Origin of the sequence: Reyranella sp., from assembly GCF_004297405.1 — a bacterium.
GTDB lineage: Bacteria > Pseudomonadota > Alphaproteobacteria > Reyranellales > Reyranellaceae > Reyranella.
This window is the reverse complement of sequence record NZ_SCVC01000047.1, coordinates 55,688-111,729: the sequence shown is the minus strand read 5'-3', so window position 1 is coordinate 111,729 and position 56,042 is coordinate 55,688. Positions and strand designations below refer to the sequence as shown.

56 protein-coding genes (2 of these 56 running past the window's edge) are annotated in these 56,042 nt (G+C 65.8%); 17 read left to right on the top strand and 39 right to left on the bottom strand.

Going from position 1 to position 56,042, the window contains the following annotated elements:
* Positions 1-1,420 carry the 3' portion of a HAMP domain-containing sensor histidine kinase gene (locus EPO50_RS30445; protein WP_296350699.1) on the top strand. 8 nt of this gene lie to the left of the window's left edge, so the window shows 1,420 of its 1,428 coding nt (coding positions 9-1,428); its start codon lies off the left edge, out of view; its stop codon occupies positions 1,418-1,420.
* On the opposite strand, the gene EPO50_RS30440 is transcribed toward EPO50_RS30445, so the two are convergent.
* On the bottom strand, positions 1,417-2,166 hold the full coding sequence (locus tag EPO50_RS30440) for a DUF1499 domain-containing protein (protein ID WP_296350698.1): 750 nt from the start codon (positions 2,164-2,166) through the stop codon (positions 1,417-1,419). The two genes, EPO50_RS30445 and EPO50_RS30440, sit on opposite strands and share 4 nt — an antisense overlap.
* 88 nt (positions 2,167-2,254) lie before the next feature.
* Here EPO50_RS30440 and EPO50_RS30435 point away from each other — a divergent pair, with 88 nt between their 5' ends.
* Positions 2,255-3,136 carry an EamA family transporter gene (locus tag EPO50_RS30435; protein WP_296350696.1) on the top strand — a complete coding sequence of 294 codons (882 nt, stop codon included), beginning with the start codon at positions 2,255-2,257 and terminating at the stop codon, positions 3,134-3,136.
* On the opposite strand, the gene EPO50_RS30430 is transcribed toward EPO50_RS30435, so the two are convergent.
* Genes EPO50_RS30430 through EPO50_RS30420 form a run of 3 tightly spaced genes read right to left on the bottom strand, consistent with a single transcriptional unit; the run spans position 3,133 to position 5,322 of the window.
* On the bottom strand, positions 3,133-3,558 hold the full coding sequence (locus EPO50_RS30430; protein WP_296350694.1) for a cupin domain-containing protein: 426 nt from the start codon (positions 3,556-3,558) through the stop codon (positions 3,133-3,135). The two genes, EPO50_RS30435 and EPO50_RS30430, sit on opposite strands and share 4 nt — an antisense overlap.
* Before the next feature lie 13 nt (positions 3,559-3,571).
* Positions 3,572-4,192 (bottom strand): glutathione S-transferase, encoded by a 621-nt coding sequence (locus EPO50_RS30425; protein ID WP_296350692.1) that lies wholly within the window; start codon positions 4,190-4,192, stop codon positions 3,572-3,574.
* Between the two features lie 26 nt (positions 4,193-4,218).
* Positions 4,219-5,322 carry a malate/lactate/ureidoglycolate dehydrogenase gene (locus EPO50_RS30420; protein ID WP_296350690.1) on the bottom strand — a complete coding sequence of 368 codons (1,104 nt, stop codon included), beginning with the start codon at positions 5,320-5,322 and terminating at the stop codon, positions 4,219-4,221.
* Positions 5,323-5,538: 216 nt separating this feature from the next.
* Between EPO50_RS30420 and EPO50_RS30415 the strand changes: the two genes are divergently transcribed.
* Together EPO50_RS30415 and EPO50_RS30410 are read left to right on the top strand one after the other, a co-directional pair.
* Entirely contained in the window at positions 5,539-8,007 is a 2,469-nt protein-coding gene (locus EPO50_RS30415) for a DUF3772 domain-containing protein (RefSeq protein ID WP_296350689.1), read from the top strand.
* Positions 7,982-9,046, top strand: a complete 1,065-nt coding sequence (locus EPO50_RS30410) for an alpha/beta hydrolase (RefSeq protein WP_296350687.1) — start codon at positions 7,982-7,984, stop codon at positions 9,044-9,046. Before EPO50_RS30415 ends, EPO50_RS30410 begins: the two co-directional genes overlap by 26 nt.
* Here EPO50_RS30410 and EPO50_RS30405 read toward each other — a convergent pair.
* Together EPO50_RS30405 and EPO50_RS30400 are read right to left on the bottom strand one after the other, a co-directional pair.
* On the bottom strand, positions 9,043-10,017 hold the full coding sequence (locus EPO50_RS30405) for an alpha/beta fold hydrolase (protein WP_296350686.1): 975 nt from the start codon (positions 10,015-10,017) through the stop codon (positions 9,043-9,045). The genes EPO50_RS30410 and EPO50_RS30405 overlap by 4 nt on opposite strands.
* A gap of 11 nt (positions 10,018-10,028) precedes the next feature.
* Positions 10,029-10,703, bottom strand: coding sequence for an MSMEG_1061 family FMN-dependent PPOX-type flavoprotein (locus EPO50_RS30400; protein ID WP_296350685.1), 675 nt, complete (start codon positions 10,701-10,703; stop codon positions 10,029-10,031).
* A gap of 111 nt (positions 10,704-10,814) precedes the next feature.
* Between EPO50_RS30400 and EPO50_RS30395 the strand changes: the two genes are divergently transcribed.
* A complete protein-coding gene (locus EPO50_RS30395; RefSeq protein WP_296350683.1) occupies positions 10,815-11,144 on the top strand; it encodes a hypothetical protein in 330 nt (109 codons plus the stop codon).
* A 3-nt stretch (positions 11,145-11,147) separates the two neighbouring features.
* On the top strand, positions 11,148-11,405 hold the full coding sequence (locus EPO50_RS30390; protein ID WP_296350681.1) for a hypothetical protein: 258 nt from the start codon (positions 11,148-11,150) through the stop codon (positions 11,403-11,405).
* 171 nt (positions 11,406-11,576) lie between these two features.
* Here the strand turns inward: EPO50_RS30390 and EPO50_RS30385 are convergent, their stop codons facing one another.
* From EPO50_RS30385 to EPO50_RS30370, 4 genes are all read right to left on the bottom strand, one after another.
* A complete protein-coding gene (locus EPO50_RS30385) occupies positions 11,577-11,984 on the bottom strand; it encodes a hypothetical protein (RefSeq protein ID WP_296350679.1) in 408 nt (135 codons plus the stop codon).
* Complete coding sequence (locus tag EPO50_RS30380) at positions 11,981-12,970, bottom strand: patatin-like phospholipase family protein (RefSeq protein ID WP_296350677.1); 990 nt, start codon at positions 12,968-12,970, stop codon at positions 11,981-11,983. The genes EPO50_RS30385 and EPO50_RS30380 overlap by 4 nt, the downstream gene beginning before the upstream one ends.
* Before the next feature lie 84 nt (positions 12,971-13,054).
* Positions 13,055-13,654 (bottom strand): hypothetical protein, encoded by a 600-nt coding sequence (locus EPO50_RS30375; RefSeq protein WP_296350675.1) that lies wholly within the window; start codon positions 13,652-13,654, stop codon positions 13,055-13,057.
* A gap of 20 nt (positions 13,655-13,674) precedes the next feature.
* Positions 13,675-14,109: a hypothetical protein gene (locus EPO50_RS30370; RefSeq protein ID WP_296350673.1), complete on the bottom strand. Its 435-nt coding sequence runs from the start codon at positions 14,107-14,109 to the stop codon at positions 13,675-13,677.
* A gap of 137 nt (positions 14,110-14,246) precedes the next feature.
* Here EPO50_RS30370 and EPO50_RS30365 point away from each other — a divergent pair, with 137 nt between their 5' ends.
* The gene (locus tag EPO50_RS30365) at positions 14,247-17,369 is read left to right on the top strand and encodes an adenylate/guanylate cyclase domain-containing protein (protein ID WP_296350671.1); all 3,123 of its coding nucleotides are present in this window, start codon (positions 14,247-14,249) and stop codon (positions 17,367-17,369) included.
* Between the two features lie 9 nt (positions 17,370-17,378).
* Here the strand turns inward: EPO50_RS30365 and EPO50_RS30360 are convergent, their stop codons facing one another.
* On the bottom strand, positions 17,379-18,275 hold the full coding sequence (locus tag EPO50_RS30360) for a hydrogen peroxide-inducible genes activator (protein WP_296350669.1): 897 nt from the start codon (positions 18,273-18,275) through the stop codon (positions 17,379-17,381).
* A gap of 142 nt (positions 18,276-18,417) precedes the next feature.
* On the opposite strand from EPO50_RS30360, the gene ahpC reads away from it, so the two are divergent.
* The 3 genes from ahpC to EPO50_RS30345 all read left to right on the top strand — a co-directional run bounded on the left by ahpC (position 18,418) and on the right by EPO50_RS30345 (position 21,789).
* On the top strand, positions 18,418-18,987 hold the full coding sequence (ahpC, locus tag EPO50_RS30355; protein WP_296350667.1) for an alkyl hydroperoxide reductase subunit C: 570 nt from the start codon (positions 18,418-18,420) through the stop codon (positions 18,985-18,987).
* Positions 18,988-19,063: 76 nt separating this feature from the next.
* Complete coding sequence (ahpF, locus tag EPO50_RS30350) at positions 19,064-20,644, top strand: alkyl hydroperoxide reductase subunit F (protein ID WP_296350665.1); 1,581 nt, start codon at positions 19,064-19,066, stop codon at positions 20,642-20,644.
* A gap of 80 nt (positions 20,645-20,724) precedes the next feature.
* Complete coding sequence (locus EPO50_RS30345) at positions 20,725-21,789, top strand: patatin-like phospholipase family protein (protein ID WP_296350664.1); 1,065 nt, start codon at positions 20,725-20,727, stop codon at positions 21,787-21,789.
* Between the two features lie 53 nt (positions 21,790-21,842).
* Here EPO50_RS30345 and EPO50_RS30340 read toward each other — a convergent pair whose 3' ends face one another.
* From EPO50_RS30340 to EPO50_RS30315, 6 genes are all read right to left on the bottom strand, one after another.
* A complete protein-coding gene (locus tag EPO50_RS30340) occupies positions 21,843-22,148 on the bottom strand; it encodes a hypothetical protein (RefSeq protein WP_296350662.1) in 306 nt (101 codons plus the stop codon).
* Between the two features lie 230 nt (positions 22,149-22,378).
* Complete coding sequence (locus EPO50_RS30335) at positions 22,379-22,573, bottom strand: hypothetical protein (RefSeq protein ID WP_296350660.1); 195 nt, start codon at positions 22,571-22,573, stop codon at positions 22,379-22,381.
* A 208-nt stretch (positions 22,574-22,781) separates the two neighbouring features.
* A complete protein-coding gene (locus EPO50_RS30330) occupies positions 22,782-23,156 on the bottom strand; it encodes a nuclear transport factor 2 family protein (protein WP_296350659.1) in 375 nt (124 codons plus the stop codon).
* A 92-nt stretch (positions 23,157-23,248) separates the two neighbouring features.
* Positions 23,249-25,867: a PAS domain S-box protein gene (locus EPO50_RS30325; protein WP_296350658.1), complete on the bottom strand. Its 2,619-nt coding sequence runs from the start codon at positions 25,865-25,867 to the stop codon at positions 23,249-23,251.
* 188 nt (positions 25,868-26,055) lie between these two features.
* On the bottom strand, positions 26,056-26,427 hold the full coding sequence (locus EPO50_RS30320; protein WP_296350655.1) for an STAS/SEC14 domain-containing protein: 372 nt from the start codon (positions 26,425-26,427) through the stop codon (positions 26,056-26,058).
* The gene (locus EPO50_RS30315; RefSeq protein WP_296350653.1) at positions 26,428-27,033 is read right to left on the bottom strand and encodes a hypothetical protein; all 606 of its coding nucleotides are present in this window, start codon (positions 27,031-27,033) and stop codon (positions 26,428-26,430) included.
* Between the two features lie 125 nt (positions 27,034-27,158).
* On the opposite strand from EPO50_RS30315, the gene EPO50_RS30310 reads away from it, so the two are divergent.
* The 3 genes from EPO50_RS30310 (at position 27,159) to EPO50_RS30300 (ending at position 31,336) form a co-directional block, all read left to right on the top strand.
* On the top strand, positions 27,159-30,125 hold the full coding sequence (locus tag EPO50_RS30310; RefSeq protein WP_296350650.1) for an autotransporter outer membrane beta-barrel domain-containing protein: 2,967 nt from the start codon (positions 27,159-27,161) through the stop codon (positions 30,123-30,125).
* Between the two features lie 93 nt (positions 30,126-30,218).
* Positions 30,219-30,683 carry a hypothetical protein gene (locus EPO50_RS30305; protein WP_296350648.1) on the top strand — a complete coding sequence of 155 codons (465 nt, stop codon included), beginning with the start codon at positions 30,219-30,221 and terminating at the stop codon, positions 30,681-30,683.
* Positions 30,684-30,706: 23 nt separating this feature from the next.
* Positions 30,707-31,336, top strand: a complete 630-nt coding sequence (locus EPO50_RS30300; RefSeq protein WP_296350646.1) for a hypothetical protein — start codon at positions 30,707-30,709, stop codon at positions 31,334-31,336.
* 21 nt (positions 31,337-31,357) lie between these two features.
* Here EPO50_RS30300 and ccmI read toward each other — a convergent pair whose 3' ends face one another.
* The 19 genes from ccmI to EPO50_RS30205 all read right to left on the bottom strand — a co-directional run bounded on the left by ccmI (position 31,358) and on the right by EPO50_RS30205 (position 49,476).
* Positions 31,358-32,629 carry a c-type cytochrome biogenesis protein CcmI gene (gene ccmI, locus EPO50_RS30295; RefSeq protein ID WP_296350644.1) on the bottom strand — a complete coding sequence of 424 codons (1,272 nt, stop codon included), beginning with the start codon at positions 32,627-32,629 and terminating at the stop codon, positions 31,358-31,360.
* Between the two features lie 5 nt (positions 32,630-32,634).
* The gene (locus EPO50_RS30290; protein ID WP_296350642.1) at positions 32,635-33,084 is read right to left on the bottom strand and encodes a cytochrome c-type biogenesis protein; all 450 of its coding nucleotides are present in this window, start codon (positions 33,082-33,084) and stop codon (positions 32,635-32,637) included.
* Complete coding sequence (locus tag EPO50_RS30285; RefSeq protein WP_296350640.1) at positions 33,081-33,617, bottom strand: DsbE family thiol:disulfide interchange protein; 537 nt, start codon at positions 33,615-33,617, stop codon at positions 33,081-33,083. The genes EPO50_RS30290 and EPO50_RS30285 overlap by 4 nt, the downstream gene beginning before the upstream one ends.
* A gap of 2 nt (positions 33,618-33,619) precedes the next feature.
* Positions 33,620-35,578: a heme lyase CcmF/NrfE family subunit gene (locus EPO50_RS30280; protein ID WP_296350638.1), complete on the bottom strand. Its 1,959-nt coding sequence runs from the start codon at positions 35,576-35,578 to the stop codon at positions 33,620-33,622.
* A gap of 28 nt (positions 35,579-35,606) precedes the next feature.
* Entirely contained in the window at positions 35,607-36,041 is a 435-nt protein-coding gene (ccmE, locus tag EPO50_RS30275) for a cytochrome c maturation protein CcmE (protein WP_296350636.1), read from the bottom strand.
* Positions 36,038-36,178 carry a heme exporter protein CcmD gene (ccmD, locus tag EPO50_RS30270; protein ID WP_296350634.1) on the bottom strand — a complete coding sequence of 47 codons (141 nt, stop codon included), beginning with the start codon at positions 36,176-36,178 and terminating at the stop codon, positions 36,038-36,040. Before ccmD ends, ccmE begins: the two co-directional genes overlap by 4 nt.
* Positions 36,175-36,909: a heme ABC transporter permease gene (locus EPO50_RS30265; RefSeq protein ID WP_296350632.1), complete on the bottom strand. Its 735-nt coding sequence runs from the start codon at positions 36,907-36,909 to the stop codon at positions 36,175-36,177. Before EPO50_RS30265 ends, ccmD begins: the two co-directional genes overlap by 4 nt.
* A 42-nt stretch (positions 36,910-36,951) precedes the next feature.
* Entirely contained in the window at positions 36,952-37,617 is a 666-nt protein-coding gene (gene ccmB / locus EPO50_RS30260; RefSeq protein WP_296350630.1) for a heme exporter protein CcmB, read from the bottom strand.
* Positions 37,614-38,264 (bottom strand): heme ABC exporter ATP-binding protein CcmA, encoded by a 651-nt coding sequence (ccmA, locus tag EPO50_RS30255; protein ID WP_367268082.1) that lies wholly within the window; start codon positions 38,262-38,264, stop codon positions 37,614-37,616. Before ccmA ends, ccmB begins: the two co-directional genes overlap by 4 nt.
* Before the next feature lie 341 nt (positions 38,265-38,605).
* Positions 38,606-39,796 (bottom strand): ABC transporter permease, encoded by a 1,191-nt coding sequence (locus EPO50_RS30250; protein ID WP_296350628.1) that lies wholly within the window; start codon positions 39,794-39,796, stop codon positions 38,606-38,608.
* A 7-nt stretch (positions 39,797-39,803) separates the two neighbouring features.
* Positions 39,804-40,802 (bottom strand): ABC transporter permease, encoded by a 999-nt coding sequence (locus tag EPO50_RS30245; RefSeq protein ID WP_296350626.1) that lies wholly within the window; start codon positions 40,800-40,802, stop codon positions 39,804-39,806.
* A gap of 2 nt (positions 40,803-40,804) precedes the next feature.
* Positions 40,805-42,763, bottom strand: a complete 1,959-nt coding sequence (locus EPO50_RS30240) for an ABC transporter ATP-binding protein (protein ID WP_296350624.1) — start codon at positions 42,761-42,763, stop codon at positions 40,805-40,807.
* Positions 42,760-43,266: a hypothetical protein gene (locus tag EPO50_RS30235; protein ID WP_296350623.1), complete on the bottom strand. Its 507-nt coding sequence runs from the start codon at positions 43,264-43,266 to the stop codon at positions 42,760-42,762. The genes EPO50_RS30240 and EPO50_RS30235 overlap by 4 nt, the downstream gene beginning before the upstream one ends.
* 25 nt (positions 43,267-43,291) lie before the next feature.
* On the bottom strand, positions 43,292-44,044 hold the full coding sequence (locus EPO50_RS30230; RefSeq protein WP_296350621.1) for a polysaccharide deacetylase family protein: 753 nt from the start codon (positions 44,042-44,044) through the stop codon (positions 43,292-43,294).
* The gene (locus EPO50_RS30225; RefSeq protein WP_296350619.1) at positions 44,041-45,189 is read right to left on the bottom strand and encodes a glycosyltransferase; all 1,149 of its coding nucleotides are present in this window, start codon (positions 45,187-45,189) and stop codon (positions 44,041-44,043) included. Before EPO50_RS30225 ends, EPO50_RS30230 begins: the two co-directional genes overlap by 4 nt.
* Positions 45,186-45,779 carry a histidine phosphatase family protein gene (locus EPO50_RS30220; protein WP_296350617.1) on the bottom strand — a complete coding sequence of 198 codons (594 nt, stop codon included), beginning with the start codon at positions 45,777-45,779 and terminating at the stop codon, positions 45,186-45,188. Before EPO50_RS30220 ends, EPO50_RS30225 begins: the two co-directional genes overlap by 4 nt.
* On the bottom strand, positions 45,776-46,879 hold the full coding sequence (locus tag EPO50_RS30215; RefSeq protein ID WP_296350615.1) for a glycosyltransferase family 4 protein: 1,104 nt from the start codon (positions 46,877-46,879) through the stop codon (positions 45,776-45,778). The genes EPO50_RS30220 and EPO50_RS30215 overlap by 4 nt, the downstream gene beginning before the upstream one ends.
* Before the next feature lie 4 nt (positions 46,880-46,883).
* Positions 46,884-48,164, bottom strand: a complete 1,281-nt coding sequence (locus EPO50_RS30210) for a glycosyltransferase family 4 protein (protein ID WP_296350610.1) — start codon at positions 48,162-48,164, stop codon at positions 46,884-46,886.
* A 31-nt stretch (positions 48,165-48,195) separates the two neighbouring features.
* On the bottom strand, positions 48,196-49,476 hold the full coding sequence (locus EPO50_RS30205) for a glycosyltransferase (RefSeq protein WP_296350608.1): 1,281 nt from the start codon (positions 49,474-49,476) through the stop codon (positions 48,196-48,198).
* 60 nt (positions 49,477-49,536) lie between these two features.
* Here EPO50_RS30205 and EPO50_RS30200 point away from each other — a divergent pair, with 60 nt between their 5' ends.
* The 3 genes from EPO50_RS30200 to EPO50_RS30190 are packed head-to-tail and all read left to right on the top strand — an operon-like array spanning position 49,537 to position 53,349.
* Positions 49,537-52,383, top strand: coding sequence for an ABC transporter ATP-binding protein (locus EPO50_RS30200; RefSeq protein ID WP_296350607.1), 2,847 nt, complete (start codon positions 49,537-49,539; stop codon positions 52,381-52,383).
* A gap of 18 nt (positions 52,384-52,401) precedes the next feature.
* Positions 52,402-52,851, top strand: a complete 450-nt coding sequence (locus EPO50_RS30195) for a cyclic nucleotide-binding domain-containing protein (protein WP_296350606.1) — start codon at positions 52,402-52,404, stop codon at positions 52,849-52,851.
* Positions 52,852-52,860: 9 nt separating this feature from the next.
* Positions 52,861-53,349, top strand: coding sequence for a class I SAM-dependent methyltransferase (locus EPO50_RS30190; protein ID WP_296350604.1), 489 nt, complete (start codon positions 52,861-52,863; stop codon positions 53,347-53,349).
* 13 nt (positions 53,350-53,362) lie between these two features.
* On the opposite strand, the gene EPO50_RS30185 is transcribed toward EPO50_RS30190, so the two are convergent.
* Positions 53,363-53,605 carry a GlsB/YeaQ/YmgE family stress response membrane protein gene (locus EPO50_RS30185; RefSeq protein ID WP_296350602.1) on the bottom strand — a complete coding sequence of 81 codons (243 nt, stop codon included), beginning with the start codon at positions 53,603-53,605 and terminating at the stop codon, positions 53,363-53,365.
* 23 nt (positions 53,606-53,628) lie between these two features.
* A complete protein-coding gene (locus EPO50_RS30180; RefSeq protein WP_296350600.1) occupies positions 53,629-54,450 on the bottom strand; it encodes an exodeoxyribonuclease III in 822 nt (273 codons plus the stop codon).
* A gap of 65 nt (positions 54,451-54,515) precedes the next feature.
* Between EPO50_RS30180 and EPO50_RS30175 the strand changes: the two genes are divergently transcribed.
* On the top strand, positions 54,516-55,469 hold the full coding sequence (locus tag EPO50_RS30175) for a neutral zinc metallopeptidase (protein ID WP_296350598.1): 954 nt from the start codon (positions 54,516-54,518) through the stop codon (positions 55,467-55,469).
* Between the two features lie 3 nt (positions 55,470-55,472).
* Here EPO50_RS30175 and EPO50_RS30170 read toward each other — a convergent pair whose 3' ends face one another.
* Positions 55,473-56,042: the 3' portion of a fumarylacetoacetate hydrolase family protein gene (locus EPO50_RS30170; protein ID WP_296350596.1), read on the bottom strand. Its footprint extends 132 nt past the window's final position; the window shows 570 of its 702 coding nt (coding positions 133-702); its start codon lies off the right edge, out of view — the gene reads right to left on this strand; it ends in the stop codon at positions 55,473-55,475.

The following is a 56,042-nucleotide window of genomic DNA, read 5'->3' as shown; positions in this document are numbered from 1 at the left end:
CGACGTCACCGTACCGGCCCAGTCCGTCCGTCCCACCCGCCGCCGCAACTTCGCCTTTGGCCTGTCGTGGCGGATTCTCGGGCTGGTCGTGGCTGCGGTCATGGCGGCCGAGGTGGCGATCTTCCTGCCGTCGATCGCCCGCTTCCGACTGGTCTATCTCGAGCAGCTCATCGAGAGCGGCGCTCTGGCTGCGCTCTCGCTCGACGCCACGCCCGACAACATGATCGACGAGAAGCTGAAGCGCACCCTGCTCGACCATGCGCGCGTCGATGCGGTAGCGCTGGTCGAGCCCAACCGGCCCAAACGTGCGCTGATGAACATCGAACCGCGGCCCGAGATGCCAGGGTTCAAGCTCAAGGACCGCAGCGCACTCGGCCTGATCTGGGACGCACTGTCCGCCATGTCGCACGACGGCTCGCGCTACATAAGGGTCGTTGGCGGCTCGATGCGCCTGCCGAAGGCCAAGGTATGGATCGTTGTCGACGAAATGCCGATGCGCGCCGCGATGTACGACTATGCCGGTCGCATTCTTGTCCTCTCGATCATCGTCGCCCTCTCGACGGCGGCACTGCTTTATCTGGCACTGCGCTGGATGGTGGTCAGGCCGTTGCAGAGTCTCTCCGCCGACATGACGGCCTTTCGCCGCGCACCGGAGGATGCTGGCACCGAGCGGCCGCCGACGCAGCGCAACGACGAGATCGGCGTGGTCGACCGCGAGTTCCAGAACTTGCAGCGCGAGCTGCGCGCCTCCTTGCGTCAGAAGTCGCGCCTCGCCGAAGTCGGCGCTGCGACCAACAAGATCAACCACGACCTGCGCAACATGCTGTCGACGGCACGGCTGCTGTCGGACCGGCTGGCGCGCAGCGATGACGAGCGCACGCGTTCGCTGGCCCCCACCATCCTCAACACAATCGACCGCGCGGCGCGGCTCGCCAGCGATGCCATCGAGTATGTGCGCGAGCGGCCGACGCCCAAGCTCGCCGAGGTCGATCTCGCAGACCTCGTCGACGAAGTTGGCGTCATCCTGCAGGAGCAGGGTGAGGATCGAGACCCGAACCTGCTGCGCGTCTGGCTGAACGAAATCGGTAACGATCGCGTGATGGCCGACCGTGACCTGCTCTATCGCGTGTTCCTCAACCTCGGCCGCAACGCCTTCGAATGCGGCGCCACCTCGGTCACCGTGCGTTGCCGTGCCAATGCCGGCTTCCTGCTGATCGACGTCGTCGACAACGGGCCAGGCGTGCCACCGGCGGTCGCCAGCCAGCTCTTCCGGCCGTTCACCACGGGCGGCCGCGCCGGCGGCGCGGGCCTCGGGCTGGCGATTGCACGCGATCTCGTGCGCCTCCATGGCGGCGAGATCACCCTGGCGGAATCGAGCGATCAGGGCACGACGTTCCGCTTCACCCTGCCGCTCAGCTAGCTCTCGGCCTTCACGCGCGCGAGGAAGGCACGGATGCGCTCGGCATTGCCCCCGAGATCAGATTCGCCAATGCGGCTCTTGGCGCGAATATCGATGCGGCTGCCCGTGCCTTGGGCGCGAATGCGCACGACGATGTCGTCGCGAAAGCCGAACCATTCGCTGGTCACGATCGCCTCCAGCCGTCCCTCGGCGGGAGCCCGCGCGACTATATCCCAACCGAGCGACATGGCGGCTCGATCGACCCGGCTAAACGCCTCGGCTGGCGGCACAGGCAGCACCAAGGGCTCGATATCGGGGAAGGCCGCTTTCTGCAGCGGCGCGCTGGCGGCAGGATAGGCCGGTGAATTTGCAGCGCCGCGGCGCAGTTGAAGCGTTGCGACCAACGGCGGTGGATTGGTCGTGTCGGTGGTGATGTCGTTGATCGCCGGCAAGCGCTGGGCCTGCAGGAACCAACGCACCGGCACCCAGGCGGCGGCCACCCCGATCACAATGGCAAGCAACGCCGCAACGAAACCACGGCGCCTGTCCCCTGGGCGCGATGGAATGACGGTGGCAAGCCCCAGAGCCACACCAGCAACGGCGGCATAGAAGCCGTAGCGAAAGACGGCAATGGCGGCCTCGATGTCGAGGCCGAGGAAGCGGTGCAGCGGGCCGGAAGCGGCCACGATCACGGCGGCCACGCTGGCCAGAATGAAGGCCATACGCGCCAGCCGGTGGCTTATCGGGTTGGTCGGCCGAATAAACATCCACGCTCCGCTGGGGTGGTATCGTAACCGCGAAACGAAACCGACGCATCTGCTCGACAATGAGCACTTCATTCTCTATCCGGCGACGATGACTGCTGCCGACACCATCCGGCGCCGCGCCATGGCGGCAGGACTCATCGCCATCGGCCTATGGGGAATGCTCGCGGCGCTCTCGGTGCTGGCAGGTCCCATCCCGCCTTTCCAGATGGTGGCCATGACCTTCGCCGTCGGCGCGACGATCGGGATCGTGCGTGCCCTGATGCGCGGAGTCGGTTGGGCCGGATTGGTCGGCTGGCCGGGAAGGGTCTGGCTGCTGGGGATCGGCGGCCTCTTCGGCTACCACGCACTCTACTTCGCCGCCCTTCAGCTCGCGCCGCCGGCCGAGGCCAATCTCGTCAACTATCTCTGGCCGCTGCTGATCGTGCTGCTCGCCGCGCCGCTGGCCGGCGAGAAGCTGGGCTGGTCCCATCTCCTGGGCGCTCTCCTGGGATTTGCCGGCGTGGCGCTGCTCGCGTTCGGGCGCGGCATCCACTTCGCCGGTGATCACATGCTGGGCTATGCGCTGGCCTTGGGCTGCGCGCTCACCTGGTCGCTCTATTCCGTTCTGTCGCGCCGCTTCGGCGAGACGCCGACCGATGCGATCGCAGCTTTCTGTGCAGCTTCAGCCTTGCTCTCTCTCGCCTGCCATTTCGTCTTCGAGAGCACCGTCTGGCCTGCCACACCGACAGCCTGGCTCGCGGTACTCGCCCTCGGCTGCGGCCCGGCCGGCACTGCCTTCTATTTCTGGGATCACGCAGTAAAGCGCGGCGATATCCGCGCACTGGGGGCGCTCTCCTATGCGACGCCGATCCTTTCGACCGCCATCCTGATCGCCTGCGGCCTCGCGGAGCCGACGGGCACGCTCCTGATCGCCGCCCTGCTGGTCACCATCGGCGCCGTCCTCGCTTCACGCGAGTTGTGGAAGCGCTAACCGGGAGCCCAGCCCGGCGGGGCGAGTTCGAAACCGGCGAAATCAAACGCGGGCGCCACGGTGCAGCCGACCAGGGTCCAGTGGCCGAGTGAGCGCGCGGCCTGCCAGACGCCGCGCGGCACGACGATCTGGGGTGTCTCTTCGAGGCCGAAGTCGCTGCCGAGTCGCAGGTGACGCGTCGTTCTGCCGTCGTCACTCATGGAGAGTTCGAGTGGGGCACCGGCATAGTGGTGCCAGACCTCATCGGCATCGACGCGATGCCAATGCGAACGTTCGCCGGCCTTGAGGAGGAAGAAGATCGCCGTGCTGGCGCCGCGATCACTGGATGCCGTGGTATCGGCTGACCGGAAGGTCTCGCGAAAATGTCCGCCCTCAGGGTGCGGCTGCAGCCCGAGGCGGGCAATGATCTCGTCAGCGGTCACGCGATCAGGCCAATCAGGCGGGCGGCGGAACGGTTGCCTTCATCGACGGCAGCTTGCCGAAAGCGGTGAACCACTTGGCGAGCTTCGGCCGCTTGTTGCGCCAATCATGGCTGCCGAAACGGAAGTCGAGATAGCCCAGCGCGCAGGCGATGGTAATGGTGCCGATGGTCGGCTTGCCTTTCAGCGCCTTGGCCTCGGCTTCGAGCTGGTCGAGCACGCCGTCGACCTTCTTCATCTGGCCCTTGGTCCAGTCGGGCCAGCGCCGCTCTTCCGGTCGCAGGAAACCTTCGTAGCGCGCCAGCAGTGCCGCATCGAGCAGGCCGTCGCCCATTGCCTGCTGGCGCAACGAGACCCAGCGGTCACGGCCCTTGCGTGGGAACAGCTTGCGGCCCTTGTGCTGATGGTCGAGATACTCGCAGATCACCGGCGAGTCGAAGAGGTCCATGTTCTTGATCGACAGCGCCGGGATCTTGCCGATCGGATTGTGCTTGTCGACATCGGCATTGGGCGCCACGGGCGTCAGCGCCACGTTCACCATGTCGATCTTCTTGTCGAGCCCGGTCTCGAGCGCCAGCACCCGGACCTTGCGGGCATAAGGCGATGACGGCGAATAGTAGAGCCTCATCTTGGCCATGGTCGGTCTCCTGTCTTCCGGTCGCGTCAGGCGCCGGCCATCCGGGGGATCTCGGTATCGTTCAGCCGTACCTTGCGCGCCGTCTCGACGAGCTGCTGCCAGGTAGTGGTGTCGATCGGAACGCCGTTCTTCTCGCGATCGAGCTTGCGGGCGCGCTCCGGCTCGCCGGGAACCAGCACTTCATCGACGCCGGGCTGCGGCTTGGCCGACTTCACCCAGCCGATGAAATTGTCGACCTCGTCCTCGTAGAAAGCGGTGCCGCCCATCGCCTCGGGATCGATGATGATCGACAGCATGTTGTTGATGATGTCGGTGCCGTCCTTCTTGATCGTGCGCGGGCTGTGCGTGCGGCCACCGGTGAGCGCACCGGCAAGCAGGTCACAGATCACGGCGAGGCCGCCGCCCTTGTGCAGGCCGAACGGCAGGATGGCGCCATAGGGCGCGTTGTACATCACGCCCGGCTCGGTCGTGGCGTTGCCTGCCGCATCGATCAGCAGGCCGGGTTCCATCTGGATCTTCTTGTTGTTGGCGACCCGTACCTTGCCCATCGCCACCTGGCTGGTGGCGAAGTCGAGCACGATCGGCTCCTGGCCCTTGCGCGGGATGGCCGTGCAGTAAGGGTTGGTGGTGAAGCGCGCCTCGGCGCCGCCGAACGGGGCCACCAGCGACTTGTGGCCATGCACGTTGACCCAGTGCGTGCTCACCATGCCGGCGCGCGCGCACTGCTCGCCCCAGTGGCCGATGCGGCCGATGTGATGCGAATTCTTCAGGCCGACGACGCAGACACCGTGCTTCTTTGCACGCTCGATGCCGATGTCCATCGCCTCCTTGGCGATGACCTGACCGTAGCCGGCGCCGCCTTCGACCACGATCACCGCGCCGTTGTCGCGATCGATTTTGGCGTGGTGGTTGCGCTTGCAGGCGCCCGCCATGGTGTTCTGGATGTAATGCGGCATCATGCCGACGCCGTGGCTGTCATGGCCGAACAGGTTGGCCAGCACGAGGTGATCGGCCACCAGCTTCGCTTCTTCGGCCGAGCTGCCGTCCGCCCGGCAGATTGCCATCGTGAAGCCATGCAGGCGGTCGGGTTCGATCCGGACCTCACCCACAGAGCTCTGCCCTTCGGCCATATCTTTCTCTCCCCCGATTCACGCTTTCGGCGCGCAAGGTTCCGCGTCGTCCCGGCCCTGTCAACGACGAAGCGGCACGCCTTGAATACACTGGAAAAAAGACGCCCTGATTTCGCCCATCTGGCCGCCCAAACACGGCCGGATCATCGCCTGGGGTCTTTGCCCGTGGTAGTGAGCAACAAAGCCCTCTCTCGTTCTCCGGGAATCTCGCATCGGATGCGATCTCTAGCCCGCCTCGCCTTGTTCCTGCTGCTGCTGATCGGTGTTGCGGACACAGCTTCGGCTCAAACAGCGTCGCAGCAACCGCAGCGCCCCTTCGGTCAGCTCACCGACCTGTGGACGCGTCAGCTCGACCGCATTGCCACCCGCACGGAGCAGGTGGGCCTGTTGCCGGTCGAAATCGATGGGCTGCGCGAACAGGCGACCGACGTGCGGACCGCGGCGATCGCGGCAGCGGCGCTGGCGCGCAACGATCTCGCCGACACCAAGAAACTCCTGGCGCCGCTCGAGATCAAACCGGGCACCGATGCACCGCCCGAAACAGACGCGCTGAAGGAGGAACGCCAGCGGCTGACCGACCAGGCAACGCTCAACGAAAGCCGGCTCAAACAGTGCGAGGTGGTGATCGCGCGCGCCGACCAGCTGCTCGAACGCCTGACCAAGGTGCGCAGCGAGCTGGTGTTCCAGACCCTGACGCGACGTGATCTCTCGCCGCTGTCGGCCGAGGTCTGGACAAAGATCGGGCCGCAGCTCGGCACCGCACTCGAGACGCTGGGCACGGCCATCGCCACGTGGGCCCGCAACGGCCTTACACCTCTCCGCAAACAGGACCTTGTACCGCTGGCCTTTTGGGCAGCGATCACCATCGGCCTCTGGTGGTTCGGCCGTGCGCTGCGCCAGCGCTTTGGCCGCAGCGGCACACACGTCAACCTGCAGCGCTATCGCACCATCGCCACGGCCATCGACGGGCTCGGCCTCGTGCTGGTGCCGATTCTTGCGGTCTGGCTGGTCAGCAAGCTCCTTCTCGCGACAGCACCGCCAGCGCCCCTCGACAGGCTGGTGCCGGAAGTAGCGATCCGCCTGATCTGGCTTCTCCTGGTCTTCGGCATGACGGCAGCTGGCCTGTCACCGGGCCGGCCGGAATGGCGGTTCATGCCGCTGACCGACGACAGCGCGCAGTACCTGTCGCAGGCTTTGCGCCGCCTGATGGTGGTCGGCGTGGCGCTGGATCTCGTTTATGTCGCCCTGACCCGGGGCGCAGATCACAGCGCAATTGCTCCCGTTGGCGCGCTGATCCTCACCACCACAGTGGCGCTGCTGGCGCTGCCGGCGCTCTCCAATCGTTCCTGGCAGGCCGCGCGCCCTGAAGGCTCTGATCTGCCACCGATGATCGGCGGCACCTGGTGGTCGATCATCCGCCTGGTGCTGACCGTGATGGTCCTCTCATCCATCGCCTTCGCCCTGGCAGGCTATGCCACGCTCGCCTCGCACCTCCATGCGGCAATCTCGGCGACCTGTGCGTTGATTGCGATCGCTTTGCTGCTGCATCAGCTTGTCTCCGACCTGCTCGAAGCCGCCGCCGCGCCGGATACGCCGCCAGGTGCCTGGGTCCGCCGCCGGTTCGGCCTGCCGCCCGACACCACCATACGCGGTCAGCATCTGGTGCTGCTGCTGTTCGATGTGGCGCTGGTGCTGTTACTGGCGATCGCTATTCCGGCAGCGTGGAACGTCGACATCGACGCCATCCTCGACGGCTTCGGCCAGCTCTTGCGCGGCGTGAAGGTGGGCGGCGTCACCATCTCGCTCGGCAATGTCGGCATGGCGATCATCGCCTTTGCCGTCTGCATGCTGCTTGCCCGTCTGGTGCGCAGCATCGTGCGCGACCGCGTCCTGCCGAGCGTCGACGCGCCCCTGCCGCTGCGCCAGTCGATCGATGCCGGCCTCAACTATGTCGGCGTCATCGTCGCCATCCTGATTGGGATCGGCGCGCTCGGTGTCGACTTCACCAACCTCGCCATCGTGCTGGGCGCACTGTCGGTCGGTATTGGCCTTGGCCTGCAGAACATCGCCAACAACGTGATCTCCGGCGTCATCCTGCTGGTCGAGCGGCCGATCAAGGCTGGTGACTGGATCATCGTGAGCGGCCACGAGGGTTTCGTGCGGCGCATCAACATCCGCGCCACCGAGATCGAAACCTTCCAGCGCACGCATGTGATCGTGCCCAACAGCGTCTTCCTGCAGAACCCGGTCGTCAACCGCACCTATTCGGACACATCGAGCCGCGTCGAGCTCAAGATCACCGTGCCGCTCGGGACCGAGGTCGCCGCCATGGAAGGCCTCCTGCGCGAGGCAGCGCTGGGGCATGCCCGCGTGCTGCGCGTGCCGGCGCCGATTGTGCGCTTCATGCGGATTTCATCGTCCGGGCTCGACTTCGAACTCTTCGTCTTCGTGTCCCGGCTCGAGGACCGACAGATCGTGACCAACGACCTGAACCGCTCGCTGCTCGCCAAACTGATCGAACTCAAGATCCTCGATCCGGCACCCATGTCGGAACTCAAGCTGCGCGGTCTCGATCGTGTCGGTGTCACGCTGCTGCACGGCGATCCTGAATCGGAACCAAAGAGCGGCCACAAGGACGCTCCCCCGGAGAAGTCGGGCGATGCCGACGCGCCGCCGAAGGTCTGAGGCGCCGCGCCGCCGCTGGCCGCTCTACGCGTTGTTCGCCACAGGCGCGCTCGCGGGCGTGGTGCTCTGGGCTTATGCGCCGTCGTTGCCTGCCGAAACTCTGATCGCGCGGTACACCAATGATCGCTCGCGCTTCATCGATGTCGGCGGCGTGCGTGCCCATGTCCGCGACCAGGGAAACCCCGATGGCGTACCGGTACTGCTGATCCATGGCTCGAACGGCTCGCTGCAAGTGTGGGAAGGCTGGGCGCGCGAACTGGCGCAAAGCTCGCGCGTGATCTCCGTCGATCTGCCCGGCCACGGCCTGACCGGCACCTGGCCGCGCGACGAATATACAGTCGAGGCCTATGCCGATTTCATCGAGGTGCTGATCGACAACCTCCACCTCGACAAGGTCGTACTGGTCGGCCACTCGCTGGGCGGCGCCGTGGCCTGGAGCTTTGCCGCAACGCGTCCCGACCGCGTGATCCAGCTCGTACTGGTCGATGCCGCCGGCTATCCGCGACAGGACGACGAGGTGCCGCTGATGACGCGGCTGGCACGCACACCGGTACTGGGCGACATCGGCATCTACTTCAAGCCTGAGAGCATGGTGCGGCGCTCGCTGCGCGACGCCTATGCCGATCCCGCCCAGGCGACACCGGACCGGATCAGGCGCATGGCCGAGCTGCAGCGCTTTCCCGGCAACCGCGAAGCCACCCTGCAACGCGCCCGCACGCAGGAGCCGCTCGACCCTACGCCGCTGCGCCGAATGGACGTGCCGACCCTGATTCTGTGGGGTGGCAAGGATCGCTGGGTGCCGGCCGCCGACGCCTTCCGCTTCCAGAACGACATCAAGGGCGCCAAGCTCGAGATCTTCGGCAACCTCGGCCACAATCCGATGGAAGAAGACCCCAAGGCGACTGCTGCCACCGCCGCCGCGTTCATTGCGGGTGCGCCCTTGCCGCCACAACCCGCCGAGCCCACGCCGCCGCCCGAGCCTGAGCCCGCCGGTGCCGACCACGCGGTGCAGCCGTCGGTGATGCCGGAGAAGGATTAAGAGGCGAGCAGCGCTTCCACCTGCGCGTCGATGAACGCGACATCCTCAGGATTGTCGCGCGGATTGCCGGCGCGATGGCCCCATACCGAGGGGATTTCGGCCAGCTTGCCGTACTTGAGATGGGGCAGCTCGGCGCGGTTATCGTCGGTCTGGAAATAGAGATCGGTGGCCGATGGCATCAGCAGCACCTTGGCCTTGATGCCGGCCAGGGCCATCTCGAGGTCTCCGCGGTAAAGGTCGTTGGCGGAGATATCGCCGTTTTGCCAGGTCCAGAGCTGGGCCAACAGATCTCGCATGTCACGACGCACGAAGTTCGCCTCCCAGGAGCGAACCAGAAAATCCTCGAGGCTCGCGAAGCCGAGACCGCGCCACATCTCACGGCGATAGAAGGTCTGGCTGAGCGCCCAGCCAGCGTAGATGCGACCCATGGCACGCAGCCCTTCCTCGGGTGAACGCGCCGCCAGCAAGGTGGTGCGGATGCCTTCGAGGAAGACGAAGTTGTGCGGCGCCGTGCGCGCCGAACCGCAGTTCACCACGATACGCTCGACCGCGTCACCGAACAGGGCCGCCCAGTGATAGGCCTGCTGCGCACCCATCGACCAGCCATAGACCATCTTCAGCCGATCGATGCCGAACAGCTCGTTCAGCAAGCGGCGTTGCTGCACGACGTTGTCGTAGGTCGTGATCTGCGGGAACTCACCCGGCGTGTTCGACGGCGAGGACGAGAGGCCGTTGGTGAACATGTTGGGGATGACGATGAAGTAGCGGCTGGGATCGAGGCAGCGCTCCGGATTCACCAGCCATTCGATGTCGGTGTGGTGGGCACCGTAACTCGTCGGATAGAGGATGACGTTGTCGAGCCGCGGCGAGAGCGTGCCGAATGTCTTGTAGACGATACGCGCCTCGCGCAGGGTGCCGCCGCGCTGCAGCGGCAGGTCACCACATTCGAAGACGCCCTGGCTGGTCCTCATGCGCCGACCGATCAGGTCACCGGTGCCCACAGTCCTTCTTTGTAAGCACGCTCGGTCGCGGCCTCGCGCTGCTTCTTCTCTTCCTCGGAAAGACCAACCTGATCGCCGACCATGCGGCTGATCGATGGGAAGGTGCCCTTCGGCTGGACATAGTCGCCGGTCCAGAGCCGCGACCGCAGCAGCGCCTTGGCACAATGCAGGTAGGCCTGCCGCACCGAGACGACGATGGCGCATTTCGGCACCTTGCCTTGCACGGCCATCGACTCCAGCAACGCCGGGTCGACCGAGAGGCGCGCCGTGCCCGCGACTCGTACCGTCTCGCTGACGCCGGGCAGCAGAAAGATCAGCGCGACCTCAGGATTCTCCAGCAGGTTCTTCAACGTATCGAGCCGGTTGTTGCCGGGGCGGTCGGCGATCGCGATCGTCTTCTCGTCGAGCACCTTGAACGATCCGGGCGGATCGCCGCGCGGGGTCACGTCCTGCTTGCCCGAGGCATCGGCCGTGGCGACCAGGCAGATCGGCGACAGCCCGATGAAGCGGCCCATATGGGCGTCGATGCGGCCGATATCCTTTATCGCCGCGGTCTTGGAGACCGGTGCGTAGGAACCGACCAGCGCCGCCGCGCCGGCGGCGTCGAGCAGCGCGGGTTCCCTGGACGGTGCAGAAAAAGGCATCGAATCAGGCATTTGTTAGACCTCCATCATTACCGGGAAGGCTACCAGCCATGTCTTTCCCTGGAAACCATTGGCCGCGACGAGTCGTTTGCTCACAGAACCACACCAAGAGAGGAGGACCAGATGAGCGACTATAACCCTAACGATCTGGGTCCCAACCGCGACCGTTACGGTCAGCAACCGGGATACGAGACCAACACGGGCAACTCAGGCTTCGCGCTTCTGGCCATTTTGGCCGGCGTCGCCTTGGTGGGCGGATATCTTTACTTCGCCAACCCGCAGAACAATGAGCAGCAGGCTCAGTCTCCGCCAGCTACCGAACGGTCGCTGACCGAAACGCCGAGTGCCAATCCGAATACGGTGCCTGGCATCGACCAGCCCAAGCCGCCGGCTTCGGCCGCGCCGATGGCCCCGGTCACGCCCGCCCAGCCGCGCCCCGCGCCGCAGGAGTAGGTCATGGCGAGTAACGACCTTCGTACGCCCAGTCGGGGTCTCTACCTGGTGGTAGGGGTGGTGGCAGTGCTCATGATCGCGGTCGGCTTGTTGTTCATGTCGGGCACTGTCGACATCCACAACGACACCGCCCGCGCGCCGCCCGACCCGGCGGCGACCACCGTACCACCGGATGAGACGCGAACACCGGCGATCCCGATGCGCCCGACACCGGCGCCGACCGACACCGCACCAGCGCCTAACCCGCCTGCACAGCAGTGATGCTGGGTTGGGAAACAAGGACAAAAAAAGCCCGATCGCGAGTTCCGCGATCGGGCGCACAGGCCTTAATCTCTGCAAATTCGAGTTAGCAGTTTGTCAGGCGGCGGACCAGAGTGTCCGCCGATTTTTTCGTGCATAGCTTGCCTGCATTAGGCTTGTCCGAAGGAAGCTTCACCCGGTTGGGGGAACGACCGGAACGGGCGGAGCAACCGCAGGGCGAGTGACCCGGCCACCCCGGATGGTCAGGCGCCAGGGGATCGGGTCCGACCGGCCCATGGCTGCACCCTGGACGGCCAGGCAACGCTGAAAGACAGGATCGAACATGTCGTCATTGTCTCCACCACTGCCGATGCGGCAGGGACCGGGCGGTGGCATGCCGGGCTGTGGAACCTTGGCGCCGTAGTCGATCAGCGAAGCGGCATCGATGTAGCGCGCGACGTTGCCGCGTTGGCGGCCGACCGTCAGCAGCGACTCCACACTAGAACGCAGCAGCTGGTCGACCGCAATAGAGGCGGTGCGGCCGGCGATGCTCAAGAGATCGAGACCGTCTTTGCCGGTGCAATCACGCCCCACCTTCATGTCGCCGCTGACCACGATGGTGAGGTCGAGCCGTCGCCCTTGCAGGGCCGCCTGCAGCTCGCGCGTGAAGAAGACATGCAGGCGAACGCCACATCGACATAGAGGTTGTTGTCGATGAACTCCGGCGGGAAGCCCATGGGCAGCGCTGCCGAAGCCATGATGGCGGCAACCATGCGCTGGCGTTTTTGCGCCATGGTCATGTCCTTGCGTGCAGCGATGGCGGTGAGGTCGAAGACCTCGGGCACGCCGCTGTCGAGATTGGTCGCCATCACGGCCAGCGTGCGCGTCGCATTCTCGGCGGCGATCGCCTCGACCATTTCCTCGTCCAGGATCTCCTCGACCTTTCGCCTCAGCGGCGCGTTGTCGTAAAGCGATGTGGCGGTAAGCAGTGCGAGCGTGCCGCGGGATGTGAAGACATCCTTGTTGCCGAGGTTGGAATACATCTCTCGCAGCTTGGCCATGCGCTTGGCATCGCCCAGGAAGATCACCGGTGCGACCATCGAACCGGTGCTGACGCCCGTCACCACGTCGAACTTGGGCCGTGGCTCGGCGCTGTTCTCGCCCCAGCCTTCGAGGAAGCCCACCGAGAAGGCGCCCCAGGCGCCGCCAGCGGAGACGGAGAGGATGCGCGTCGGCGGAGGTGCGGGTGGCGCGGCCGGGCGCGGCGCAACAGTCGGCGGCGGAGCCGGAGCCTGTTGGCGCGCATCGGCCTGGGCCGCGACCTTGTTACGGAAGGCTTCGTTGCGTGGTGTGGCAGCCGGTGGCGGCGCGGGCGCGGCGGCAGGCGGCACTCCGCCTGGCGGCACCGGCGCAAGCTGGACCTGCGCGTCGATCACGCTCTGATAGATGTCGGGCCAGGGGTAGGGTGAGCGTCCCGCTGTGGCGATCGACTTGCAGACTTCGCCCTGCAATGTCTCCGGCCGCGGTGAACCGCAGCCGACCAACATCAACGCCATGGCCAGGATGGCGAGCCGACGATCGATCATATCCCTCTCCCCAGAGGATTAAGGGTCGAGTGTGCGGAGAGTGTTGGCCGGGCGTCTAGTGCCCGGCCACGCACATCTCAGCGATCAGGGTTTCTTCTTTTTCGCCGCCTTCTTCGCCGATTTCTTCGCAACGACCCGCGCGCGCGCCGCCGCTCGCGCGAATGGATCCTCGTCGGGTGGATCCTCACCGCCCGTACCTGGATCGTCCTCCTCGGTGCCGTCGGTCTCCGGTGTCTGCAACATGATCAGGACGATGCGTTTCGAATCGTCCTCCGGCAGCCAGATGTCGTTGGTCGTCACGCGCAGGTCCGTCCCGGTCACAGCGGCGAACTTGATCGCCTCGCAGTTGGCCGCCTCCAAAGCTTCCTTGATGTACTTCTTGATGTCTTCAGCGGCATCGCTGCCGCCGCCAGGCATGTTGTTCGCCTTGGAGTGAAGGACCTTGAGGAAACCCCACCATCGTTTGGAATGAGGCGTGCCAGGCCCCCTTGCATCGCCCCAGATGCGCATGCGTCGCGCGATCTTGTGCAGTTTGAGACCTGCGGAACCGGGATCAAATCGCTTCATCCGGTTGGGCGTTCTGCGGATCTTCTGAATGCCGCTGTTGGGGCCGCTGTCGCTGAACTTGAAGTCCAGCCTGGCGACGATTCGTTGGATTTGCCTATCGTTCAGCCACAGTCCCATTGTTCCTTCCCCTGTCGACTCTATAAGTCCGCGACTTTCATCGCCTCGCGACGGCCGACGGTCGCGTAGCGACGGCCTAGCGATCTGCCAAAGACGGCTTGCAGGCCGCGGGTCGCAGCCCATTCATCGGCACGTTCCTCCGAGCTCAGCCAGAAATAGTGGGGGTGCAAAGGGGGACCACCGAGGTGATGCCCGGCCTCGTGGGCCATCACCCAGGCAATACCCGCGATCGAGAGCCGGCGATGCCGGGCGAGGCCACCATAGAGGCGGACACGCTGTCGCCCATCCAGCACGAAGGCCTGCGCGTTGCAGGTCGGCGACGTCCACAGAATGTCGAACCAAATGGCTGGGAAACGCGCAGCAAACCGCCCGACAATCCGTTCGATGCGGGTGCGATGCCGTAAATCCTGTAAAGACCGCAAATGACGCTTCGGCGTTACTGAGCCCAGGATCATGCCGAGGTCTCCACCGATCGAACGCCGAACTTAGGGCGAGGACCACGGGGAGTCTACAACCCGAGCGAGTCTCGACGAGACTCCCCTATTTGCGGAAGGGCCGCTAGACTTCGCTCTGCACCACCGTCGGGGTGACGATGCGTTGCACGAGTTGTGAAACCGAAAATGCTGGTGACAGCCGCTTCTGCATTTCCTGCGGATCGGCATTGGGTCGGCTTTGTCCCTCGTGCAACCACTTGAACGCGGCGATGGCCCGCTTCTGCACCCAGTGCGGCAAGGCCGTGCAACGGACGCCGATGACAGCGGCCGCCAACATCCCCGTCATCGAGGGTGAACTCAAACAGATCACAGTTTTGTTCTCAGACGTCTTCGGCTCGACGGAGCTGATCGAAGCCCTCGATCCCGAAGAAGCTGACCGCCGCCTGTCTCCCTGCATCGAGGCCATGAAGGAGGCGGTGCACCGTTTCGAGGGCACCGTCGTCAAGATCCAGGGCGACGGCATCATGGCTCTGTTCGGCGCGCCCAACCCGCAGGAGGACCATGCCGTACGCGCCTGCTGTGCTGCCCTTGCCATGCAGGCAGCGTTCAAGGCCCTGCCGTCGGCGCCGCCGGTGCGGGTCGGCATGCATTCTGGTGAAGTGCTGGCACGGGTGATTGCCAACGATTTCGCCAACGAGTTCGATGCCACCGGCCTCGCGGTCCACATCGCTAATCGTTTGCAAAACCTGGCGCCTCCCGGCGGTATCGCTCTTTCGTCGGCGACCCTGCGTGGTGCCCGACAGTTCGTCTCCGTCGAGTCACTCGGGGCCCAGCCGATCCGCGGTCTCTCGGCACCTCTCGAAATCTTCCTGCTCACTGGCCTGCGACGCGGCCCCAACAGCCAGCGGTTCAGTGGCGAGGTCGGTCGCTCCGACTTCGTCGGCCGCGATGCCGAGCTGGCGTTGCTCGAACGCGGCCTGGAGCGGGCGAGCGAAGGCGACGGATGCGCGGTCGGCCTGGTAGCCGACGCCGGCGTCGGCAAGAGTAGGCTCTGCTTCGAGTTCGCCGAACGCTGCCGCGCACGCGGCATACGAGTGCTCGAAGGTCTGGCGCTCGCGCACAGCCGCGCGACACCCTTCGAGCCGGTGATCGACGTGGTGAAGGCGCTCTTCGAGATCGCGCCGGACGACACTCCGGAGCGCGCCCGCGAGAAGATCATCGCGACATTGCAGTCCGTGAACGCCGATCTCGGCAGCGACCTCGCACTGCTGTTCGATTTTCTCGCCGTCGCCGATCCCGCCGTGACACTTCCCAGAGCCGACCCGGTCGCGCGACGCGAACGTCTGAACGGCCTGTTCCGTCGCCTTATCCGCACGGCGGGAACGACCGCCCCTGCCGTTATCCTGCTCGAGGATCTGCATTTCCTCGATTCAGGGAGCGAGTCGTTGCTCGAAGTGCTGGCAGAGGCGCTGCCCGGCACGCGCATTCTGTTCGTGGTCAACTTCCGGCCCGGCTACGCCGCGGCCTGGATGCATGGCGATCACTACGATCAGGTCTCGCTGGCGCCACTGCGGCAGGGAGCGGCTGATGTGATGGCCGCGCGGCTGCTCGGCGATGACGAATCGGTCGTGACACTCCTGGCGCTGATCGCTGACCGGGCGCGCGGCAACCCGCTGTTCATCGAGGAGCTGGTACGCAAGTTCGAGGAAAGCGGCCATCTTGCCGGAGAGCGCGGCGCCTACCGTCTGCTGCGAACGCCCGACATGCACCTGGTGCCCGACACGGTGCAGGCGATCATCGGCGCGCGCATCGATGGCCGGCCCGAGGCAGAGAAATCGATCCTGCAGACAGCCGCCGTGATCGGCCGCGAGTTCGCCCTGCCGGTACTGGCGCGGCTGGTCGGCGGATTAGCCTCGCAACTCGGCGGCACGATGCATCGCCTGGCCGGCGCCGGCCTTGTCTACGAAACTGGCGCCGGTGGCGGCGAAGGCCTGTTCGCCTTCCGTCATCCCATGGTGCAGGACGTCGCCTATCACTCGCTGCTTTCCGAGAAGCGGCGGACCCTGCATGCCTCGGTGGCCGCGGAACTCGAGAAAACCTTGCCCGATCCCAACGGCGCGCAGGCGAACTTCCTCGCCTACCACTGGGAAGAAGCAGGCAATCCCCTGCAGGCGGCTTCGTACAGCATGAAGGCCGGCACATGGCACGGCACGCGCGACCCTGCACAGGCCCTGGAGGCCTGGAAGCGGGCGCGCCGGTTGCTGATCGGATTGCCGCTGCAGGGACCGCAGCGATATCCGCTGCTGATGGCCAGCGGCCAGATCGTGAACCTCGCCTGGCGCGAGGGGCTGACGGCCGTCGATGTCGAACCTTACTACGCCGAGGCACTGGCGATTGCCCGCGAGCTGCACGATATGCGCGCCGTCACCTTGTTGACCGCCGCTTACGGCCGCGCATTGGCCGCCAGCGGCTCTGCCGAGGACTACGTCGCCACCGTCACCGAAGCCTTGGCGACCGTCGACGACAGCGTGCGCAACGCCAGCCTGCGAGTCGTGCTGACGGCGATCCAGTGCCATGCGCTCCGGCTATCGGGTGACCTGTCCCACGCGCTCGAAGCAAACGACCGTGCTCTGGCGCGCGTGCAGGATATCGACGAGGTCGACCAGCAGACACTCGGCTTCAGCATCGCCATCTGGATCAACGGCATGCGCGCCCAGATCCTCGCCATGATGGGGCGGTTCGACGAAGCGCGTTTATTGCTCGACGCGCTGATTGCCTCGGACGAAGCGACAGTGGACGTGCTGCACAGATTGCTGGCGCATGCCACGCAATGCGACATCGCCTGGGCGCTGGGTGACGTCGGCCTGCTGGAAAACCACAGCAAGCAGACGCTGCAGCTCGCCGAGCGCAGCGGCAACCCCTACCTCCTGGTCTACGGCAAAGGTTATGCCGGGCTAGCGCAGGCCATGCGCGGCGCTCACTCCGACGCAACGACGACACTGAGTGAGGCCTTGGCTTACGCTCGCCGCCGCAATGCCGGGTTGGAAAACGAAGCGCGTCTGTTGGCGGACCTCGCCCATGCCCAACTCCGCGCCGGCCTCGCCGATCGCGCACGCGACACGGCCGAGGAAGCCGCTGCCGTTGCACGCCGGCGTGGGGCCAAGGTCTGGCTGGCCTACAGCGAATGGCTGATTGGCGGCCCGGCATCGGCGTCGTTTAATACGCTGGTCGATACGACGGGCGCAGAATTGCTGCGGCGTCTCTCGCATCCGGGCGCGTAACGCGCTCCTCTAAAGGAAAGGGCGAAGCGCCTCACCCAACTGGCGAAAGGTTTCCTTGCGCGCGGAGGTGCGCCGCCAGACGAGTCCGATACGACGATGCGGCGCGCTGCCTGTCATTGGCCGCACGGCAACGTCGAGGCCGCGCACGATGCCGGCATCCAGCGCCATCTGCGGCATCAGGGTGACGCCCAATCCGTTGGCCACCATCTGGGCGAGCGTATGCAGGCTGGTGCCGTTGAAGGCGGTGTTGCGGCGCGCGCCTTCGAGTTCACACGCTGCCAACGCCTGGTCGCGCAGGCAGTGGCCATCCTCCAGCAGCAACAGATTTTCGCTCGCGATATCGGCCGGAGTCGCCGCATCGGTGGCCGGCAGCCGATGGTCGGCGGGATAGACGACAGAGAACCGATCCTCGCCGAGATCCATCACCTCGAGATCGCCCAGCGCATAAGGCAGCGCCAGCAGCACGGCATCGAGCTCGCCGGCGTCCAGCCGTTCGAGGAGCCGCGCGGTCTGGTCCTCGCGCAGATAGAGCTGCAGCTTGGGAAAGGTTTCACGTAACTGCGGCAGCGCGCGCGGCAGCAGGAACGGGCCGATGGTCGGGATGACACCGAGGTGCAGCGGCCCGGCCATGGGTTCGCGTGCCGCCTGCGCCACATCCATCAGTTCCTCGGCGCCCTTCAACAGGCCGCGCGACCGGTCCGCCAGATCGCGGCCCAATGCCGTCGGCACGACCGTGCGTTTGGTCCGCTCCAGCAGGGGGGCGCCCAGCAGATCTTCCAGCTCCTGGATACCGGCGCTCAGGGTCGACTGGCTGACGTTGCAGGCCGCAGCCGCCTGGCCGAAGTGGCAACGGTCGACCACGGCAACCAGATACCGCAGTTGCCGCAGGGTGGGGACGGTCCTCATGGATAGTATGTAATCGCTTTTTCCGATTAATCAATTCGGTATTTTGCGATTTAATAAATCTTAGAACGCTCCTAAGTCTTAGTCCGACGCCGGGTTCAGCCGTCGCCTTCCCGGCGTGACCGAACACTCAAGGAGTACCGAAATGTCTTTGATCAACACCGAAATTAAGCCGTTCAAGGCGACCGCCTTCCAGAAGGGCAAGTTCGTCGACGTGACCGACGCCAACCTCAAGGGGAAGGGCAAGTGGTCTGTCGTGTTCTTCTACCCGGCCGACTTCACCTTCGTCTGCCCGACCGAGCTCGAGGATCTGGCCGACAACTATGCCGAGTTCAAGAAGCTGGGCGTGGAGATCTACAGCGTCTCGACCGACACCCACTTCAGCCACAAGGCGTGGCACGACACCTCGGCTGCCATCAAGAAGATCGACTACGTGATGGTCGGTGACCCGACCGGCACGATCACCCGCAACTTCGGCGTGATGATCGAGGAAGCGGGCCTCGCGGACCGCGGCACCTTCGTCATCGACCCCGAAGGCAAGATCCAGATCGTCGAGATCACCGCCGGCGGCATCGGCCGCGACGCCAAGGAGCTGCTGCGCAAGGTCAAGGCCGCCCAGTACGTCGCCGCCCATCCGGGCGAAGTCTGCCCCGCCGCCTGGAAAGAAGGCGAGAAGACCCTGGCCCCGAGCCTGGATCTGGTCGGCAAGATCTAACGACGGCCGCTCACCAAACCTCTCCCCCGATGGCGGGGGAGAGGAACGTGATCAGAGTTTTTCCGGAGTAACTTCAATGTTGGACGCCAACCTCAAGACACAGTTGCAGGGATACCTCGAGCGCCTGACGCAGCCGGTGGAACTGGTGGCGTCTCTCGGCGACGACGCGAAGTCGCGCGAACTGCAGGAGCTCCTGGAAGAGATCGCCACGCTCTCCGACAAGGTGACCTATGTGCGCCGCGACGACGATGCGCGCCGGCCATCTTTCGCCATCGTGCGCGCCGGTACCGACATCTCCGTGCGCTTCGCCGGCCTGCCGATGGGCCATGAATTCACGTCTCTGGTGCTGGCGCTGCTGCAGGTCGGCGGCCATCCCAGCAAGGAGACGCAGGAGACGATCGAGCGCATCCAGGGCCTGCCGGGCGACCAGGCGTTCGAGACCTATTTCTCGCTGTCCTGCCAGAACTGCCCCGACGTGGTGCAGGCGCTGAACCTGATGAGCGTGCTCAATCCGAAGATCCGCCACACCGCTATCGACGGCGCGCTGTTCCAGGAGGAAGTTGAGAAGCGTGGCGTGATGGCCGTGCCCTCGGTGTTCCTGAACGGCCAGCCCTTCGCGCAGGGCCGCATGAGCCTGGAGCAGATCCTGGCCAAGCTCGACACCGGCGCCGGCGAGCGCGCGGCCGAGGAGATCGCAGCCAAGGCGGCGTTCGACGTGCTGGTCATCGGCGGTGGCCCGGCCGGCGCTGCAGCGGCGATCTATGCCGCCCGCAAGGGCATCCGCACCGGCATCGCCTCGGAGCGCTTCGGCGGCCAGGTGCTGGACACGATGGGCATCGAGAACTTCATCTCCGTTTCCCACACCGAGGGCCCGAAGATGGCCGCGGCGCTGGAGAGCCACGTGAAGGACTACGAGGTCGATGTGATGGACCTGCAGACCGCCACGAAGCTGATCCCGGCGACGCAGCCGGGCGGCCTGGTGGAAGTACAGCTCCAGAACGGTGCCAGCCTCAAGGCGCGCACGGTCGTACTATCCCCCGGCGCGCGCTGGCGGCAGATGAACGTTCCGGGCGAAGCCGAGTATCGCAACAAGGGCGTGGCCTACTGCCCGCATTGCGACGGCCCGTTGTTCAAGGGCAAGCGGGTGGCGGTGATCGGCGGCGGCAACTCCGGCGTCGAGGCGGCGATCGACCTCGCGGGCATCGTGGCGCATGTCACCTTGATCGAGTTCGACAGCCAGCTCCGGGCCGACGCCGTGCTGCAGGCCAAGCTCGCATCGCTGCCGAACGTCACCACACTCGTTTCCGCCCAGACGACGGAAGTTCATGGCGACGGCGCCAAGGTGACGGGCCTCTCCTACAAAGACCGGCCGAGCGGCGAGACGAAGCAGGTCGAGCTGGACGGCATCTTCGTGCAGATCGGCCTGGTGCCCAACACCGAGTGGCTGAAGGGAGTGATCGCGCTCAGCCCGCGCGGTGAGATCGAGGTCGACGCCCGCGGCGCCACCTCCGCCACCGGCGTGTTCGCCGCCGGCGATGCGACGACCGTGCCCTACAAGCAAATCGTCATCGCCATGGGTGAAGGCGCCAAGGCCGCACTCTCGGCGTTCGACTACCTGATCCGCAACGAGCCGGTGGACATCGCCAAGGCTGCGTGACGTCCACTTCGCCTCTTCCCATGAGGGGAGAGGCGAAGTGATGGCATACTCATCCGGCAAACCTCTCGAACAGGAGCCCGATGAAAATCCAGCCGACCCGCCGCCACCTGCTTGCCGCTGCTCCCGCCACGGCGGCGCTTGCGCTCAGTGCTTCCGGCGCCCACGCACAAACCGGCAACGCGTCCGGACCAACCCCGGCCGGCTGGAACGACGGCCTGGCGCATCCCATCCCCTATACGCCACCGCCGGGCGCGGGAAAGGAACGCGGTCTCGTGCTGGGCGGCGGCGGCGCCTATCTCGTCTCGTGGATGATGGGCTATTTCCATGCGCTGAAGCAGAACGGCGTCGACCTGGCGACGGCCGACATCGTGGTCGGCACCTCCGCCGGTTCGATCGCCGGTGCCGTGCTGACCGGCGGCCGGCTGTGGCGGCTCACCGCCGAGCTCGACGTGTTCGCCGATTTCCCGAAGCTGTTTGCTGCCCTCGTGCCCGCCCTGCAGGCCAACGAGAGCCAGATTAGGGCGCGCCGAATGGCGATCGAGGCACGGGATGCCAACCCCGCGACCATCCGCGCGATCGGCCGCGCGGCGATGGCGGCCCGCAATCCCGACGACGCCAAGGGCTACGAGACAGTAGTAGGCCGCCTGATCGGCAACGACCCATGGCCCTCGCCCAAGCTGCATACCACTGCCAACGATTGCTACACCGGCGAGCGCCTCGTGGTGAGCCAGAGTGCGGGCGTGCCGATCACGGCGGCGTGCGCGGCGAGTTCCTCGCTCCCCGGCTCGATGGGGCCGACATGGCTGAAGGACCGGCTCTGCATGGATGGCGGCATCTGCCAGACGAGCACACACGGCGACGTCGTGGCGGGCGTCAGGCGCGCGCTGTTCATCTCGCTCACCGACGGCGGACCGCAGGCCGTGGAGCAGGGCCTGCGCACCTCGGGCATGCCGAACACATTGCAGCAGGAAACCCGCGACCTCGAGGCCGGCGGCACGAAGACCATGCTCGTGGTCGTGGGCCTGCTGCCCGGCGTGGAGAAAGTGGACAGCCTCATGGATCCGAAATGGATCGCACCACTTCTCAAATATGGCCACGAACGCGGGTTGGCGGACGTGGCAAAGGTGAAGGCGTTCTGGAACTAGCCGTCCTCCCTGTCGTCTCGACCGGGTACAGACCCTAGCCGCGCGACGGCGGCCTACGTTCCGGACGAGGCCGCCGTCAGCCGATCGAAATCCTGAAGCACGGCGGCGATCAACGTCCTCGTTCGGGCGTCGCCGCCGGTCGCGGTGGCGGCGTAGCGGCCAAGCAGGTAGCGTGCCTTGTCCGCGGCCTCCAGCCAACTCTCGGCCGGACGCGCCAGCAGTTGGCGCTCCACCTCCTCCTGGCGTTTGCGCAGCGCCTCCTCATTGGCTTCGACATCCGATACCAAGCGGCGCAGTTCGGTCGCGTGCTGTGATGCCAATCCGCGACGCTGATCCAGATCGATCGTCTTGTCGGTCATGACGCTGCGCCTCCGGTCGTTCGCTAGGCCCTCTATCCAAGCGGCGTTCGCAGCAGCGCGTATCCCGCGATGAGCAGGATGAGGAAGATCGGAAACAGGATGGGCGGATCGTACCAGTTCCAACTATTCACTGAGGCACTTCGCTTGTTGGCGCGGCTCCTGCCGCGACTTGGCTGCACTATTGTTGGTGGCGGAAACCTCGCGTCCGCCGGCACGTCGCAAGATGGTCACTAGTGCAAGGCAAACAGGTTCAACCCGGACGAGCCGACACTGAGAAAAGTGCCGATACCCGCGAGGATCAGCACGGCGATGCCGATGTCCTTGGCGAGCGAGAGGGCCGAGCGGAGGCGTTGGCGGGCGACTTCCTTTTCAAAGGCGAGCTGGAGCGCCTGGTCACGAAGACCCTTGGCTGAGTCGATTGTCATAAAAGGCCCTCTCCAATTGGAGAAATGGGCACCATCTGGGCTGTACGCAGGGCCACCGACACGCCGTTTGGCTAGAGCGGTGTGGAGTGCCCGCCGAGCGGACGGGCCGTGTTGCTCCCCTGAACATGGGTGCTTCCGGCCATGGTTACAATGACGATTGAGGGCGGCGCGGCCTCGAAAAGAGACCGCGCCTTTGTCGCTACGGCGTTCAGCCCGGCATCTTGTCGATGAAACCAACCACCGATGCCAGCCGCCCATCGGGCGCCAGGGTGCAGAAGTCGACACCTTCGACCACCGACGGGCCCGACGCGGGGCCGAGCGACCAGGTGAAGCGCAGCGCCCCGTTGTGGGCATCGACCTTCGAGGTCCGCTTCAGCACGAAGCCCGGAAACTTGGCCTGCACGCCGGCCAGCATGGCGTCGATCCCGGCAGGGCCATCGCTCGTCATCACCGGATCGCGGTAGGTGCTCTTTTCAGCAAAGGACTGGGCAATGGCAGCAGCGCGACGGCCGGCATCGGTCTCGTTCCAGGCAGCGACGTAGGTTTCGACGACGGCGTCGGGCGATGAAGTGATGGTGGACATGGCTTACTCCTCTGGACGGTTTATCCAGGCGGGAGATAAGCGCGGGACGGGATGAGCGGCGATTGTCTGGGAGGTAATGAGCAACGCGGAGACTAGATGACCCGAGTAAAGGGTTCGGTCGAACCGAGCACCGCCTCCGGCAACATCACCGTAAACCGCGCCCCGCCCTCCGGCTTGTTGGCCGCTGTGATCGAGCCGCCCATTTCCTCGACGATGCGCTGGCAGACGGCGAGGCCGAGGCCGGTGCCTTTGGCGCGCGACTTGGTGGTCACGAACATCTCGAACAGGCGCGACAGGATGTGGGCCGCGATGCCGGGGCCGTTGTCGTCGACGATGATGCGTACGGCCCGCCCCCGCGGCGTGGACACGGCGTGCGCACTGACGACGATCGCCATGTCGGTGCGCAACTCCTCGGGGTCGCTGTCGCTCAGGGCGTCGCGGGCGTTGTTGATGAGGTTGATCATCACCTGCTCCAGCCGGCCGGCATGGCCCAGGACAGGTGGCAGGTCGGTGGCTTGGTCCAACGTGAGCACGATCCTGGCGTTGCGCGCGGCCGCGACCGTGAGATCGACGGCGCTGGCCAGGGCCGCCCGCGCGTCAAAGGGGGCGGGCTTCTCAGCAGCAGTGGAGCGGGAGAAGGCGCGCAGCTCGCCAGTGATGCGCGCCATACGGTCCACCTGCTTCAGCACGCGCTCGAATTTGGCGGCCAGCGGGGCGGGCTCGACGAGCAGCCGGGCGAGCGTCGCCATCTCCAGATCCTCGAGGGCAGATTCGGCAGCCAAGGTGATGACCTGCAGCGGCTGATTGACTTCGTGGATCACCGTGGCGGCGATGGCGCCCACGCTCTTCAGGCGCTCGGCGTCGAACAGGGCGCGCTCGGTCTCGCGTCGCACCGTGTCGTCGACGCCGACGAACACGATCTGGCGGACATGGCCCTCGATGTTGAGCACCGGCTTGGCCGTGACCTCAACCACACGCTCGCGGCCCTCGGCATCGGTCGCCGTCAGGGTGCCGCGCGCCGCCGTAAGAGCCTCTTCGGCCCACGGCCGCTCAAGCCAGCCCGTCAGGATGAAGGGATCGACCGGCTGGGCGAAGATCGAGCGCAGCGAACGGCCGATCGCCTGGTCCGGCGCGAGCCCACTGAAGGCAGCGAACTCGTGGTTGACCATCAGCATGTCGAGGTTGCGGTCGGTCAGCACCACCAGCGCCGCGCTCGAGTCGATGATCGAACGCAGGCGGGCGCGTTCCTGCTCCAGCCGGCGCGCCAGCCGCACCTCGCCGTCAATGTCGCGCACGACGCCACTGACGACCGCCTTACCGTCGTCGCGTACGAACCTGCGGTAACGCGCTTCGACATAGCGCACGGCGTCTTCGCTTCCGGCGTTTGCCTGCAGGATGCGGAAGCGTATCTGGTGCACCTTGCTATCGCCGACATGCAACTCCCGGCGCACGGCATGGCGCAGCGGCTCGCGATCCTCCACGTGGACATGATCGAGCAAGACCGAGCCCACCATCTCGGCGGCCGGCACGCCGAACAGATCGGCGGAAGCGGCGCTCGCGAAGGTCAAGACACCGGTGCCGACATCGACCTCGAAGACCACGTCGGCCAGCGATTCGACCAGGCGCTGGTATTCCCGACGGGACTGCTCGCTCTGGAGCTGCAGCGTCTTGAGATGCGTGACGTCGATGCGCAGGCCGATGGTGCGCCCGGACGCCGTCTTCTTCTCCGACCATTCGTACCAGCGGCCGTTGGACGCCTGCTGGGTCTGATGAGCCTCCTTGGAACGAAAGCGCTGCAGCCAGGCGCGGACCTGCTCCTGCTGCGCCTCCGGCGTGTCGGCAACAGTGGCTGCGGAATGGGCCGCGAGCTCGGCATAGGTCAAGCCGATCGCATCGGACCGCGCCAATACCGAGCTGGCCTGGCGGGCGGCGGCGTTGAAGAGCATCAGTCGCTCTTCGGCGTCGTAGACGGTGAGGCCGGCGGGCAGCGCCTCGATCGTCTCCGACAGGAGCGCCTGCGCCTCGCGGGCTTGGTTGTAGAGCGCGTGGCGCTCCAGCGCGGCGCGGCCGACCAGCAGCAGCAGCACGCAGCCTGAAGCGATGAAGCCCAGCGTGCTCAGCGCCAGCGCGGCAAGGGCCGCCTGATACTGCTCGATCACGCGGTCGATGACGGCTTCGAGGTCGGCCGCGAGGACCACGCCGGCACGATTCAGTTCGGCATGGGCCGAGAGGACCTGACGCATCTCGTCATGGCCGAACAACGGCAGCCGCTCGGCCATGACCGGCGACAACACCTCGTGCAGACGCCAGGCATCGGCGCAGACCACCCCCCCGCCCAGTACGCAGCGCCGGTTGAGCTGGTCGTCGAAGCTCTTCCACGCCACCTGCAACGCCGGCAGGGCATGCACTGAATGGCGGCCGCCGTCGGTATAGGCCTGCACGGCATAGACCAGCTCGCCGCCGGCATGGGCGAGGGCCAGGATTTCCGCGGACTTGCGCCGCCCCACCACCGTCTCGTTCTGGTGCAGCGCCAGCCAGAGATAGAGGAAAGAGGCGAGACAGCAGACGAGGAAGAGCAGCGCCGCGCCCGTTGCCCAGGCAATGCCAGCCGTGCCCAGCGCAGGACGCGCCAGCCCTGGCAGGGAACGCAACACACCCATCAGCGACAGCGGTCGCGACGCCGTCTCTGGAGAGGAATGCTCATCAGGCATAATCAGGAGGCTCTTTTACAGCAGACGGTGGGCAGCGACTGCCGCAATCAATACCGCAATCAGTATGGGGCGGTGTATCGGGTAACGTCGCGAGCCGGTCCATGAGCGCGCCGTCGCAGGTGGACCGACTGGCAGCGCTGCACAGGAATGTTGCTGTGGGCGCGCGACAAGGCGGGATGCACACGTCCCTACGCCGGCAAACCCTCGATCCAGCGTCGGGCCTTCTCCAGATCGTTGAAGATACGCATCGCGCGGTCGGCGGTGGCGAGGATGCCCAGGGCACGCGAGACGCGCTCGACCTGCGCGTCGGCCACGACGATCGCCAGGGCCCCGACCGGACCGCGCTGATGGTAGCCGCGGAAGAGGACACCGATCGCCAGCATATCCTCGCGGCCCATGGCGGGACGGCCGCTGCTGGCATCGAACAGCTTGAGCCAGGTGACGGCACCACCGCCATCCACGGCCTTTAGATAGGCTTCGATATCAGCGCGCGTGAAGTCGCCCTCGGCGGTGACGCTGACCAGCCGCGTCCGCGAGTCGATGATCCAGTGGAGCGGCATCTACTTCTTTCTCGCCGCCGCACTCCGTGCCTTGCCGTCCTTGGCAGGCACCCAGCGTATCACCCCATGTTCGAGACACTCGTTCATGAAAAGCACGGTCTGCTGGATGCCGCGCGCAAAGGCGGCCTGCTGCTCCGGCCGCTGTACCACGCCCGGTTTTATGACGTACCGAGCGCGTCCCTTCTCGACGATGACACCCAGCTCCAGCAAGCGCTTCAACTTGCGGCGAACCGTCTCCCGCGGAATTCCCGACGCGCTGGCAATCGATGTGGCGTTCACCGCCCGTTGGCCTTCCACGCCGACGACGCTCTCGAACGTCCCGTGCTGTTCGCGGAAGGCCGCGTCGCGCATGCCGGGTTCGATAGCCGCCGTGCCAATCATCTCGGCCACCAACGCCAGGTCGAGGTCGCCGCCGTAGAGTCCGCGGCGTTCGCGCTCGATCCGGTGGAGGAAGTTCCCGATCATGAAGATGAAGAGGCGGGAGTTCGCCGCACTCTCTGCCAGAACCAGTCGCCCCTCGGGGGTGATCGTCGTCGCACGTCGCCGGGGCACCTGGATCTCCTTGCCACCGGTTTGTGGTGCTGGTCGGTGGGAACGCCTGGCCATTCTGCCCTCTCTATTACTCGTGCAAACAGACTCATAGCCCATTTTGGGCACTCACATTCTTGCAGTCTGATCGTTCGCACCTAGTGTGCGCGAACGTTCTATTTGCACTCGGACAGGCCCGATCGATGAAAACCCAGAAAAGACCGTTGCGATGCGCGGCACGCCACGCCAGCGGAGTCGCCACTCTGGGCCTAGCAGCCGTCGCTCTTTCGACTCCGGGCTATGCCCAGGTGACCGGCGTGTACGGTAGCGGACCGAGTCTCAGCATCGGCTACGTGGGAGGACCGCTGAACCAGGCGGGAAAGGAGTCTCCCGGCGCGCTCCTCGATCTGCAGATCGGCAGCGGCGGCGTGGATGGAAAGATCAAGGCCTTCACCATGGATACCGGCTCGACCGGCATCGCGGTGTCGGGAAATTATTTCACGCCCGGAAAAGACGACACGAAGCTGACCAGCGGCACCTACACCTACACGAGCAGCGGCGCCGTGCTGCACGGCACCTACTATCAGACCAACGTCACGCTCTACGACAAGGGCAAGGCGGTCGGCACGACACCGGTGAAGGTTCTGCTGGTGGACTACGTCACCTGCAATTTCCTCGGTGCGGGCTGCGTGCCGACTCCAGCCGGTGAGAAAGACCAAAGCACGCTCTATGCCGGCGTCGGCTTCAATCGCAACAACATGACGGGCACCTCGGTCGCCGGCCTGAACCCGCTGGTGAACGTCAAGTTGATGTCGGGTCAGCAGCTCAAGCCGGGCTACATCGTGGGCAACAATGCCGTCACTATCGGCCTGTCCCAGACGACGACGGCGGGCTTCTCATTCGTGAAGCTCACGCAGGACGTGGCGACGTCGATCCCCGGCGTGCCGCAATGGAACCAGACCGTCATGACAGTGGCGGCCGGCGGCGCCACAGGCTCGGGCAGCGTCCTGCTGGATGCCGGCATCGGCTACATGTTCCTGTCGCCGCCCAGCGGCAGCAGCCTCGACGCCCTGCCCAACCGCGCGTTGGCACCCGACGGGACCCTGGTCGAGATCTGGCTGCCCGGCCAGAACGGCAGCGCGGCCTCCTATTCCTTCAAGGCACGGCAAGCAGCCACCTGCACGCCCGACGCTGCCAACTCGCTCAACCCCTGCAACGTGACGATCACGCATGACGGCGCGCCGTTCGTGAACACCAGCCGGGCGTTCTTTTCGGCCTTCGACTACCTGTACGATCCCATCAACGGCTATCTCGGCTACCGGTTAGCCGACAACGGCTTCGCCAACAGCGGCGTCGTCACGCCAGTCCTCGCGCTGCAGGGCCCTGTTCCCCTGCCCGGCGGCTTCCAGACCACGCTGCCGGTTGCCTTGCTTCAATCCACGACCCTGGTGCCTTCGACCGGCGGCGCGACATTCAACGCCGCGGTAAACGGCTTCGGCCACAACCTCACGGTCCAGGGTAACGGCATCATCGCCTTCAACGGCATCGTCGACCTCGGCGCCGGCACCTTCGCCGTTCAGCAGGGCACGGCCACGATCAATGCCTCGCTGGCCGCAGCCACGATCAATATCGGGCCTCAGGGCAGCCTGACCGGCAACGGCCCCGTCACCGGCAACGTGATCCATAGCGGCACCCTGTCGCCCGGCAACTCGATCGGCACCTTGAACATCACCGGCAACTTCACCCAGACGGCCGGCAGCATCTACCAGCTCGAGGTCAACAACCTGGGCCAGAGCGATCGGGTCAACGTCGCGGGCACGGCCACGTTGCAGGGCGGTACGGTGAACTTCGTGCCGCTCTCCAACTCCTTTGCCGCGCAGCAGACCTACACGATCCTGAGTGCGACCGGTGGCGTCAACGGCGCCTATTCAGGCGTGCAAAGCAGCAACTACGCCTTCCTGTTCCCGTCGCTGTCCTACGACGCCAACAACGTCTACCTCAACGTGGCGCGCAACTTCTCGCGCGGTGGGCAAACAGCGAACCAGGCCGCCGTGGGCGCGGCCCTCGATGCCGGAGCGTCGGGCGCCACTGGCGACTTCGCCAACGCGCTCTCAACACTCACGATGATGGATCCGACCACGGGTGCGGCCACGCTGAACGCGCTGAGCGGTCAGAACTATTCCAGCTTCTCCTCTGTCAGCGTGCTCGGTGCGCAGCTCTTCATGAACAATTTCGCGGGCCAGGCCGGCGGCAGCAGCCGCGGCGCCAACCGCGTCGCGCTGGCCGAAGCCTGCGACGTCGCCTGCGATACGGCCTCGCCTGCGCGATGGGGTGCGTGGGGCGGCGCGGTTGGCGGCCTGGGCACGATCTCCGGGAACACCAATGCCGGCGGCCTCACCTACAATCTCGGAGGCTTTGCAGCCGGTCTCGACCACCAGATCACACCCAATTTCCTGATGGGCGTCACGGTGGGCTACAGCACCGGCTCGCAGTGGGTGTCGGGCTTTCAGGGCGTTGGCACCACCAGCACCCTTCAGGCCGGCCTCTATGGCAGCTTCATCCAGGGCCCGGTCTATGTCGACGCGCTCGCTGCCTATGCCTATTCCGACAACTGGATGACGCGACCGGTCGCCGTTCCTGGCCTCAACGCGTTCACGGCGCAGGGCCGCACCGGCGCCAACCAGTTCTTCGGCCAGATCGAGACGGGCTACCGCTTCGACCTCGGCGGTATCGCCGCCGCCTACATCACGCCCTTCGCCCGCTTGCAGGGCGCGACGTCGACACAGAATGCCTTCACCGAAAGTGGCGCGGGCTCGCTGGGACTCAGCGTGGCCGCGCAGACCACCAACTCGCTGCGCACGGTGTTCGGCGCGCAGCTTGGCGGCGCCTTCGATCTGGGCTGGCGGGACCGGCTCGCGCTGCAGTTACGGTTGGGCTGGAGCCACGAGTTCGCCGACACCGCACGCCCGGTGACGGCCTCCTTCGTCGGCGCACCGGCGGCTGCCTTCACGACCTACGGCGCCGCACCATTGCGGGACGGGGCAGTGATCGGCTTCAACGCCAGCACCGCGATCGCCGAGTCGGCCTCGGCCTACGTCCGCTACGAAAGCACTCTGTCCGGTGCCGATTCTAGCCATGCACTCACGGCCGGCGTCCGCTTGATCTGGTAGGACCCGATTGTCATGCACCGCAGATCGTTCATTGCAGGTTCGGCTCTTGCCGTTTTTGCGACCGTTCCACTCGTAGCGCAGGCACAGTCTCCTGTGCCGCTCGTCGACTGGCAGGACGTCGCCGGTGACGAGGGGCGCTGGCGGTTGCAGCTCCCCAAGGGCTATCAGCTCGTCACCGTGACAGGCGCCGATGGCAGTACGATGCGGCAATACCGATCCACCTTTCCCGGCCTCGCGATGGACTTCTCCATCACCGACTACGTGCAGGCCGAAGCAGGCCATCCTCTTACGGACGAAACCGCCATGCTCAAGAGGGCACAGGCTGCCGTGCAGCAACGCTGGCCTGGCTCGACGGTTCTCGACCAGAGCGATAGCCAGCTCGGGCGTGCACAGGGCCGTTCGTTCACGCTGGCCGTCGATCAGAACAAGGGGTTCCTGGCGATGCGCGTCTACTATTCCGGCCAGCGCCTCTATCAGTTGGCCTCCCTGGGCCTGATGCAGTATCGACAAAGCCCTGTCGTTCTGCATTTTATGGATTCATTCAAACTTCGCGCCTAGGCGCCGGGTCTCGCAGGGCAAAGATGGATACAGTTCAGGGCATGGACGAAGCGCGTCGCCGTCAGATCGAAGCCGAAGAAGAGCTGCGCTATCAGGTGCGTCGACGCCTCGACACTCAGCACGGCGTCGAAGCGCCAGCGCCGGCGCCACCTGCAGATGGCTTCGGCAAGAAGCTGATGGAGTTCTTCAACAGTACGCTCGGCATGTGGTTGCTGTCGTCGGTCGTTCTGACGGGTGGTGCGGCGCTGATCCAGAACATCCAGCACAGCCACGAGATCGAGCAGAAGAACCGCGAGCAGTTCGCGGCCCACAAGTACGAAGTCACGCATCGCCTGGATCAGATGGAATACAGTCTGCGGCGGGCCAAAACCGTCGGCGACGCCAAGGCGGCAATGGACGGGATGTTCAAGAGCAAGTTCCCGCTCTCGCCCGATCTTCAGAACAAGAGCCTGGGTTCGCTCTATCTCACGATGCTGCAACTCGTCAGCGGCACGACCGACCAGAAGTCCACCGAGGTCATGGATTTCATCCGCCGCTTGGAAGAGGCCGAACTCGCACTACAGGCCCAGCCTGACGACAAGCCGCTCGACACGGAGCAGCGCGAGCATCTGCGCAAGCTCCTCAATTCCATCAAGAACCTGCACCTGAAGTGAGCCCGACAGGCTGGGTCGCGCCTACTTCTCGGTTTCCTTGATCCGCTCTTCGAGCATCGGGCGGATCGGCGCGTCGGCCGGCAGCAGGGCCAGCAGGGTCTTCCAGCGGCGCGCCGCGGCCGGCTTGTCGCCCGCCGCCAAGGAGGCTGCACCGAGATAGAAGAGCGCCAACGCGTTGCGCGGCTCGACCTTCTCCAGCCGCTCCAGCACCTGCACTGCGTCGGCCGAGGGCGGCGAGCCTGGCGTTACCTGCCGCACATGCGCCTCGGCCCAGTCAGCGAGGATGCGCGCATCGACCGGCCCCAGCGTGTCAGCCTGATGATAGGCGGCGGCGGCGCGTGGATTATCGCCCAGCACCTTCCAGGCGTTGGCAAGCCGCAACCAGCCGGCCCGGTCCTGCGGATTCTGTTCGAGACGTGCCGCCAGGCCCTCGACCATGGAGCGGATCGCCTGCTCGCGGTCAGCCGGCGCAAGGGCGGCCATCGCTTCCTGCTGTTCGCGGCTGGGCTGCGGCATGGCCGATGGAGGCGTGGCCGGCGGTGTTGGAAGCTCGATGCCGGCCGCTTTGGCAACGCGGGCAATCTCGGCACGCAGCAGACCGAGCCATGGCGCGTCGGGCGGGCTCTTGGCTTCGAGGGCTCGCCAGCGGGCGATGGCGGCGCGGCTGTCGCCGCTCTGCGCCTCGTGTAGGCCGAGATAGTACTGAGCTCGCGGATCGTCGGGCAGCTTCTGCAGCGCCTTGGTGAAGGCCTGCACGGCGGACTGGGTGACGGTGCCTTCGGCTTCGAGGGTAAGTCCCTCGCCCAGCGCAGCCAGCGCCTCGGCATCGTCGGGATCCTGCGCGAGCTTTGCCCGCGCGTCTGCCAGCAGGCGTAAAATGTCGAGGGGCCGGCCGGAGTCCTGGCCTGCGATCTGGCTGTGGTCAAAGGGGGCGGACGGCAGACCCGGCCGGCCTATCTGCAGATAGACGCCCAGCGCCAGCAGCGGCACCAGCAGCGAGAGAGCCGGCGGCAGAAACTTGTGCAGCGTCGGACCGGCGGATGTCGCGCCAATCTTCTCGGCCGCGGCGCCGGCGGCCAGGACGCGCCGTTCGATCTCGACCCGTGCAGCCGTCGCATCGGATTCGCTCACCGTGCCTGCCGCGCGCTCACGCTCCAGCTCGGCAAGTTGATCGCGATAGATCGCGAGTTCGCCGCTCAAGCGGTCGCGATGATCGACGCGCGTCTTCAGCAACGGCCAGAGCAGAGCGCCGACAGTTGCTGTGGTGAGGAGAGCGAGCAGGAACTCGAGCAAGGCCGCTACCCCTTCAGCAGCGAGTCGAGACGGCGCTGCTCCTCGTCGCTCAGCGGCGGCGGCGGCACGATCGTCTTGCGCCGGCGCGCGGCGATCAGAAGGGCGCCTCCGGCAATCAGCAGCACCAGCGGCGCCCCCAGCCAAAGGATCAGAGTGCCGGACTTGAAAGGCGGCTTGAGCAGCACGTAGTCGCCATAGCGCGCCACCATGAAGTCGAACACAGCGGCATCGTTGTCACCCGCCGTCAGCCGCTCACGCACCGCACGGCGCATGTCGCGCGCCACCTCGGCGTTGGAATCGTCGATCGACTGGTTCTGGCAGACGACGCAACGCAAGGCGCGGCCGATCTCCCGAGCCCGGGACTCCAACGCAGGATTGGGCAGCACTTCAGAAGGATCGACAGCGAAGGCAGGCGAAGCGAAGAGCAACAACAGAAGGGCGAGTGCGACCTTCATTTCGTGCCCTTCAATGCCGGCAGGATCCGATCATTGAGATCGCGTTCGTTGATCGGTCCACGGAAATGCTGTCGCACGATCCCCTGGCCATCGACGAGATAGGTCTCGGGCACGCCGGAAAGCCCCCAGTCGAGGCCCGTGCGGCCTTCGAGGTCGAGGCCGGCATACTTGAACGGATCGCCCAAGCGCTTCAGCCACTTCAGGGCATCGTCACGTTTGTTCTTCCAGGCAATGCCGATGATGGTCGCGCCGTCACGCTCGGCGAGCCGTGTAAACAGCGGATGCTCGGCAAGGCAGGGCGTGCACCAGCTCGCGAAGAAATTGACCAGCACGGGCTTGCCGGACTTGAGCAGCGCGTCCGTCAACGCCGGCTCGCTTTCGCGCAGAGCGGCGAGGTCGAGCTTGGGCGCCGGCCGGCCGACCATCACCGAACCGATCGATGCAGGATCGCGGCCCGAGGTCAGCGACCAGGCGAAGAACCCGGCCATCAAGGCCAGGGTCAACAATGGCAGGATGAAGATTGCGCGGCGCATCGTTACTCGGCGGGCTGCGTGACCGGGCGGCGTGTCTTGCTGCTGCGCGGCGCACCGATCCTCAGTCGGCGATCCGACAGCGAGACGAAGCCACCGAACGCCATGAAGGCCGCCCCCAGCCAGATCCACGGCGCGAGGGGGTTGAGATAGAGGCGGATCACCCAGCCCTGGCTGGGATCGCCCTCGCCCAGGGTCGCGTAGAAGTCGCGCAGGAAATTGGTCTGGATGGCCGTCTCGGCGACCTGACGGCGCTGCACCGTGAACAGCCGACGCTCCGGTTGCAGCACGGTGTAGGGCTTGCCGCCGACGGTGACGTTGAGGGTAGCGCGCTCGGCAACGAAGTTGGGACCCTGCACCTGCTCGATCTTGTCGAGCTGGACGGCATAGCCTGCGAAGGAAATGCGATCGCCAGGCTTCATGGTCTGCATCACCTCGGTATGCCAGGCGGAGGTCGCGACCGAGCCCAGCACGACAATGCCCAGCGACGCATGAGCGATGACCATCCCGAGGGTCGCCCGCGGCGTGGTGCGCAAGGTGCCCTGCTTGAGGCGATCAGCCAGCGACCACAGGCTGCCGACGATCAGCCAGACGCCGAAGCCGAACGCCAGCGCGGCGAGCGTGCTGCGGCTGTCGATCATCGTCATCGCCACCAGCGCGGCCGCCAGGGAGATCACGAAGGCCACGCGCAGACGCATCAGCGCCGGCCACAGTTCGGCGCGCTTCCAGCCCAGGAGCGGGCCGACACAGAGCGCAGCAAAGAGCGGTGCGCAGATCGGCACGAAGGTGGCGTTGAAGAAGGGTGGGCCGACCGAGACTTTGTCGCCGGTCAGCAAATCCAGGAACAGCGGGTAGAGCGTGCCCAGCAGCACCGTGGCGGCCAACGTACAGAGCAGCAGGTTGTTCAGGATCAGCGCCCCTTCGCGGCTAACCGGCTGGAACAGGCCGCCGCCCTGAAGCTGCGGCGCGCGCCAGGCGTAGAGCGCGAGGCCACCGCCGGTCACCGCCAGCAGGAAGCCAAGAATGTAGAGGCCGCGCGCCGGGTCCTGCGCGAAGGCATGCACTGAGGTCAGTACGCCGGAGCGCACCAGGAAGGTGCCCAGCAGCGACAGCGAGAAAGCGAGGATGGCCAGCAGCACCGTCCAGCTCTTCAGCGCATCGCGCTTCTCCACGACGATGGCCGAATGCAGCAGCGCCGTGCCGGCGAGCCAGGGCATCAGCGAGGCGTTTTCGACCGGATCCCAGAACCAGAAACCGCCCCAGCCGAGGATGTAGTAGGCCCACCAGCTTCCGAGAGCGATGCCGAGGGTGAGGAAACACCAGGCGGCAAGCGTCCACGGCCGCACCCAGCGCGCCCAGGCGGCATCGACGCGACCTTCGAGGAGTGCGGCGATGGCGAAGGCATAGGTGACGGAGAAGCCGACATAGCCCAGGTAGAGCAGCGGCGGATGGAAGGCGAGGCCGGGGTCCTGCAGCAGCGGATTGAGGCCGTTGCCATCGGCCGGCGCGGGGAAGACGCGCTCGAAGGGATTCGAGGTGAACAACAGGAAGGCGAGGAAACCGACGCCGATCAGCGACTGGATGGCGAGCACGCGGCTGCGCAAGGTGTCGGGCAGGCCGGCGCCGAAGACCGCGACCGCCGCGCCGAACAGCGCGAGGATCAACGCCCACAGCAGCATCGAGCCCTCGTGATTCCCCCACACACCCGAGATCTTGTAGAGCAGCGGCTTGGCCGAATGCGAGTTGGCGACGACGTTGGCCACCGAGAAGTCGGACGTCACGTAGGCTTGGGTCAGCGCACCGAACGCGACGATGATCAGAAGCGCCTGGGTCAGCGCCGCGGTGCGCCCCAACGCCATCAGCCGGTCGTCACCGCGTGACGCACCGATCAGCGGCACGGTTCCCTGAATCAACGCCACTGCCAGCGCCAGGATCAGCGCGAAGTGGCCGAGCTCCGCTACCACGAGACGCCAACGTAAATGACGCTGCGCATCATTTACGTTCCTTCCACTGCCCCGCTTCCTTGATCGCCTTCGCGACTTCAGGCGGCATGTAGTTTTCGTCGTGCTTGGCGAGGACCTCGCGCGCGGCGAAGACGCCGTCGCTGCCGAGTGCGCCTTCGGCAATCACGCCCTGCCCCTCGCGGAACAGGTCGGGAAGGATGCCGCGATAGACGACAGCGATCGTCTTGTTTGTATCGGTGACCGTGAAACGCACGATCTGCCCGTCCTTCTGGACGCTGCCCGCTTCGACCAGGCCGCCCAGACGGAAGCGACGGTCGGGCCCGAGGCTTTTCTCGGCAACCTGAGTCGGCGAATAGAAGAAGACGAGATTGTCGTTCAGCGCCGACAGCACGAGCGCTGCCGCGACGCCCAATGTCCCGAGCGACCCGATCAACAACCAGAGGCGGCGGCGCTTGGGTGTCATCTCTTTCTGTCCAGTCCACGGGCCGTCAACTCGCGGCGCACTTTGCTTCGCGCGCTCAACGAGGCGATGACCAGCCCGCCCAGAATGGCGAAGGCCACCAGATAGGAGGCGAGGATGAAGGCCGCGTGGTTGCTCATGCCGCTGCTTCCTCTTCCTGCACGGCGGCATTCTCAAGGCGCCGCCGGTCGATTTCCGTCTCCGTCCTCACCAGCACCAGGAAGATGAAGAGGAACAGCAGCGACACCGCCATCCAGAGGAGCGGAATCAGGATCGAATTGTGGATCGCGGGCGCATCGAGACGTGTCACCGACGCCGGCTGGTGCAGGGTGTTCCACCAATCCACCGAGAACTTGATGATCGGCAGGTTGATGACGCCGACCAGCGCCAGGATGGCGGCAGAACGATCCCCGCGCTCCGGCTCGTCATAGGCGCGGCTCAAGGCGATATGGCCGAGATAGAGGAAGAAGAGCAGCAGCATCGACGTCAGCCGCGCATCCCACACCCAGTAGGTGCCCCACATCGGCCGTCCCCACAGGGAGCCGGTGAGCAGGCACACGGCTGCGAAGCTCGCGCCCACCGGCGCGGCGGCGCGCGCCATCAAAGCGGCCAGCGGGTGACGCCACACCAGCAGCGAGGCGCCGAGGCCGGCCAGCAGCGCATAGCCTCCCATCGACAGCCAGGCGGACGGCACGTGCAGGAACATGATGCGCACGGTCTGGCCCTGCTGGTAATCCGCCGGGGCTACGAAGAAAGCCATGTAGAGGCCAAAGGCCAGCATCAGCACCGTGGCGAAGCCGAGGCTCGGCAGCACGCGCTGGCTGAAGCGGCGGAAGCGCGCGGGGTTGGCGAGGAAATGCAGGTCGGCCATGGCTTTGTCCCGCCCTTGTTTCTGGCTTGGCTGGTCTTTTGTCTATTCCCCGGCTTGCCGCAAGGCCGCGGCAATCGCCCACGGGGTCGTGGCCAGCGCTACCAGCGCCAGCGCTCCCAGGATCGCAAGATGGGTCCATAGTCCCTCGCCGGCGGCCAGGGTTTCGACGGCGCCGGCGCCGAAAATGAGGGTTGGCACGCAGAGCGGCAACGCCAACAAAGCGAGCAATGCCCCGGATTTGCGCGCCCCGAGCGTCAGGGCAGCCGCCAGCCCGCCGATCAGCGACAGGGTCGGCGTGCCGATCAGCAGGGTCGCGAACAAAGCCAGGAGGCTGCCGCCGTCGAGCCCGAAGGCCACACCCAGCACCGGCGCCAGCAGGCTGAGAGGCAGGCCGGTCACAATCCAGTGAGAGGTGCATTTGGCGAGCGCTGCCAATTCCAGCGGCCATGGCGCCAGCAACAGGAGATCGAGCGTGCCGTCCTCATAGTCGGCCGCGAACAGACGTTCGAGTGACAGCAGCGCCGCGAACAGGGCCGCGCACCAGAGCACGCCGGCCGCGATACGCTGCAAGGTGTTGGTCTCGGGGCCGATGCCGAGAGGAAAGAGCACGACCGCCACGACGAAGAAGGCCAGCACGACGCCGACATCGCCGGGTCGCCGCCAGACCAGGCGCAGGTCGCGCACGAGGAGGGCGGTGAAGCCGCTCATGCGCGCCCCAGCTCCAGTGTTCGGGCGCCCTCCACGCCGAGCTCGGCATGGGTAGCGGCAATCGCGAGACCGCCGGCAGCGAGATGCTTTTGCAGAACGGCGCGAAAAGCCTGCTGCGCCGGGACATCCAGTGCGTTCAGAGGCTCGTCGAGCAACCAGAGCGGGGCCGCGGAGAGGACGATCCGCGCCAGTGCCGTGCGGCGGCGCTGGCCGGCCGACAGCGTACGTACCACCCGGGCCGCGAGCGAGCGGAGATCGAAGGCCACGAGGGCACCGTCGAGACGGTCCGCCGCGCCGCCGCGCAGGCGCTGGGCGACGGACAGGTTCTCGGCCACCGACAGATCGCCTTTCAGTCCGTCGAGATGGCCGAGCCAGGCGAGCCGGTCGCGCCAGGCCTCGGGATCGTCGGCGGTATCGGCGCCCTGCCAGCGCACCGTTCCGGCATCGGGCCGGACCAGGCCCGCCACGGCGCGCAGCAAGGTGGTCTTGCCGCTGCCGTTCCGGCCGGTCAGGGCCAGCAGTTCGCCCTCGCCCAGCCCGAAGGACAGGCGATCGAACACCCGCCGTCCACCGCGGCGGCAGGCCAGGCCATCGATCTGGAGGGCGATCTCGGAGGGGGAAGGCGCCATGAAGCGCCGTGGTAGCACGGGAAAAAGAAAAAGGCCGTCATCTCGGGGGAGAGTGAGATGACGGCCTAAGCGCCTCCGAAGAGGCTAGAACGTGGCTTTGGGGGGACCACGTTCGGGGGAGATACAAAAGGAAGATGGAAACCTCCCATGGCGGTCGCTAGTCCCAAATGGGGCAAGACTGTGATTTTTCAATCACACCTTCCGAGGTGGGAAATTGGAAGAGGGTTAGGAAATTTCAAAAGATTGGAAGAACGGCTTCTTTGAAGCCGTATCTATTCTGAAACGAGCGGGCTCCCGCGCCTTCGTCGCTTCGCTCCTGCAGGCGCTGCCGCCCGCCAGACGCTGCAGACCCGTACGCCTCAGGCGTACGGGTCTGCAGCGTCTCGCATCCCGTCGCCCATGAACTGGTAGGCCAGGATCACCAGGATCACCGGCACCACGGGCAGCATCAGCCACCAGTTCACGGCGACCACGTTGATGTCGGTCGCCTCGTTCAGCAGCACGCCCCAGGAGGTGATCGGCGGACGCAGGCCGAGGCCCAGGAAGGAGAGCGCCGTCTCGGCCAGGATCATCGAGGGGATCGAGAGCGTCGCCGAGGCGATCAGATGGCTCATGAAGCCCGGTAGCAGGTGGCGGCCGATGATGCGGGCAGGCTTGGCGCCCATCATCTGGGCCGCCGCCGCATAGTCCTCCTCGCGCAGCGACAGGAGCTTGGACCGCACGGCGCGGCCCAGGCCCGGCCAGTCGAGCAGCGCCAGGATCAGCGTGATACCGAAATAGATCAGCAGCGGCGACCAGGTGACCGGCAGCGCCGCCGACAGTGCCAGCCACAGTGGCAGATGCGGGAAGCTCTTGATGATCTCGGTAATGCGCTGGACGACACTGTCGACCCAGCCGCCGTAGTAGCCCGCGAGCCCACCCAGTATGAGCGCGAGCGCGAAGGAGAGCGCGATGCCGATGATGCCGATGGTGAGCGATATGCGCGCCGCGTAGACGATGCGACTGAACATGTCGCGTCCCAGTCGGTCGGTGCCTAACCAGAAGAAGGTGCCGTCCTCCGGCGGACAGACGAAGTGGAAGCGGCCTTCGATCAGGCCCCAGAACTCGTAGCGCTCGCCCAGACAGAAGAAGCGGAGTTGCTGCGGCTTGGTCGTATCGGGCGAATAGATGCGCTGCAGGGTCGCCGGATCGCGCTCCATCTTCAGGCCGTAGACGAACGGACCCATGAACGTGCCCTCGTGGAAGAGGTGCACCGACTGGGGGGCGGCGAAGATGTAACGCGAGTTACGCGTGTGCAGGTCGTAGGGCGCAATCCACTCGCTGATCACCGTCGAGAAGTACATCAGCAGCAGGAAGATCGCGGAGACGACGGCCGGCCGATGGCGGCGGAAGCGCCACCACATCAGCTTCCACTGGCCGGCCATGTAGTAGCGTTCCTGCTCCTTGGTCAGGCGCTCGGCGACGTAGGGATCCCACGGCTCCTGGCTGACGAAGTGCGGCGCGCGCCTCGGCGAGGCGGAAGGGGGCGTGTTCGGCGTGGTGTCGGTCATGTCCGGCTCACTTTTCCGAAGTCGCGCCGAAGCGGATGCGTGGATCGAGCGCGGCCAGCGCCAGATCCGAAATCAGCATGCCGATCACGGTCAGGGCCGCCACGAACAGCAGGAAGGTGGCGGCGAGGTTGACGTCCTGGGTCTTGAGCGCGCCCAGCAGCATCGGGCCGGTCGTGGGCAGCGACAGCACGACCGAGACGATGACCGAGCCCGAGATGACGTCGGGCAGCAGGCCACCGATATCGGCGACGAACGGGTTCAGCGAATGGCGCAGCGGGTATTTCACCAGCAGCTTCATCGGCGGCAGGCCTTTGGCGCGGCCGGTGACGACATATTGCTTCTGCAGTTCGTCGAGCAGGTTGGCGCGCAGGCGACGGATCATGCCCGCGGTGCCCGACATGCCGATCACGATCACCGGAATGATGAGATGCTGCATGACCGACAGCGCCTTGCCCCAGCTCAAGGGCTTGTCGATGTACTCGGGATCCATCAGGCCGCCGATCGACAGGCCGAAATAGACCTTGCCGACGTAGAGCAGGACCAGCGCCAGCAGGAAGTTCGGGATGGCGAGCCCGATGAAGCCGATGAAGGAGGCGACGTAGTCGCCAAGCTTGTACTGGTGCGTGGCGGCATAGGTGCCGATCAGGAACGACACGATCCAGATGAAGGCGATGGTGCTGGTTTCCATGATGATGGTGAGCGTCAACCGCTCACCGATCAGGTCAGCCACCGGCACCGTATCCTGACAGGAAAGACCAAAATCCCAGCGGAAGATGCCGCCGACCCACTCGAGGTAGCGCTGCCACAGCGGCAGATTGAGGCCGTAGAGCTCACGCAGCTCCTCGGCGCGTTGGTGCGCATCGGCATCGCCCCGCGCCACCAGCTCCTCGATCTGCGAGCTGACACAGTCGCCCGGCGGCAGATCGATGATGAAATAGACGAGCGCACTGATCACGAACAGGGTCGGGATCATCAGCAGCACGCGGCGGACGATGAAGCGCAACATGCTCAGGCTCCTCCGCGCGCCATGCGGACATAGTGGCCGGGCTCGGCCTCGGTCCAGAAGAGCGACGCCTTGCCGTCGTCACGGAACGGCGCCGGCCAGACGGTGGGATCGGAAGCTTTGCCTTCCATCAAGGCGCCGAGATCGAGGCGGGCGTCGGGGTCGGGCATCGGCACCGCCGTGAGGAGCGCCTTGGTGTAGGGATGCATGGGATTGCGGAACAGCTCACCGGCCGGCGCCAGTTCGACCAGGCGGCCGGCGCACATCACCGCGATCCGGTCGGCGATATAGTCGACGACGGCGAGGTTGTGGCTGATGAAGAGATAGGTGAGGCCGAGCTGCTTCTGCAGGTCCTTCAGGAGATTGAGGATCTGGGCCTGGATCGAGACGTCGAGCGCCGACACCGGCTCGTCGCAGATCACCATGTCGGGCCTGAGCGCCAGGGCGCGAGCAATGCCGATACGCTGACGCTGGCCGCCCGAGAAGGAATGCGGGTAGCGGCTGAGATGGCGGCGGTCGAGGCCCACCATCTCCATCAACTCGGACACCATCTCACGGCGATAGGCATCGTCGCCGATGCCATGGATGATCAACGGCTCGACCAGGATGTCGTAGACGGTCATGCGCGGGTTCAGCGAGCCGAACGGGTCCTGGAAAATGAACTGCAGCTTGGTGCGGAAACGGTTCAGCTCCTCGCCTTCGAGCTTCAGAACGTCGGTCTTGCGGCCCCAATCGTCGAACACGACGCGGCCGACCTTGCCCTTTCCATCCGGGTCCGAATCGGCCGAGATGCCGCGCATCAGCATCTTGCTGAGCGTGGTCTTGCCGCAGCCCGATTCACCCACCAGGCCCAGGCACTCGCCGCGCTCGACGTCGAAGCTGACATCGTTGACGGCATAGACGGTGCGCGTGGTGCCGCCGCCCATCATCGATTCGAGGAAGGTATCGGCCTTGCGGATGCGGAAGGTCTTGGAGACGTGCCGTACCTTGAGCACCGGCGCCTTGGGATTGAAGGTCGAGGTCGGCGCCTGGCTGGGCTTCTCCTTCAGGAGGTGGCCCGTCGTACCCTTGATCTCGCGGATCGGCACCAGACGCTCGCCGGGCGCCATGTCGAAACGCGGCACGGCATGCAGCAGCGCCTTGAGATAGGGATGCTGCGGATTGCGGAAGATATCGTGCAGGTCGCCTGATTCGACCACCTTGCCGCGATACATGACCACGACATCGTCGGCGACGTTGGCGACCACCCCGAGATCGTGGGTGATCATCAGCAACGCCATGCCCAGTTCTTTCTGCAGATCCTTGATCAGCCGCAGGATCTGGGCCTGGATGGTGACATCGAGCGCCGTCGTGGGTTCGTCTGCGATCAGCAACGCCGGCCGGCAGACCAGCGCCATGGCGATCATGGCGCGCTGGCGCAGGCCGCCCGACAGTTCGAAGGGATAGGTCCGCAGCGCGCGCTTGGGATCGGGAAAACCGACCATGCGCAACATGGCGAGCGTCAGTTCGTCGATCTCGGCGCGGCTGAGCTTGCGGCCGTTCGCGCGGACGCCATTTTGACTGCCAATCGGTACACCGTGCAGCTCGACCGCTTCGCCGATCTGGTCACCCACCGTGTGCAGCGCCGACAGCGAGGTCATCGGCTCCTGGAAGATGATCGAGATCTGGCCGCCGCGGATGCGCCGCAAGGCCGGGCCGCTGCGGTCGAGCTTGGCAATATCGATCACGCCTTCCTTGACGCGGGGGTCCTGGAAGAGGATCGAACCGGACGGGATTTTGGCGGTGCGCGGCAGCAGGCCCATGATCGCCTGGCTGCAGACCGATTTACCGGAACCGGATTCGCCCACTAGCGCGACGGTGCCGCCTGGCGGGATGGCGAAGGAGACCTTGTCGACCGCCCTCAGCGTGCCTTCATGGACACCGAACTCGACGGTCAGGTCCTCGACGCGCAGCAGATCCTTCATACCGATTCTTCCTGACCTGCCACCACGATCCCCATCGCGCGCAAATTCGCGCGCGTCGCGTCACTCAACGTCACGCCCGTCCCCTCGGCCGCACGGGCCGCCCGCTCCACAATATCGTGAAAGCCGTCGAGGGAGGAATCGACCTTCACCAGGCGTCCGCCTGTCGAGCCGATGGCGAGCTGCATCCAGCCGTCCGACCGGTCGCGCTTGGTCGAGAAATAGCTGAGCTTCATCCGGTCGAGGCGGCCCCATTCGACCAACGTGCCGGCTGGCCCGTCGGCGCAAAGCGTGTCGGGTCCCAACACGTAGCGTGTGCGGTGCCGCAGCGCGGTGCGCACCAGGAACAGAGCGAACAGCGCAAAACCTGCCACCAGGATCGCAGCCAGCCACTGATTGACCTCGAGCAGCAGAAGCGGTGCACCGCACAGCAACACGCCGATGCCGGCGCGCGCATAGTCCGCCAGGATTGTCGGACGCGGATAGCGCAGATCGGCAGAACTCACCCGCGCTCCTCCCCTGATTGAACGCTCACGACATGAAAAGCTCGCGCGCCGTGCGAACGCTGAGCCCCTGCGTCGTTTTTGTTGCTTCCAAAACCGACCTTAGGAAATCCCAAGCCCCGCCGTCCATCGCAAGATGATGACTGAGCAGTCCTATCGGCTCGCCATCGCGGCTACGCGAGCGGGCGAGCGCTTCCACCAGGGCGGTGAGGGCAGCTTCCTCGCCGACGAAGCCGCCGCCGGCCTTCCAGTCGATCAGATCGACATGGGTGTTGACCTGACGAAATCCACGTACCGGCTCGGCCCGCTTGCGCGGCCCGAACGTCGAGAGACCGCGATAGCCGATCTCTGGCAGGGTCGGCACCAGAATTTCGGCGATGCGATTCCACGGCGGCACCATGACGGGCAACGCCTGTGCCGCGAACAGCCGCTCCAGTGCCAGCCAGCCGGTGCCGAGATCGCCCAGCACGATCATCGCGGGGCGCTGCAAACCAAGCTCGATCTTCTTGTCCGGCGGCGTGGCGTGATTGGTGTGAGCATAGCCATGCTGCAACACATCGACGCCCGGTTCGGCACCAAGCCGTTGCGCCAGCGCCGTCGTGGCCTGCGCCGGCACGACCGCCAGCGCCAGCGGGGCGGCCGTCTCGCGATGAAGGTCGAGCAGGCGATCGAGAGCGGGACCGACATCGACCGCGTCGTCGTCGCGCCACCAAAGATCGGCCGTACGCCCCGCGTCCCGCCACCGCGCCGCCTCATCGAGAAGAACCTGCCAGGAAGTCATGGTGACAACATCTGCTTCAAGGCCGCGACGGTCGCCGGGCCGCCGTTTGCATCGACGGCCGGAAAGCTGCGGATCGAGGGGCCGGACCAGGCGCGGGTGATGGCGGCGGCCAGGCTCTCGGGCGTGAGCGTATCCGGCGGCACGGACGCCACCATGCCACGCTCGACCAGCACGCGCGCACGGTCGGCCTGCTCGGTCTCGCGCGCCGTGCCGAAGGGCACCAGCACGGCGCGGTCGGCATGGCAGAGCGTCTCAACCACGGTGTTGTAGCCGGCCTGCGAGATCGAGAGCGCGGCGTTGTGCAACAAACTCGGGAAGTCGGCGCGCGCCGGTTCGACGACGATGCCGTCGTTGGCCGCCGCGCGAAGGGCAGCCTCGTCCGCTGCGGGCACGTTCGGCCCCACCAGCAAACGCCACCTGCGGTCAGCCAGGCCGGTCATCGGGCGCGCGGCGATGGCGGCCTGAAGCAGCGGCATACCGACGGCGCCGCCGCCGGCCGAGACGATCACTTCACCCTTGCCAACCGAACCTTGTGGCGCGCGCGCCGGATCGAACTCTGCGACGTAGCCGGTGTAGAGCGCGCGATCCTGGATATCGGGCCACGCCGGGAAGCTCTCGTCGAGACGCACCAAAGCAGGATCGGCGTGGATCAGCACCGCATCGAAAGCCTCGAAGGTCGCGACCATCTCGTCGACCCGCGCCGGAGAGGCCGAGCGCCGCAGCACATCGCGCACGGAAGAGACGATCCACGGCGCCGAGGCACGATCCTGGGCCGCGTCGAGAAGCGGCAGCAGCTCGAAGCGGAGCTGCGTGCGACCAAAGGGAAACTGCTCGGTCAGAAGCACATCGGGTTGCTCGGTATCGAAGACGTCGAGTAGCTGGCGGGTACGCACAGCTCGAAACGCCTCGTCGATCGGTGTGCCATCTAGCTGCGCCAGCTCCTTCAGCCGCGCATTAGCTGCCCGCAGTGGTGGAAGTTGATGAAAACGCGCACCACCAAGGTCAAGCCCCTCGACCGGCGCACCGCCCGAGACCAGCAACACGTCGAAACCGCCCGCCACCATCGCGCGCGCCAGGGTGGCGGCCCGGCGCAGATGGCCGATGCCCAGCAGATGCTGCACATAGAAGAAGACACGCGCCGTCATGCTGCTTTCTCGAACGGCACGTTGAGGCGATCGATCGCGACCTTGCCGTCCCCCGACACGACGAAGAAATGCAGCGAGCGCCAGTCGAGCTTGTGCGGCGGCCGGCCCAACATGTCCCAGCCGGTCGCCAGTGCCAGCAACGCACGGATCGCGGCCTTGTGTGACACGGCGACGACAGGTTCGCGCAAGGTCGAAGCCCAGCCGGCGAGACGCACCATGGTGGTGCGCGGTGACTCCCCGCCCGGCGGCTGAAAATCGAGGCCGGCTGCTTCGGCTGCAGCAAAGCTCTCACCGCCCTCGGCGCGAAGTTCGGGTAAGGTGCGACCTTCCCAGACGCCGAAACTCATTTCGCGCAAGGCCGAGTCGATGCCGACTGGCATCGCCGGCTGCAACAGCTCGGCGGTTCGGCGCGCACGCTGCAGCGGACTGCAAATCCGCTTCCAGCCATCCGCCGGAGACGCCAAACGCCAGGAACGCGCCATCTCCTCGCCGTCACGGCTGAGGTTGGTATCGGTCAGGCCCTGCAGACGGCCCAACGCGTTCCAGTCGGTCGGCGCGTGGCGCAGGATGGCGAAGGGAATGTCCGTCATCGCAACGTCCTGAACGCCATGGCCAGGGCGCGCGCCGCGGCCCGCTCGTCATGATGGGACGCAACCCTCGCCGCCGCAGCCACACCGAGGCGCGCGCGTTCCTGCGGCGCGTCGAGCAGATGCGCCACAGCCGCGGCAAAGGCATCGGCGTCGCCGATCGGCGTCAGCAGGCCGGTGACACCATCGGCCACGACGGCCGGCACGCCACCGGTGCGGCCGGCGACGACAGGTAGTCCGGCCGCCTGAGCTTCGAGAAAGGCCATGCCATAGGCTTCGTTGATCGCCGGCCAAAGGTAAAGGTCCGCCGACGCGTAGAGCGCCGGCAGGTCGGCATGCGGCCGCGCGCCCGCGAACTCGACGCGATCGCCCAGCGGCGCCATCAGCGTCTCGATCTCGGGCCGCGCCGGTCCGTCGCCAACCAGCAGCGCCCGCCAGGGGCGATCCTTCAACTGAGCGAGCGCCCGCGCCAGCACACGATAGGACTCCGCCTTGTCGCGCGAGCGCATCATGCCGACACTCAGGAGCAGCGGCGGCTGGCCAGGGTCGCGCCGTGAGGGAATACGAAACGGTGCCGTATCGATGAACGGCGGCAACCAGGCCTGACGCGCGCCGGGCCGCAGCCGTGCCTTCACGCCGGCGACGTCGCGCGGAATCAGGGTCAGCACGAGGTCGGCGGCGGCCAGCGCCCGTTCGACGGCGCGATGGCCCAGCCGGGTCGGTCCCTGGGCGCGGCGCGGCGCGTGGCTGGCCTCGGCGATCACATAGGGAAGGCCCAGCGCTTTGGTGACTACAGGCCCCAGCCAGTCGGGCTTGCGGTAGTAGCAATGATAGGTGAACCAGAGATCGAAGCGCTCCGGATGATGCGCCGGCAGCGCCTTCCATTGCGCGATCAGCCGGGCGGCCTGTGCCCGCGCGCGGCGTTCCAGGGCAATGTGAGCATCGGCCGCCGGCACGCCCGGCGCGACGCGGCTCATAGCCGGCATGAGCACCTGATGGCCGAGGCGTCGCAACAAACGCAAGAGGCCGCGCGCCATTTCACGATCGCCGGACGGTACGGGACTGTCGGGCGCCTTCAACGGCGTATGCAGCAGCACGCGCATGGCGTTACGCCGCGACGCGCGCGGCGGCAGTGGTGGTTTGCGAAGACGGACGCAGCTCACCGAGCGACGAGGCGATCCAGTCGACCCCGGCCTCGAAGGAAAAACGTGTGCGCACCACCTCGCCCGCGCGCTCGGCCAGATGCTGGCGCAGATCGGGATCGCCGATCATGCGCGCCAGCGCAGCACTCAGCGCATCCGGCGCTCCCGGCGGAACGAGCAATCCGTTCTCGCCGTCTTCGATGAACTCGCCAATGGCCGCGGCCGAAGTCGAGACCAGCGGCAGGCCCTGATAGGCCGCTTCCATCAGCACATTGGGAAGGCCGTCCTGGTCGCCGTCGGCCGCCTTCTTGGCCGCCAGCACGAAGAGATCGGCGCGCGCCAAGGCGGCAAACACTTCTTTCTGCGGTTGGGCGCCGCGCCAGGTGCAGCGATCGGCAATGCCCAACGACAACGCCTGCGCTTTCAGAGGGTCGGAGAGGCCGCCCGCGCCGATATGCTCGAAGCGCCACTGCAAGCTGCGCGGCAGGCGGGCGAGCGCATCGAGGAGATCGCCGTAGCCTTTCTTCTCGACCTTGCGGCCAACCGAAAGCAGGACGACGGGATCGCCCGGATTAGTGCCGTCGCGGCGCGGTCTTGCCGGCGGTGGCGGCGGCAAATGCGCGAAGTCGAGCCCGTGATAGACGAGGCGCAGCCGTTCCGGACGCGGCGCCAGTTCCTTCAGGCGCTGCAGGCCGAGGTTGGTGCAGGTCACCAGCCAGGCGCAGTCTGCGAGCTTCTCGCTCATTTCCCAGGGTTCGCTGGTCCAGATGTCCTTGGCATGTGCCGACACGCTCCACGGCAGGCCGCGCATCGTGGCGGCATAACGCGTTACCGAGGCCGGCGTGTGCAGGAAATGCGCGTAGAGCCGCTCGATCGAGGGCGGCAGCTCGGCCGCCAGCACCAGTGCCTGACCCCAGCGGCGAACCCGGTTGGGCGTAAAGTCACGCCGCAGATCAGCGAGGAATTTCCGGCGGGCGGCGCCGTAACCCGGAAGACGGCGTGCCTTCAGCCAGCCAGCAAAGACACGGCGCGGATCGTCCTTGAGATACTCCGGCAGGTAGACGACGCGGCCCTTGACCCTGTCGTGCACCGGATGGCGTTCCTTGTCGGTCGGATGGCGCATCGACCAGAGTTCGAGCGCCACACCGCGCGCCTCCAGCCCCGCCAGCTCCTGGGCGATGAAGGTCTCCGACAGGCGCGGCCAGCCCTTGAGGATGACCGCAACACGCGCGGCCTCTGTTTTCAAACCGGAACTTCTAGACATGTACGCCCGGATATCAGGTCCTGGCGCGCGACGGCAGCGAGGCCGTGTCCGGCGCAGCTGACTCGGCCGGCATCTCCGGCGAGTCGAGCGAGGCCGGGCCGCGATGAGGATTCGCGAGCTGCTTGGAGACGAGGCGCCAGACGTTGCCGAGGCCGTCGAGCAGGCCCGGCACCACGACTTCGCTCGGCAGGCCCTGCTGCGGCAATTGACGCAGCGCAGTCGCCATGTGCTGCGGATCGCGGCCGCGATCGGCATCGAGCATTTCGAGCAGACCGACGTTGCGGGCGGCGCGGGCGCGAATGAACTGTTCCAGCCGTGGCCGTGTACGCGGCACGATAATGGCCCTCTTATCGAAGGACAGGATCTCGCAGAAGGTGTTGTAGCCGCCCATGGCGACGACGCCTGCCGCGCGGTGCATCAGCGCACCGAGATTGTTGGTGAAGGTGAGCGTGCGGATGTTGCGGAACTTGGCCGCGCGTTCCTTGAAGGCCTCGCGCGCCGCGCCCGACATGAACGGACCGAACACGATCACCGCACCGTAGGGGATGTTCGAATCGGTCTCGTAGGCCGACAGAACCCAGTCGACCAGCTCGACGCCGTCGCCGCCGCCACCCGGCGTCACCAGGATGAACGGCCCGTCGATCTCCTCGCCCTCGTGCGGCACGTCGGTGTGCAACGGCAGCTCGCGGCGCAGATAGCCGGTGTAGATCATCTTGTGGCGCACCGACGGCGGCACCTCGATACCGGTCAGCGGCTTGTTGATCTGCGGCAGACCGTAGACCCAGATCTCGTCGTAGAGGTCGCGCAACGCCGGCACGACGTTCTTGCGCTCCCACTCCTTGGCGAGCTGCGCGGGATCGTCCATGACGTCGCGCAGGCCCAGGACCAGCGGCGTGCCACGCTGCTTCAGCAGGTGGAGCGCCGGGCCGACCTCGCCGCGCAGGCCGAGCGGCTCCTTGTCGACGATGAAAAGATCTGGCCGGTAGATATCGGCCGTGTCGCGGATGATGCGGGTGCGCATCTCGAGCGTGTGCTCGACGTTCACCCGCAAATTGGCCGAATCGTACTCGCCGGTATCGATCTGCTTCACCACGCCGGGAATACGCACGAAATCGATGCCCGAGCGGAATTCGTAGGAGCCGATGATCGGCGAGCCCGAGACGATCAGGACCGACACCGTATGGTCGGCCTCTACGATCGCATTGGCGATGGTTCGGCAGCGGCTCACATGGCCGAGACCGAAGGAGTCGTGGCTATACAGCAGCACACGCTTTGACCGGCCGCTTACGGACATGAAGTGCGTCTCCCGTTGCCGAAGCGCCTCCTGCCCCGACCGGTGAAGTCTGGGCAGATTATGCCACAGGGTACGGTCGCCGCGAACCCCACCGGCTTTCCGGCTGCTTTCTGCCCGAAAAAACCGAATGTAATCAAGGGCCTGATCGCCTATACGGGAGGCAAGATCGCGCTGGCGCGGGAATCAATGGAACGCAGTCTTTTTTCCTACATCTGGCGGCACAGCCGGCCCGAGCAGGTTGTCATCCTGGCGCTCGTGGTGCTGGCCCAGGTCTTCTACTTCCTGTCGCTGACCGTGCCGAAGGACGTCATCAACAACGGTATCCAGGGCAACGCGTTCAAAAACAGCCAGACCATTCCGTTCCTGGTCTGGGAACTCGATCTGTCGGCCATCCTGCCGGGCAAGGTGATCCGCTTCTTCGACGGCTTCCAGGTCGACCAGATGCAGTACCTGGTGGTGATGAGCTTCGTCTTCCTGGGCGCGGTCATCGTGAACGGCCTCTTCAAGAAGACGATCAACACCCAGAAGGGCCGCATGGGCGAGCGCATGCTGCGCCGCCTGCGTTATGAGCTTTACGACCGAATCCTGCGCTTTCCGCCGGCCCATTTCCGCAAGGTAAAGCAGGCCGAACTCGCGACCATGATCAAGGACGAGGTCGAGCCATTGGGCGGCTTCATCGGCGATGCCTTCGTGCAGCCGATGTTCCTTGGCGGCCAGGCGCTGACGGCCATCATCTTCATCATGCTGCAGAGCTGGACGCTCGGGATCATCGTGATCGTGCTGCTGGGGGCGCAGATGGTGATCATCCCGCGGCTCCGGAAGCCCGTCCTGGTGCTGGGCCGCCAACGGCAGATCACGGCGCGCCAGCTCGCCGGCCGCATCGCCGAAACAGCCGACGGCGTCAACGAGATCCATATCCACGGCGCCGCCAACTACGAGCGTGCCGATATTGCCGAACGGCTGGGCCGGATCTTCAAGATCCGCTTCGATCTCTATCAGAAGAAGTTCGCCGCCAAGTTCTGGAACAACATCCTTTCGCAGGCCACGCCGTTCGCGATCTACCTGGTGGGCGGCTATTTCGCCATCACCGGACACATGGATGTCGGCGCCGTGGTCGGCGTCCTGCTCGCCTACAAGGATCTGCCCTCGCCGATCAAGGAGCTGATCGACTGGGACCAGCAACGCCAGGACGTGCAGATCAAGTACGAGCAGGTGATCGACCAGTTCCAGCCCGAGGGCATGATGCCGCCGGAACTGCAGGCGGTGCCCGATGGCCCGCCCCCGGAACTGGGCAAGGAACTGGCGCTGGCTGGCGTCGTCGTCACCGAAGACGGACGTGTGAAGCAGCTCGACAACGTGTCGCTCACCCTGCTGACGGCGGCGCGTTGCGCCGTGATCGGTGGCTCAAATTCAGGCAAGGACGTGCTGGGCCAGGTGCTGGCGCGCCAGATCCTGCCGACCAGCGGCTCGATCAGGATCGACGGCAAGGATTTCTTCCAGTTGCCTGAATATGTGCTGGGCGCTCGTGTTTCCTACATCGGCCAGGACACCTACCTGTTTCCGCTGTCGGTACGCGAAAATTTGCTGTTCGGCCTGAAGCTCCGGCCGATTGCGCCCGCCACCTACGACGACGTGGCGCGTGCCGAGCGCGAGTCCTTCTGGAAGGAATCGGAGCGTTCCGGCAACCCCGCCCTCGATCCCAATGCCGACTGGGTCGACTACGAGCTGGCCGGCGCCACCGGCCCGGCCGACCTGCTACCGTGCGTGGTCACGGTGCTGAAGCAGGTCGAACTCGATGAAGATATCTATTCGCTGGGCCTGCGCGGCACGGTCGAGGCCGCCGCTCGGCCCGATCTCGCGGAAAAGATCCTGAAGGCGCGCCACGCGCTACGTGAGCAGCTGAAGGGCGGCACATATGCCGGCCTGGTCGAGCCCTTCGACAAGGACGACTACATCCGCAACCTGTCGGTCGCGGAGAACCTGCTGTTCGGCACGGCAGTCGGCAAGCAGTTCGATGGCGACAATATCGCGGCAGATCCCTACGTCCGCTCGGTGTTGCAGGCCACCGGCCTCGATCTCGACCTGCAGCGCATGGGCCTGTCGATCGCCGAGACCATGGTCGAGCTCTTCTCCGGCTTGTCGCCCGACAATCCGTTGTTCGAGCAGTATAGCTTCATTTCGGCCGACGAGCTGCCCAACGTCCGCCTGTTGCTGCAGCGATTGGGTGGCAAGGGCATCGAGGCGGTGCCCGAAGCCGACCGGACGCGCCTGATGACCCTGCCGTTCCGCTACATCGAGGCGCGTCACCGCCTCGGCCTGATCGACGCGGACATGGAGGAACGCATCCTGCAGGCGCGGCGTAGCTTCGCCGAGGGCCTGCCGGAGAGCCTGAAGAATGCCGTCGAGTTCTATGATTTCGGCCGATACAACAGCGCCGCCACCCTACAGGACAACATCCTGTTCGGCCGCCTGGTCTACGGCCAGGCGCAGGCTGGCGAGCGTATCGGCACGCTGATCTCCGAGGTGCTGGACGAGCTGGGCCTGCGCGATTCGGTGATCGAAGTCGGCCTGGAGTACAATGTCGGCGTCGGCGGCAAGCGCCTGCCGGCGACGCAGCGCCAGAAGCTCGGCATTGCCCGCGCGCTGATCAAGCGGCCGCAGCTCCTGGTGGTGAACGAGGCAGTCGCCATGTTCGATGGCCGGACGCAGGATCGCATTCGCGACAATATCCTGGCAACGGCATCGGAGTGTGGACGTGGCGTGGTGTGGATCGCCAACCGGGCGAACCAGGCCGAGCCGTTCGAGCAGGTCGTTGTCATGCAGGGCGGACGGGTTACCGCTCAGGGGGCGCCGTCGGACCTGGCGGCAAAGGGTGGGCTCTATGCCGAGCTGCTGGCGTCGGCGTAGCGGATCGAGGAGGACACGATGAACCTCAACGAAGAAGTCGAGCTGCTGAAGGGTGTTCCTATCTTTTCCAAGGTCGAGCAGGCGAAACTGAAGCTGCTGGCCTTCACCAGCGAGCGCGTGAACTTCGCCGCGGGCCAGGAAGTCTGCCATCAGGGCGATCCGGGCGACACGATGTACGTCATCCTGGGCGGCGTCGCCGATGTGCTGATCGACACGGCGACCGGCCAGATCGCCGTCGCCGAGATGCAGCGCAACAGCTTCTTCGGTGAGATCGCCATCCTGTGCGACGTGCCGCGCACCGCCACCATCAAGGCACGCGAGCCACTCAGCACGCTCAAGATCACCAAGGACATGTTCTACCGCCTGGTCGCGGAGTTCCCGCAGATGGCGGTCGAGATCATGCGCGAACTGGCGCACCGCCTCGAAGACACCAACGAAAAATTGCGCGCGGCGACAAAGGCGGCCTGAGCATCACGAATGAGCCGTCTCGACAGTTTCATCGCGCGCATGAAGGCGCAGCGCGATTGCCTCAATTTCCTGAAATCCGCCGTCGATGCGTTGCCTGGGCCAATCCTCGAGATCGGGCTGGGCAATGGCCGCACCTACGACCATCTGCGCGATCTCTTTCCCGGCCGTGACATTTTTGTGTTCGAGCGCAAGGTGGCGGCTCATCCCGACTGCATCCCACCCGATGACCGGCTGTTTCTCGGCGAGGCGCGCGAGTCGATCCCGCACGCGGCCGCGGCCCTCGGCGCCACAGCGGCGCTGATCCACACCGATCTCGGCACCGGCGATCATCAGGCCAACGTCGCGATGGGCAAGTGGCTGGGTCCTGCGCTCGACGCGCTGGCGGCCAAGGGAAGTTACATCCTCGCCAACCAGACGCTCGACGTCGCGCGCTGGCAGCGGCAGCCCGATCCACCGGGCGTGCCGGAGGGCCGGTATTTTCTCTATCGAGTCGGTTAGCGCTGTCCGTCAGTTAACGCTGGACGAGGCGCAGGATCACCAACAACACGACGGCGCCGATCACCGAGCCGACGAAGCCGGCCGCTTGTCCAGGTTGATAGAGGCCCAGCGCCTGGCCGCCGTAGGTCGCGATCACCGCACCCACGATGCCGATCACGATCGTGACGATGATGCCGTGCGGGTTGGGACCCGGCGTGAGGAAGCGCGCAAGCAGGCCTACGACCAGACCAATGATCAGCGTAATGATGATCGACATATGATCTCCCCTCAGATCTCGCTTCAAACCTCGAAGGTCGCCGACACCGGCACATGATCCGATGCGAGGTCCCAGTCTCGCAGATTCACGTCGATATGGTGACTGTTAATCGCGCCCGCGAGCGCCGGGCTGGCCAGGATATGGTCGAGCCGGCGGCCGCGATTGGAGGCACGCCAGTCGTTGTTGCGGTAGCTCCACCAAGAATAGAGCTTCTTGTCGGGCGTCACGAACTGGCGCGGCACGTCGATCCAATCGAGCGAGGCCTGCAGGCGGCCGAACAGTTCGACCTCGACTGGCGTGTGCGAGACGATCTTCAGGAGCTGCTTGTGGCTCCACACATCGTGCTCCAGTGGCGCAACATTGAGGTCGCCCACGGTGATGCGGCGCAGCCCTTTGCGCGCCCGTGGCTTCGGCTTGCGATCGGCGTACCAGCCGGCCATCTCGCGATAGAAATCGAGCTTGTGCGCGAACTTAACGTTGAGATCGGGGTCGGGAATGTCGCCGCCGGCCGGGATGTAGAGGTTGTCGAGCAGGATCGGATCACCGCCGATATCGAGGGCGGCCTCGACATGCCGGCAGTCTTCCTTGCCACATCGATGGTGAATATTGGTGCCGGTGAAAGGCACTTTGGAGACAATCGCCACGCCGTTGTAGGCTTTCATGCCCTGCACGAGACGGTGGACGTAGCCCATCCGCTCGAACGCCGCGTGCGGGAAGAACTCGTCCGGACACTTGGTTTCCTGCAGGCACAGCACATCGGGCTTGCGCATTTTCAGGTAACGTTCGACGTTGGCGATCCGCAGCCGGACCGAATTTATGTTCCAGGTGGCAATGGTGAGGCTCATTGCCCGGCACTATAGACGATCCGGAGATGATCTCGACGCTACGATCTCGGTGAGGGAGACCGGCCATGCAGATGGATGGCGACCAGAGCAGCAACATCGAGGATCGTCGCAGCGACGACAGCACGAGCGGCGGCGGTGGCATGGGCGGTGGTTTCCCCATCCCGATGGGCGGCGGAGGCGGCGGCCTGTTCAAGGGCGGCTTCGGGCTGGTGGCTTTCGTCGTCATCGCCATGATCATGGGCGCCGACCCGGGCGCGATTCTGAGCGACATTGCAGGCGGTGGCGGCGGCGCGAGCTACAGCCCCGCGCCTTCTCCGCCGCCACGGTCGGCTCCGTCGCAAAGCGGGACTTCTGGTTCGACCACGCTGAGCGATGCCGACTCGCAGTTCGTTTCGCGCGTGCTCAAAAGCACCGAGGACGTGTGGGGCGAAGTGTTCCGCGAACTGGGTGGGCAGTATCGCGAGCCCAAGCTGGTGCTGTTCCGCGACGCCACGCGCACCGAGTGCGGTGTCGGCCAGGCAGCGATGGGTCCGTTCTATTGTCCGGCCGATCAGCGCGTCTATCTCGACCTCGGCTTCTTCGACGAGCTGGCCCGCCGCTTCCGTGCGCCCGGTCAGTTCCCGCAGGCCTATGTGATCGCCCACGAGATCGGCCATCATGTGCAGAAGCTGCTCGGCATCTCTGACAAGGTGCAGCAGATGCGCCAGAGCATGAGCCGGCGCGACGGCAACGCGCTTTCCGTGCGTACTGAGTTACAGGCGGATTGTTTCGCCGGCGTCTGGGCCAACCGCGCCGACAAGCAGCGCGGCGGCAGGATGATCGACGACAAGGACGTGGACCAGGCACTGGCTGCCGCGGCGGCGATCGGCGACGACGCGCTGCAGCGTCAGGCGCAGGGTCGCGTCGTGCCCGACAGCTTTACCCACGGCACCAGCGCGCAACGCGCCCGCTGGTTCCGCATCGGTCTCGAAAGCGGCGATCCCAAGAAGTGCGATACCTTCAGGGCCCAACAACTATAGTCGCTACACGAGCGTGCAGGTCACGGTCCCGCAGCCGTCGACGAAGCCCGAGAGCGTGTCGCCTTTGACGACGGCAGCCACGCCATCGGGCGTGCCGGTGTAGATCAGGTCGCCGGCGGCCAGCGTCACCAGGCCCGAAAGATAGGAAATCGTCTCCGGCACGCTCCAGATCAGCGCGTTGAGGTCCGACTTCTGGCGTGTCTTGCCGTTGACGTCGAGCTGGATGGTGCCTTTCGACGGATGGCCGATCTTGGCGGCGGGGAAGATCTCGCCGATCGGTGCGGACTGGTCGAAGCCCTTGCCCATGTCCCACGGGCGGCCCATGTCCTTGGCTTGGTTCTGCAAGTCGCGACGCGTCATGTCGAGGCCGACGCCGTAGCCGAACACATGCTCGAGCGCCTTGTCGACGGGGATGTCCGAGCCGCCGGACTTCATCGCCACTACCAGCTCCATCTCGTGGTGCAGGTTCTTGGTGGCCGGCGGATAGGCGACCTTGGTCGGGTTCTTCGGGTCGGCGCAGATGACGATGGCATCGGCCGGCTTGGTGAAGAAGAAGGGCGGCTCGCGGTCGGG

Coding starts and splice junctions, on each gene's coding strand:
- EPO50_RS30440 (WP_296350698.1), bottom strand. CDS start 2,166: ATGTTTATTCGGCCGACCAACCCGATAAGCCACCGGCTGGCGCGTATG.
- EPO50_RS30435 (WP_296350696.1), top strand. CDS start 2,255: ATGACTGCTGCCGACACCATCCGGCGCCGCGCCATGGCGGCAGGACTC.
- EPO50_RS30425 (WP_296350692.1), bottom strand. CDS start 4,192: ATGGCCAAGATGAGGCTCTACTATTCGCCGTCATCGCCTTATGCCCGC.
- EPO50_RS30420 (WP_296350690.1), bottom strand. CDS start 5,322: ATGGCCGAAGGGCAGAGCTCTGTGGGTGAGGTCCGGATCGAACCCGAC.
- EPO50_RS30415 (WP_296350689.1), top strand. CDS start 5,539: ATGCGATCTCTAGCCCGCCTCGCCTTGTTCCTGCTGCTGCTGATCGGT.
- EPO50_RS30410 (WP_296350687.1), top strand. CDS start 7,982: ATGCCGACGCGCCGCCGAAGGTCTGAGGCGCCGCGCCGCCGCTGGCCG.
- EPO50_RS30405 (WP_296350686.1), bottom strand. CDS start 10,017: ATGAGGACCAGCCAGGGCGTCTTCGAATGTGGTGACCTGCCGCTGCAG.
- EPO50_RS30400 (WP_296350685.1), bottom strand. CDS start 10,703: ATGCCTGATTCGATGCCTTTTTCTGCACCGTCCAGGGAACCCGCGCTG.
- EPO50_RS30395 (WP_296350683.1), top strand. CDS start 10,815: ATGAGCGACTATAACCCTAACGATCTGGGTCCCAACCGCGACCGTTAC.
- EPO50_RS30390 (WP_296350681.1), top strand. CDS start 11,148: ATGGCGAGTAACGACCTTCGTACGCCCAGTCGGGGTCTCTACCTGGTG.
- EPO50_RS30385 (WP_296350679.1), bottom strand. CDS start 11,984: ATGAAGGTGGGGCGTGATTGCACCGGCAAAGACGGTCTCGATCTCTTG.
- EPO50_RS30380 (WP_296350677.1), bottom strand. CDS start 12,970: ATGATCGATCGTCGGCTCGCCATCCTGGCCATGGCGTTGATGTTGGTC.
- EPO50_RS30375 (WP_296350675.1), bottom strand. CDS start 13,654: ATGGGACTGTGGCTGAACGATAGGCAAATCCAACGAATCGTCGCCAGG.
- EPO50_RS30370 (WP_296350673.1), bottom strand. CDS start 14,109: ATGATCCTGGGCTCAGTAACGCCGAAGCGTCATTTGCGGTCTTTACAG.
- EPO50_RS30365 (WP_296350671.1), top strand. CDS start 14,247: ATGCGTTGCACGAGTTGTGAAACCGAAAATGCTGGTGACAGCCGCTTC.
- EPO50_RS30360 (WP_296350669.1), bottom strand. CDS start 18,275: ATGAGGACCGTCCCCACCCTGCGGCAACTGCGGTATCTGGTTGCCGTG.
- ahpC (WP_296350667.1), top strand. CDS start 18,418: ATGTCTTTGATCAACACCGAAATTAAGCCGTTCAAGGCGACCGCCTTC.
- ahpF (WP_296350665.1), top strand. CDS start 19,064: ATGTTGGACGCCAACCTCAAGACACAGTTGCAGGGATACCTCGAGCGC.
- EPO50_RS30345 (WP_296350664.1), top strand. CDS start 20,725: ATGAAAATCCAGCCGACCCGCCGCCACCTGCTTGCCGCTGCTCCCGCC.
- EPO50_RS30340 (WP_296350662.1), bottom strand. CDS start 22,148: ATGACCGACAAGACGATCGATCTGGATCAGCGTCGCGGATTGGCATCA.
- EPO50_RS30335 (WP_296350660.1), bottom strand. CDS start 22,573: ATGACAATCGACTCAGCCAAGGGTCTTCGTGACCAGGCGCTCCAGCTC.
- EPO50_RS30330 (WP_296350659.1), bottom strand. CDS start 23,156: ATGTCCACCATCACTTCATCGCCCGACGCCGTCGTCGAAACCTACGTC.
- EPO50_RS30325 (WP_296350658.1), bottom strand. CDS start 25,867: ATGCCTGATGAGCATTCCTCTCCAGAGACGGCGTCGCGACCGCTGTCG.
- EPO50_RS30320 (WP_296350655.1), bottom strand. CDS start 26,427: ATGCCGCTCCACTGGATCATCGACTCGCGGACGCGGCTGGTCAGCGTC.
- EPO50_RS30315 (WP_296350653.1), bottom strand. CDS start 27,033: ATGGCCAGGCGTTCCCACCGACCAGCACCACAAACCGGTGGCAAGGAG.
- EPO50_RS30310 (WP_296350650.1), top strand. CDS start 27,159: ATGAAAACCCAGAAAAGACCGTTGCGATGCGCGGCACGCCACGCCAGC.
- EPO50_RS30300 (WP_296350646.1), top strand. CDS start 30,707: ATGGATACAGTTCAGGGCATGGACGAAGCGCGTCGCCGTCAGATCGAA.
- EPO50_RS30290 (WP_296350642.1), bottom strand. CDS start 33,084: ATGAAGGTCGCACTCGCCCTTCTGTTGTTGCTCTTCGCTTCGCCTGCC.
- EPO50_RS30285 (WP_296350640.1), bottom strand. CDS start 33,617: ATGCGCCGCGCAATCTTCATCCTGCCATTGTTGACCCTGGCCTTGATG.
- ccmE (WP_296350636.1), bottom strand. CDS start 36,041: ATGACACCCAAGCGCCGCCGCCTCTGGTTGTTGATCGGGTCGCTCGGG.
- ccmD (WP_296350634.1), bottom strand. CDS start 36,178: ATGAGCAACCACGCGGCCTTCATCCTCGCCTCCTATCTGGTGGCCTTC.
- EPO50_RS30265 (WP_296350632.1), bottom strand. CDS start 36,909: ATGGCCGACCTGCATTTCCTCGCCAACCCCGCGCGCTTCCGCCGCTTC.
- ccmB (WP_296350630.1), bottom strand. CDS start 37,617: ATGAGCGGCTTCACCGCCCTCCTCGTGCGCGACCTGCGCCTGGTCTGG.
- EPO50_RS30250 (WP_296350628.1), bottom strand. CDS start 39,796: ATGACCGACACCACGCCGAACACGCCCCCTTCCGCCTCGCCGAGGCGC.
- EPO50_RS30245 (WP_296350626.1), bottom strand. CDS start 40,802: ATGTTGCGCTTCATCGTCCGCCGCGTGCTGCTGATGATCCCGACCCTG.
- EPO50_RS30240 (WP_296350624.1), bottom strand. CDS start 42,763: ATGAAGGATCTGCTGCGCGTCGAGGACCTGACCGTCGAGTTCGGTGTC.
- EPO50_RS30230 (WP_296350621.1), bottom strand. CDS start 44,044: ATGACTTCCTGGCAGGTTCTTCTCGATGAGGCGGCGCGGTGGCGGGAC.
- EPO50_RS30225 (WP_296350619.1), bottom strand. CDS start 45,189: ATGACGGCGCGTGTCTTCTTCTATGTGCAGCATCTGCTGGGCATCGGC.
- EPO50_RS30220 (WP_296350617.1), bottom strand. CDS start 45,779: ATGACGGACATTCCCTTCGCCATCCTGCGCCACGCGCCGACCGACTGG.
- EPO50_RS30215 (WP_296350615.1), bottom strand. CDS start 46,879: ATGCGCGTGCTGCTGCATACGCCGTTGAAGGCGCCCGACAGTCCCGTA.
- EPO50_RS30205 (WP_296350608.1), bottom strand. CDS start 49,476: ATGTCCGTAAGCGGCCGGTCAAAGCGTGTGCTGCTGTATAGCCACGAC.
- EPO50_RS30200 (WP_296350607.1), top strand. CDS start 49,537: ATGCCACAGGGTACGGTCGCCGCGAACCCCACCGGCTTTCCGGCTGCT.
- EPO50_RS30195 (WP_296350606.1), top strand. CDS start 52,402: ATGAACCTCAACGAAGAAGTCGAGCTGCTGAAGGGTGTTCCTATCTTT.
- EPO50_RS30190 (WP_296350604.1), top strand. CDS start 52,861: ATGAGCCGTCTCGACAGTTTCATCGCGCGCATGAAGGCGCAGCGCGAT.
- EPO50_RS30185 (WP_296350602.1), bottom strand. CDS start 53,605: ATGTCGATCATCATTACGCTGATCATTGGTCTGGTCGTAGGCCTGCTT.
- EPO50_RS30180 (WP_296350600.1), bottom strand. CDS start 54,450: ATGAGCCTCACCATTGCCACCTGGAACATAAATTCGGTCCGGCTGCGG.
- EPO50_RS30175 (WP_296350598.1), top strand. CDS start 54,516: ATGCAGATGGATGGCGACCAGAGCAGCAACATCGAGGATCGTCGCAGC.